This is a genomic window from Jatrophihabitans sp. (assembly GCF_036388195.1).
Classification (GTDB): domain Bacteria; phylum Actinomycetota; class Actinomycetes; order Mycobacteriales; family Jatrophihabitantaceae; genus Jatrophihabitans_A.
Map to the genome: position 1 here is coordinate 1 of NZ_DASVSG010000163.1, position 55055 is coordinate 55055.

General features: G+C 69.5%; 59 protein-coding genes and 2 tRNA genes. 26 read left to right on the forward strand and 35 right to left on the reverse strand.

All coding sequences use genetic code 11. From position 1 onward, the window contains the following. The coding region (locus tag VF612_RS16195; protein WP_408660876.1) for an integrase core domain-containing protein at positions 1–129 on the forward strand (129 nt) is incomplete at its 5' end. A 13-nt stretch (positions 130–142) separates the two neighbouring features. Here the strand turns inward: VF612_RS16195 and VF612_RS16200 are convergent. Next, positions 143–694 carry a helix-turn-helix domain-containing protein gene (locus tag VF612_RS16200; protein ID WP_408660884.1) on the reverse strand — a complete coding sequence of 184 codons (552 nt, stop codon included), beginning with the start codon at positions 692–694 and terminating at the stop codon, positions 143–145. On the opposite strand from VF612_RS16200, the gene VF612_RS16205 reads away from it, so the two are divergent. Continuing rightward, the gene (locus VF612_RS16205) at positions 683–3160 is read left to right on the forward strand and encodes an ABC transporter (protein WP_408660885.1); all 2478 of its coding nucleotides are present in this window, start codon (positions 683–685) and stop codon (positions 3158–3160) included. The genes VF612_RS16200 and VF612_RS16205 overlap by 12 nt on opposite strands. A gap of 18 nt (positions 3161–3178) precedes the next feature. Here the strand turns inward: VF612_RS16205 and VF612_RS16210 are convergent, their stop codons facing one another. From VF612_RS16210 to VF612_RS16220, 3 genes are all read right to left on the reverse strand, one after another. Continuing rightward, positions 3179–3835 carry a potassium channel family protein gene (locus VF612_RS16210; protein WP_408660938.1) on the reverse strand — a complete coding sequence of 219 codons (657 nt, stop codon included), beginning with the start codon at positions 3833–3835 and terminating at the stop codon, positions 3179–3181. Positions 3836–3872: 37 nt separating this feature from the next. After that, entirely contained in the window at positions 3873–5237 is a 1365-nt protein-coding gene (locus VF612_RS16215) for a TrkH family potassium uptake protein (protein WP_408660886.1), read from the reverse strand. A 57-nt stretch (positions 5238–5294) separates the two neighbouring features. Then, positions 5295–5377 (reverse strand) — tRNA-Leu (locus tag VF612_RS16220). Positions 5378–5535: 158 nt separating this feature from the next. On the opposite strand from VF612_RS16220, the gene VF612_RS16225 reads away from it, so the two are divergent. The 6 genes from VF612_RS16225 to pknB are packed head-to-tail and all read left to right on the forward strand — an operon-like array spanning position 5536 to position 13122. Further along, entirely contained in the window at positions 5536–6432 is an 897-nt protein-coding gene (locus VF612_RS16225) for an FhaA domain-containing protein (RefSeq protein ID WP_408660887.1), read from the forward strand. Continuing rightward, positions 6429–6908 (forward strand): FHA domain-containing protein FhaB/FipA, encoded by a 480-nt coding sequence (locus VF612_RS16230; RefSeq protein WP_422653744.1) that lies wholly within the window; start codon positions 6429–6431, stop codon positions 6906–6908. The genes VF612_RS16225 and VF612_RS16230 overlap by 4 nt, the downstream gene beginning before the upstream one ends. Before the next feature lie 3 nt (positions 6909–6911). Continuing rightward, the gene (locus VF612_RS16235; protein WP_408660888.1) at positions 6912–8294 is read left to right on the forward strand and encodes a PP2C family protein-serine/threonine phosphatase; all 1383 of its coding nucleotides are present in this window, start codon (positions 6912–6914) and stop codon (positions 8292–8294) included. Positions 8295–8319: 25 nt separating this feature from the next. After that, positions 8320–9723: an FtsW/RodA/SpoVE family cell cycle protein gene (locus tag VF612_RS16240; RefSeq protein WP_408660889.1), complete on the forward strand. Its 1404-nt coding sequence runs from the start codon at positions 8320–8322 to the stop codon at positions 9721–9723. Continuing rightward, on the forward strand, positions 9720–11210 hold the full coding sequence (locus tag VF612_RS16245; protein ID WP_408660890.1) for a peptidoglycan D,D-transpeptidase FtsI family protein: 1491 nt from the start codon (positions 9720–9722) through the stop codon (positions 11208–11210). Before VF612_RS16240 ends, VF612_RS16245 begins: the two co-directional genes overlap by 4 nt. 34 nt (positions 11211–11244) lie before the next feature. Then, positions 11245–13122: a Stk1 family PASTA domain-containing Ser/Thr kinase gene (gene pknB / locus VF612_RS16250; protein WP_408660891.1), complete on the forward strand. Its 1878-nt coding sequence runs from the start codon at positions 11245–11247 to the stop codon at positions 13120–13122. A 54-nt stretch (positions 13123–13176) separates the two neighbouring features. Here pknB and VF612_RS16255 read toward each other — a convergent pair whose 3' ends face one another. The 3 genes from VF612_RS16255 to VF612_RS16265 all read right to left on the reverse strand — a co-directional run bounded on the left by VF612_RS16255 (position 13177) and on the right by VF612_RS16265 (position 16332). Next, positions 13177–14622, reverse strand: coding sequence for an HNH endonuclease signature motif containing protein (locus VF612_RS16255; protein WP_408660892.1), 1446 nt, complete (start codon positions 14620–14622; stop codon positions 13177–13179). Positions 14623–14790: 168 nt separating this feature from the next. After that, a complete protein-coding gene (locus tag VF612_RS16260) occupies positions 14791–15123 on the reverse strand; it encodes a DinB family protein (protein WP_408660893.1) in 333 nt (110 codons plus the stop codon). Positions 15124–15165: 42 nt separating this feature from the next. Beyond that, complete coding sequence (locus VF612_RS16265) at positions 15166–16332, reverse strand: acyl-CoA dehydrogenase family protein (protein WP_408660894.1); 1167 nt, start codon at positions 16330–16332, stop codon at positions 15166–15168. 151 nt (positions 16333–16483) lie between these two features. Between VF612_RS16265 and VF612_RS16270 the strand changes: the two genes are divergently transcribed. Next, positions 16484–17218 carry an ABC transporter permease gene (locus VF612_RS16270; RefSeq protein ID WP_408660895.1) on the forward strand — a complete coding sequence of 245 codons (735 nt, stop codon included), beginning with the start codon at positions 16484–16486 and terminating at the stop codon, positions 17216–17218. Positions 17219–17337: 119 nt separating this feature from the next. On the opposite strand, the gene VF612_RS16275 is transcribed toward VF612_RS16270, so the two are convergent. Both VF612_RS16275 and VF612_RS16280 read right to left on the reverse strand, forming a co-directional pair. Then, positions 17338–17502, reverse strand: a complete 165-nt coding sequence (locus tag VF612_RS16275) for a hypothetical protein (protein WP_408660896.1) — start codon at positions 17500–17502, stop codon at positions 17338–17340. A 58-nt stretch (positions 17503–17560) separates the two neighbouring features. Further along, positions 17561–17812, reverse strand: a complete 252-nt coding sequence (locus VF612_RS16280) for a DUF2630 family protein (RefSeq protein WP_408660897.1) — start codon at positions 17810–17812, stop codon at positions 17561–17563. Positions 17813–17907: 95 nt separating this feature from the next. Between VF612_RS16280 and paaI the strand changes: the two genes are divergently transcribed. Continuing rightward, entirely contained in the window at positions 17908–18390 is a 483-nt protein-coding gene (paaI, locus tag VF612_RS16285; RefSeq protein ID WP_408660898.1) for a hydroxyphenylacetyl-CoA thioesterase PaaI, read from the forward strand. A 45-nt stretch (positions 18391–18435) separates the two neighbouring features. Here paaI and VF612_RS16290 read toward each other — a convergent pair whose 3' ends face one another. After that, positions 18436–18840 carry a pilus assembly protein CpaE gene (locus VF612_RS16290; RefSeq protein ID WP_408660899.1) on the reverse strand — a complete coding sequence of 135 codons (405 nt, stop codon included), beginning with the start codon at positions 18838–18840 and terminating at the stop codon, positions 18436–18438. A gap of 163 nt (positions 18841–19003) precedes the next feature. Here VF612_RS16290 and VF612_RS16295 point away from each other — a divergent pair, with 163 nt between their 5' ends. The 3 genes from VF612_RS16295 to VF612_RS16305 all read left to right on the forward strand — a co-directional run bounded on the left by VF612_RS16295 (position 19004) and on the right by VF612_RS16305 (position 21410). Next, the gene (locus VF612_RS16295; RefSeq protein ID WP_408660900.1) at positions 19004–19378 is read left to right on the forward strand and encodes a hypothetical protein; all 375 of its coding nucleotides are present in this window, start codon (positions 19004–19006) and stop codon (positions 19376–19378) included. A gap of 80 nt (positions 19379–19458) precedes the next feature. Then, the gene (locus VF612_RS16300) at positions 19459–20169 is read left to right on the forward strand and encodes a response regulator (RefSeq protein ID WP_408660901.1); all 711 of its coding nucleotides are present in this window, start codon (positions 19459–19461) and stop codon (positions 20167–20169) included. Then, positions 20166–21410, forward strand: coding sequence for a sensor histidine kinase (locus VF612_RS16305; protein WP_408660902.1), 1245 nt, complete (start codon positions 20166–20168; stop codon positions 21408–21410). Before VF612_RS16300 ends, VF612_RS16305 begins: the two co-directional genes overlap by 4 nt. A gap of 9 nt (positions 21411–21419) precedes the next feature. Here VF612_RS16305 and VF612_RS16310 read toward each other — a convergent pair whose 3' ends face one another. The 3 genes from VF612_RS16310 to VF612_RS16320 all read right to left on the reverse strand — a co-directional run bounded on the left by VF612_RS16310 (position 21420) and on the right by VF612_RS16320 (position 23179). Further along, a complete protein-coding gene (locus VF612_RS16310) occupies positions 21420–22070 on the reverse strand; it encodes a signal peptidase I (protein WP_408660903.1) in 651 nt (216 codons plus the stop codon). Further along, the gene (locus VF612_RS16315; protein WP_408660904.1) at positions 22067–22456 is read right to left on the reverse strand and encodes a response regulator transcription factor; all 390 of its coding nucleotides are present in this window, start codon (positions 22454–22456) and stop codon (positions 22067–22069) included. Before VF612_RS16315 ends, VF612_RS16310 begins: the two co-directional genes overlap by 4 nt. Positions 22457–22555: 99 nt before the next feature. Continuing rightward, on the reverse strand, positions 22556–23179 hold the full coding sequence (locus tag VF612_RS16320) for a TasA family protein (protein WP_408660905.1): 624 nt from the start codon (positions 23177–23179) through the stop codon (positions 22556–22558). A 161-nt stretch (positions 23180–23340) separates the two neighbouring features. On the opposite strand from VF612_RS16320, the gene VF612_RS16325 reads away from it, so the two are divergent. Beyond that, positions 23341–23616 (forward strand): DUF3072 domain-containing protein, encoded by a 276-nt coding sequence (locus tag VF612_RS16325; RefSeq protein WP_408660906.1) that lies wholly within the window; start codon positions 23341–23343, stop codon positions 23614–23616. A gap of 82 nt (positions 23617–23698) precedes the next feature. On the opposite strand, the gene VF612_RS16330 is transcribed toward VF612_RS16325, so the two are convergent. Together VF612_RS16330 and VF612_RS16335 are read right to left on the reverse strand one after the other, a co-directional pair. Beyond that, the gene (locus VF612_RS16330; RefSeq protein ID WP_408660907.1) at positions 23699–24811 is read right to left on the reverse strand and encodes a hypothetical protein; all 1113 of its coding nucleotides are present in this window, start codon (positions 24809–24811) and stop codon (positions 23699–23701) included. A 791-nt stretch (positions 24812–25602) separates the two neighbouring features. Further along, positions 25603–26028: a nitroreductase family deazaflavin-dependent oxidoreductase gene (locus VF612_RS16335; protein ID WP_408660908.1), complete on the reverse strand. Its 426-nt coding sequence runs from the start codon at positions 26026–26028 to the stop codon at positions 25603–25605. Between the two features lie 237 nt (positions 26029–26265). Between VF612_RS16335 and VF612_RS16340 the strand changes: the two genes are divergently transcribed. After that, positions 26266–27324: a hypothetical protein gene (locus VF612_RS16340; RefSeq protein WP_408660909.1), complete on the forward strand. Its 1059-nt coding sequence runs from the start codon at positions 26266–26268 to the stop codon at positions 27322–27324. Between the two features lie 34 nt (positions 27325–27358). Here the strand turns inward: VF612_RS16340 and VF612_RS16345 are convergent, their stop codons facing one another. From VF612_RS16345 to VF612_RS16355, 3 genes are all read right to left on the reverse strand, one after another. Next, the gene (locus tag VF612_RS16345; protein WP_408660910.1) at positions 27359–27937 is read right to left on the reverse strand and encodes a Uma2 family endonuclease; all 579 of its coding nucleotides are present in this window, start codon (positions 27935–27937) and stop codon (positions 27359–27361) included. 145 nt (positions 27938–28082) lie between these two features. Beyond that, positions 28083–28167: transfer RNA gene (locus VF612_RS16350), tRNA-Ser, on the reverse strand. Between the two features lie 95 nt (positions 28168–28262). Next, positions 28263–29294 (reverse strand): aldo/keto reductase, encoded by a 1032-nt coding sequence (locus VF612_RS16355; RefSeq protein WP_408660911.1) that lies wholly within the window; start codon positions 29292–29294, stop codon positions 28263–28265. 168 nt (positions 29295–29462) lie between these two features. Between VF612_RS16355 and VF612_RS16360 the strand changes: the two genes are divergently transcribed. Continuing rightward, complete coding sequence (locus VF612_RS16360) at positions 29463–29756, forward strand: isoamylase early set domain-containing protein (RefSeq protein ID WP_408660912.1); 294 nt, start codon at positions 29463–29465, stop codon at positions 29754–29756. A gap of 26 nt (positions 29757–29782) precedes the next feature. Here VF612_RS16360 and VF612_RS16365 read toward each other — a convergent pair whose 3' ends face one another. The 3 genes from VF612_RS16365 to VF612_RS16375 all read right to left on the reverse strand — a co-directional run bounded on the left by VF612_RS16365 (position 29783) and on the right by VF612_RS16375 (position 31645). After that, positions 29783–30949 (reverse strand): DNA topoisomerase IB, encoded by a 1167-nt coding sequence (locus VF612_RS16365; protein ID WP_408660913.1) that lies wholly within the window; start codon positions 30947–30949, stop codon positions 29783–29785. 67 nt (positions 30950–31016) lie between these two features. Further along, entirely contained in the window at positions 31017–31403 is a 387-nt protein-coding gene (locus tag VF612_RS16370; protein WP_408660914.1) for an SRPBCC family protein, read from the reverse strand. Positions 31404–31504: 101 nt separating this feature from the next. Further along, positions 31505–31645 (reverse strand): hypothetical protein, encoded by a 141-nt coding sequence (locus tag VF612_RS16375; protein WP_408660915.1) that lies wholly within the window; start codon positions 31643–31645, stop codon positions 31505–31507. Positions 31646–31831: 186 nt separating this feature from the next. Between VF612_RS16375 and VF612_RS16380 the strand changes: the two genes are divergently transcribed. The 3 genes from VF612_RS16380 (at position 31832) to VF612_RS16390 (ending at position 34215) form a co-directional block, all read left to right on the forward strand. Next, complete coding sequence (locus tag VF612_RS16380) at positions 31832–32278, forward strand: GPW/gp25 family protein (protein WP_408660916.1); 447 nt, start codon at positions 31832–31834, stop codon at positions 32276–32278. Positions 32279–32467: 189 nt separating this feature from the next. After that, positions 32468–33478, forward strand: a complete 1011-nt coding sequence (locus VF612_RS16385) for a class I SAM-dependent methyltransferase (RefSeq protein ID WP_408660917.1) — start codon at positions 32468–32470, stop codon at positions 33476–33478. A 101-nt stretch (positions 33479–33579) separates the two neighbouring features. Next, entirely contained in the window at positions 33580–34215 is a 636-nt protein-coding gene (locus tag VF612_RS16390) for a GH25 family lysozyme (protein ID WP_408660918.1), read from the forward strand. A gap of 20 nt (positions 34216–34235) precedes the next feature. On the opposite strand, the gene VF612_RS16395 is transcribed toward VF612_RS16390, so the two are convergent. Then, a complete protein-coding gene (locus VF612_RS16395; protein ID WP_408660919.1) occupies positions 34236–34886 on the reverse strand; it encodes a UdgX family uracil-DNA binding protein in 651 nt (216 codons plus the stop codon). 104 nt (positions 34887–34990) lie between these two features. Between VF612_RS16395 and VF612_RS16400 the strand changes: the two genes are divergently transcribed. Next, positions 34991–35491: a nucleotidyltransferase domain-containing protein gene (locus VF612_RS16400; RefSeq protein ID WP_408660920.1), complete on the forward strand. Its 501-nt coding sequence runs from the start codon at positions 34991–34993 to the stop codon at positions 35489–35491. Positions 35492–35505: 14 nt separating this feature from the next. Here the strand turns inward: VF612_RS16400 and VF612_RS16405 are convergent, their stop codons facing one another. Beyond that, the gene (locus VF612_RS16405; protein ID WP_408660921.1) at positions 35506–36087 is read right to left on the reverse strand and encodes a uridine kinase family protein; all 582 of its coding nucleotides are present in this window, start codon (positions 36085–36087) and stop codon (positions 35506–35508) included. A gap of 130 nt (positions 36088–36217) precedes the next feature. Further along, positions 36218–36517 (reverse strand): hypothetical protein, encoded by a 300-nt coding sequence (locus VF612_RS16410; protein WP_408660922.1) that lies wholly within the window; start codon positions 36515–36517, stop codon positions 36218–36220. Between the two features lie 445 nt (positions 36518–36962). Here VF612_RS16410 and VF612_RS16415 point away from each other — a divergent pair, with 445 nt between their 5' ends. Continuing rightward, positions 36963–37412, forward strand: coding sequence for a MarR family winged helix-turn-helix transcriptional regulator (locus VF612_RS16415; RefSeq protein ID WP_408660940.1), 450 nt, complete (start codon positions 36963–36965; stop codon positions 37410–37412). A 172-nt stretch (positions 37413–37584) separates the two neighbouring features. On the opposite strand, the gene VF612_RS16420 is transcribed toward VF612_RS16415, so the two are convergent. Then, the gene (locus VF612_RS16420) at positions 37585–38292 is read right to left on the reverse strand and encodes a hypothetical protein (protein WP_408660923.1); all 708 of its coding nucleotides are present in this window, start codon (positions 38290–38292) and stop codon (positions 37585–37587) included. A gap of 121 nt (positions 38293–38413) precedes the next feature. Here VF612_RS16420 and solA point away from each other — a divergent pair, with 121 nt between their 5' ends. Together solA and VF612_RS16430 are read left to right on the forward strand one after the other, a co-directional pair. Then, positions 38414–39580: an N-methyl-L-tryptophan oxidase gene (solA, locus tag VF612_RS16425; RefSeq protein ID WP_408660924.1), complete on the forward strand. Its 1167-nt coding sequence runs from the start codon at positions 38414–38416 to the stop codon at positions 39578–39580. 8 nt (positions 39581–39588) lie between these two features. Then, positions 39589–40674, forward strand: a complete 1086-nt coding sequence (locus tag VF612_RS16430; RefSeq protein ID WP_408660925.1) for a glycerate kinase — start codon at positions 39589–39591, stop codon at positions 40672–40674. Between the two features lie 147 nt (positions 40675–40821). Here VF612_RS16430 and VF612_RS16435 read toward each other — a convergent pair whose 3' ends face one another. From VF612_RS16435 to paaA, 6 genes are read right to left on the reverse strand one after another with little or no spacing between them, the layout of a single operon-like run. After that, positions 40822–41895, reverse strand: a complete 1074-nt coding sequence (locus VF612_RS16435) for an AI-2E family transporter (RefSeq protein ID WP_408660926.1) — start codon at positions 41893–41895, stop codon at positions 40822–40824. Positions 41896–41946: 51 nt separating this feature from the next. Beyond that, the gene (gene paaE / locus VF612_RS16440; protein WP_408660927.1) at positions 41947–43026 is read right to left on the reverse strand and encodes a 1,2-phenylacetyl-CoA epoxidase subunit PaaE; all 1080 of its coding nucleotides are present in this window, start codon (positions 43024–43026) and stop codon (positions 41947–41949) included. Beyond that, a complete protein-coding gene (gene paaD / locus VF612_RS16445) occupies positions 43023–43556 on the reverse strand; it encodes a 1,2-phenylacetyl-CoA epoxidase subunit PaaD (RefSeq protein WP_408660941.1) in 534 nt (177 codons plus the stop codon). The genes paaE and paaD overlap by 4 nt, the downstream gene beginning before the upstream one ends. Positions 43557–43570: 14 nt before the next feature. Next, positions 43571–44335, reverse strand: coding sequence for a 1,2-phenylacetyl-CoA epoxidase subunit PaaC (gene paaC / locus VF612_RS16450; RefSeq protein ID WP_408660928.1), 765 nt, complete (start codon positions 44333–44335; stop codon positions 43571–43573). A 60-nt stretch (positions 44336–44395) separates the two neighbouring features. After that, positions 44396–44683: a 1,2-phenylacetyl-CoA epoxidase subunit PaaB gene (gene paaB / locus VF612_RS16455; protein ID WP_408660929.1), complete on the reverse strand. Its 288-nt coding sequence runs from the start codon at positions 44681–44683 to the stop codon at positions 44396–44398. Beyond that, positions 44680–45627 carry a 1,2-phenylacetyl-CoA epoxidase subunit PaaA gene (gene paaA / locus VF612_RS16460; RefSeq protein ID WP_408660930.1) on the reverse strand — a complete coding sequence of 316 codons (948 nt, stop codon included), beginning with the start codon at positions 45625–45627 and terminating at the stop codon, positions 44680–44682. Before paaA ends, paaB begins: the two co-directional genes overlap by 4 nt. Before the next feature lie 115 nt (positions 45628–45742). Between paaA and paaZ the strand changes: the two genes are divergently transcribed. Both paaZ and VF612_RS16470 read left to right on the forward strand, forming a co-directional pair. After that, complete coding sequence (paaZ, locus tag VF612_RS16465; RefSeq protein WP_408660931.1) at positions 45743–47779, forward strand: phenylacetic acid degradation bifunctional protein PaaZ; 2037 nt, start codon at positions 45743–45745, stop codon at positions 47777–47779. A 485-nt stretch (positions 47780–48264) separates the two neighbouring features. After that, the gene (locus VF612_RS16470) at positions 48265–49581 is read left to right on the forward strand and encodes a S1C family serine protease (RefSeq protein WP_408660932.1); all 1317 of its coding nucleotides are present in this window, start codon (positions 48265–48267) and stop codon (positions 49579–49581) included. 101 nt (positions 49582–49682) lie between these two features. On the opposite strand, the gene VF612_RS16475 is transcribed toward VF612_RS16470, so the two are convergent. Genes VF612_RS16475 through pdhA form a run of 4 tightly spaced genes read right to left on the reverse strand, consistent with a single transcriptional unit; the run spans position 49683 to position 54175 of the window. After that, complete coding sequence (locus VF612_RS16475; RefSeq protein ID WP_408660933.1) at positions 49683–50714, reverse strand: adenosine deaminase; 1032 nt, start codon at positions 50712–50714, stop codon at positions 49683–49685. Positions 50715–50755: 41 nt separating this feature from the next. Next, a complete protein-coding gene (locus VF612_RS16480; protein WP_408660934.1) occupies positions 50756–52054 on the reverse strand; it encodes a dihydrolipoamide acetyltransferase family protein in 1299 nt (432 codons plus the stop codon). Next, complete coding sequence (locus tag VF612_RS16485; protein ID WP_408660935.1) at positions 52047–53084, reverse strand: alpha-ketoacid dehydrogenase subunit beta; 1038 nt, start codon at positions 53082–53084, stop codon at positions 52047–52049. Before VF612_RS16485 ends, VF612_RS16480 begins: the two co-directional genes overlap by 8 nt. Beyond that, complete coding sequence (gene pdhA / locus VF612_RS16490; RefSeq protein ID WP_408660936.1) at positions 53081–54175, reverse strand: pyruvate dehydrogenase (acetyl-transferring) E1 component subunit alpha; 1095 nt, start codon at positions 54173–54175, stop codon at positions 53081–53083. Before pdhA ends, VF612_RS16485 begins: the two co-directional genes overlap by 4 nt. 89 nt (positions 54176–54264) lie before the next feature. Between pdhA and VF612_RS16495 the strand changes: the two genes are divergently transcribed. Beyond that, entirely contained in the window at positions 54265–54756 is a 492-nt protein-coding gene (locus tag VF612_RS16495; RefSeq protein ID WP_408660937.1) for an Lrp/AsnC family transcriptional regulator, read from the forward strand. Positions 54757–55055: the final 299 nt, after the last annotated feature.

Genomic DNA, 55055 nt, shown 5'->3' on the forward strand with positions numbered 1-55055 from the left:
TACCGGCAAATCTTCACCAGCAACGACCAACGCACCGCCGCCCTTGCACCCTGGCTCGAGCACTACAACACTGACCGACGCCACAGCGCACTCGCAGGGCACCCACCCGTCAGCCGGCTACCAACCTGATGGCCGAGTACACCTAGAGGCCGCCCCGCCGTCCGGCACGTACGGCGAACGCATCGAGCTGGGCGAGAATCTCGCCGGCCGCATACTTGCGGTAGCGGGCTTTGCCGCTCACCTTGGTGAGTACGCCAGCCGCCTCCAGCCGCTTGATCGCTTCCAATGCGACGGTGTCGGAGACACCCAACTGGCGCTGGAGCATGGGTGAGTCGACGACTGGCTGACTCAGCAGCAGGTCCAAGATCCGCGCTGGCGCCGACCCACGCCGGGCGCGGATCCGCTCCGCCCAACCGTCCTGGACCGCGTGCAGGTCAGCGACCAACTGCCGGCTGTTGTTGATCGCCGCGTACGAGGCGTTGGACATCATCGTCACAATCGACTCCGGGTGGGCCTGCCGGTAGTCGGTGAGCGCGCCGAAGTAGGCGTCGATGTCCGACAGCAGCCCGGCGGACACCGGCACGGTGACCTTACGGGTGAGCCCCTTTCCGCGCAGCAGGCTGTGAACCAGCGCCCGCCCCGTGCGTCCAGGGCCGCGGCAGGCTGATGCGAAGATCGACGGATGCGCGGCCATGACGATGCGGTGATCGCGGTGCACGGGGCGCGGGTGCACAACCTGCGCGACGTCGACGTCGACATCCCGCGCGACGCGTTGGTGGTGGTGACCGGCGTCTCGGGCTCGGGCAAGTCGTCGCTGGCGTTCGGCACGGTGTATGCCGAGGCGCAGGCCCGCTACCTGGAATCGGTCGCCCCGTACGCGCGCAGGCTGATCGAGCAGGTCGCCGTACCGGATGTCCGCGAGATCACCGGGTTGCCGCCGGCGGTCGCGCTGCAGCAGGCACGCGGCGTGCCCCAGTCGAGGTCGACGGTCGGCACCATCACGGCGCTGTCCAACTCGTTGCGGATGCTGTTCTCCCGGGCCGGGAGCTACCCCGCCGGCGCGGACCGGCTCGACTCCGACGCGTTCTCGCCCAATACCCCGGCCGGCGCCTGCCCGCGCTGCCACGGGCTGGGCAGGGTGCACGAGGTGACCGAGGCTTCGCTGGTGCCGGATGCGAGTTTGTCCATTCGCGACAAGGCAATCGCTGCCTGGCCGGGCGCCTGGCAGGGCAAGAACTACCGCGACATCCTGGCAACCCTCGGCTATGACATCGACCGGCCCTGGCGCGAGCTCGGTCAGGCCGAGCGCGACTGGATCCTGTTCACCGATGAGCAGCCCGTCGTCACCGTCCATGCCGAGCGAGAGGCACACCGGATCCAGCGGCCGTATCAGGGCACCTACCAGAGCGCCCGGCGCTACGTGCTGCACACCCTCGCCACCTCGCAGAGCGCGACGCTGCGCAGGAAGGCGCTGCAACACGTCGAGGTACGTCCCTGCCCGGTGTGCGGCGGCGCCGGGCTGCGGCCCGAGGCATTGGCCGTCACGGTTGCCGGCGCGAGCATCGCCGAACTCACCGCGCTGCCGCTGACGATGCTTGCGGCTCGGCTGGCCGCGGTCGGCGACGGCGAGGTCGCCCGCGGCCTGGTCGCGGACCTGCGGGCCCGCATCGAGGTGCTGACCGAGCTCGGCCTCGGCTACCTCGCGATGAACCGCGCGACCCCCACCCTGTCCTCCGGTGAGCTGCAACGGCTGCGGCTGGCGACCGCGCTGCGATCGAGCCTGTTCGGCGTCGTCTACGTCCTGGACGAGCCGTCGGCCGGGCTGCATCCCGACGACACGGCCACCCTGCTCGGCGTGCTGGGGAGGCTGCGCGCGGCCGGCAACTCGCTGCTCGTCGTCGAGCACGAGCTGGACGTGATCTCCTCCGCCGACTGGCTGGTCGATGTCGGCCCGGGCGCGGGAACGCACGGCGGCCGGGTGCTGTACAGCGGGCCGCCGGCCGGGCTCGAAGCGGCGACCGACTCGGCGACCCGTCGTTACCTGGTGGAGCCGGTGCGGCCGGACAATCGCGGTCGGACGCGCACCGGGGCGATCGAGCTGCGCGGCGTCACCCACCACAACCTGGACGGCCTCGATGTCGACATCCCCCTCGGGGTGTTCACCGCCGTCACCGGAGTGTCCGGCTCGGGCAAGACCACCCTGGTCGTCGCGGTGCTGGCATCGGCCGTCCGCGATCACCTCGGCGGCTCCGGTTCCGGCTCCCGTTCCGGCGAGGGCGCGGCGCCCGACGACGCGACCACCGACGACGAGAACGGCGACGATGACATCGACACCGCCGGAACCATCGCCCGCATCGGTGGCCTGGACGCGATCGACCGGCTGGTCGAGGTCGATCAGAAGCCGATCGGGCGCACGCCGCGGTCGAACCTCGCCACCTACACCGGCCTGTTCGACGGGGTCCGCAAGCTGTTCGCGGCCACCGACGAGGCGCGGCGGCGGGGCTACTCGGTCGGCCGGTTCTCCTTCAATGTCGAGGGCGGCCGGTGCCCGCACTGCCAGGGCGAGGGATTCGTCGCGGTGGAGCTGCTGTTCCTGCCGGGCACGTATTCGCCGTGCCCGCTCTGCCACGGCGCGCGGTACAACCCCGAGACCCTCCAGGTGCGCTACCGCGGCAAGTCGATCGCCGACGTCCTGGCGCTGACCGTGGACGCTGCCACCGGCTTCTTCGCCGACGTGCCGGGCATCGCTCGCAGCCTGGCCACCCTCGGCGAGGTCGGGCTCGGCTACCTGAGGCTCGGCCAGCCGGCGACGGAGCTGTCCGGCGGCGAGGCGCAGCGGATCAAGCTGGCCACCGAGCTGCAGCGGGCGCGGCGGGGCCATACCCTCTTCGTCCTGGACGAACCCACCACCGGCCTGCATCCGGCCGACGTCGACCAGCTGATGCGGCTGCTGCACTCACTGGTGGACGCCTCCAACACGGTGGTCGTCATCGAGCACGACATGGACGTGGTGGCCGGCGCCGACCACGTCCTAGACCTCGGACCGGGCGGCGGCGACCAGGGCGGCCGGATCGTGGCCGCCGGCGCTCCGGCCGAGGTGGCCGGCAACGCTGCCAGCCGCACCGCCCCCTACCTGCAAGCGGTGCTCGACCGGCCGTGATCGGAACGCCCGGGCCGGCTACCGCAGCTGGGCGAACCGCTCGGCCGCCGCGGTCCGGCCGGCCACGATGATGGTGTCGCCCTCCTCGAGCACGGTGTCGGCGGTGGCGTAGGTGAAGCCGGCACCCGCCCGGTGCACGGCCACGATGGTGACGTCATGGCGGGCCCGCATGCCGGTGTCACCGAGCCGCGTGCCGACCAGCTCGACCGGCGTCACCGTCTTGACCATCGCGAAGTCGTCCTCGAACTGGATGTAGTCCAGCATCGCCCCCCGCACCAGGTGGGCGACCCGCCGGCCCATGTCGTGCTCGGGGTACACCACGTGGTGGACCCCGATCTGGTCGAGAATCCGCCCGTGCGGCTCGCTGATCGCCTTGGCCCAGACGTTGGGCACCTTGAAGTTGACCAGCAGCGACCCGGTCAGGATGCTTGCCTCGATGTCGGTGCCGATCGCCACCACCGCACGGTCGAACTCGTGCACGCCGAGCTGGCGCAGCGCTTCTTCCTTGGTGGAGTCCGCGCGGACCACCTGGGTCAGCTGGCCGTTGAGTGACTGGACGATGTCCTCGTCGTCGTCGATTCCCAGCACCTCGGTGCCGGCGGCCATCAGCTCCAGCGCCAGGGCGGTGCCGAACCGGCCGAGGCCGATGACCACGACGGAGTCTGCCGCGGCCAGCCGGGAGCCGGTGCTGGACTTGCCGAGCCATGGGGTCCTAGCCAATGATGGGTCGCTCCTTCGGGAGTTCGTACAGCCTGGTGGTGCGCCGCAGCGCCAGTCCGGTTGCGAGGATGACCGGTCCGACCCTACCCAGGAACATCAGCACCACCAGGATGAGCTGGCCGGCAAGGGGCAGGTCGGGGGTGATCCCGGTGCTCATGCCCGCCGTCGTGAACGCTGCTATGACCTCGAACAGGACCTCATCGAGGGTGAACTCGGTCATGATCAGCAGCGCCAGGGTCGCGATCACCACCACCGCGACCGAGACCAGGGCGACGGTGATCGCCTGGCGGTGCACCGAGCGCGGCAGCCGCTTGCCCAGGGCGTTGACCGCGCCGTCGCCGCGCAGCTCGGTGTAGATGATGAAGAACAGCACCGCGAAGGTGGTGACCTTCAGACCCCCGGCGGTGCCTGCCGGGCCGCCGCCGATGAACATCAGCACGTCCATGCCCAACCAGGTCGCCGGATCCAGCGCGCCGATGTCGACGCTGTTGAAACCGGCGGTGCGGGCCATCGCCGACAGGAAGAATCCGGCCAGAATCCGGCCGCCGGGGCTGAGCTTGCCCAGCGTGTCGTCGTTGCTCCACTCCATCCCGGTGACGAAGGCTGCCCCGCTGACCAGCAGGATGGCCGTGGCGGCCAGCACCAGCCGGGTGTTGAGCGTCCAGAAGCGCGGGTGGGTGAGGTCCCTGCGCAGCTGGATCAGCACCGGGAAGCCGAGGCCGCCGGCGATCGAGGCCAGGGCGATCGGCAGGCAGATCCAGGGGTCGTCGACGAAGCCGATCAGGTTGTCGTCGAACAACGAGAAGCCGGCGTTGTTGAACGCCGACACCCCGTGGAACACCCCGAGCCAGATCGCCCGCGGGGCCCGCTCGTCATAGCCGAAGTAGAACCGGGCGGTCAGGGCGAGGGAGGTCACCGCCTCGAACGCCAGGGTGATGAGCACGACGTTGGCGAGCACCCTGCGGACGTCGCCGATGCCGATGCTGCGCGACTCGGCAGCTGCGGTGATGCGGGTGCGCAGGCCCATCCGCCGTGACACGAGCACGCCCAGCAGCGAGGCCAGCGTCATGATCCCGAAGCCGCCGATGGTGATGAGCACGAGGATCACCACGTGGCCGAAGGGGCTCCAGTGCGTCGCGGTGTTGACGATCAGGTGCCCGGTCAGGCATACCGCCGAGGTAGCGGTGAACAGGGCCTCTAACAAGCTGGCGTGCCCCGGTCCGGTCGTTGCCACGGGCAGCCAGAGCAGCGCGGTGCCGACCGCCGCGGCCGCGGCAAAGGCGAAGATGATGACCTGGGACGGGCCTTGTGGCCCATGTACGCGACGCCGGGTGGCTGGCTCGGCCCGGACGGTCATCCAATGATGCTAGCGACCGGCGGCGGCGGCTCGGTGATTAACCGGTGAATCTTCGGGTGGGCAAGGGGGGAGTTGAACCCCCACGTCCTTACGGACACACGGACCTGAACCGTGCGCGTCTGCCATTCCGCCACTTGCCCGAGGCGTCTTGAAAAGACGGCCCAGATTAGCACGACACCTCTGACGTCCCTGCGGGGCCCGGACGGCCGCTCGCGGATACCATCAACGGCGTACCGGCCCTCCGCAGGGCCTGCTGACCACGACGTCGACGAGCACCCCGGAGAGGAGGACCGCGACTATGAGCCTCGCCCAGCGTTTCGAACGACGGCTCGAAAGCATGGTCGGCGCGGCCTTCGCCCGGGTCTTCAAGGGCCAGGTCGAACCGGTCGAAATCGGCAACGCCCTACAGCGCGAGGTGATGGACAAGAAGGCCGTGATGGGCAACGGCCAGGTGCTGGTGCCCAACCGCTACCGGATCACCCTGGGCGCCTCGGACTACGAGCGGCTGGCGCCGTGGGAGGTCCAGCTGACCCGGTCGCTGGCCGAGCTGGTCCAGGAGTACCTCGACGACAACCGGCTGGCCACCATCGGCGACATCGAGGTCTACCTGGCCCGCGACGAGTCGCTGCACACCGGCGTCTTCGGGGTCGCCTCCCGGATGGAGCCGCAGGCCCCGCCGCGCCGCCGGCCGATGGACTCGATGTCCATGCCGTTCGTCGCCGGCCGGCCCGATGAGTACCAGCAGCCCTACACTTCACAGCCCCCGGCCCAGGCCGCCCAGCAGGCCGCGGTCGCGGTTCCACCGGTGCCGCAAGCGCCCAGCCGCCCCGCGCCGGCCGAGCCGGAGCCCACCCAGTTCTCCCCGCAGGCGCAGCCGGGGTACGCCCAGCCGCCCAGCCGCCCGGCCTACCAGCCGCGGCTGTCGGTGGACGGCACCCCCAAGGTGGCGCGCCTGAACCAGGGCAGCAACATCATCGGACGCGGCACCGGCTCGGACCTGCAGCTGATGGACCAGGGCGTCTCGCGCCGGCATGCCGACGTCCATGTGGCCGACGGGCAGACCACCGTCTATGACCTCGGCTCGACCAATGGCACCTCGGTCAACGGCCACCCGGTCCGCAGTCAGGCCTTGCAGCACGGCGACGTGATCCGGGTGGGGCACACCCGGCTGGTGTTCCACGAGGACGACTCTTGACCTCGCCGCTGGCGATCCAGCTGATGCGCTTTGCCTTTCTGGCACTGCTCTGGCTGTTCCTGTTCGGCATGATCCGGGTCATCCGGATGGAACTGCGTACCGCCGGGGCGCCCCGGGTGCCGGTGCCCACCAAGCCCAAGTCCAAGAAGGCCCGCGCCGCGGCCTCGGACGGCCGTCCCGGGCGCGGGGCGCTGTCGCAGCTGATCGTCACCGAGGGCAGCCTGGCCGGCACCCGGGTCGCGCTGACCGGCAAGCCGATCCTGATCGGCCGCGCCAACGACTCCACCCTGGTCCTGACCGACGACTACGCCTCCACCCGGCACGCCCGGATCAGCGAGAACAACGGCACCTGGTACCTGGAGGACCTGGGCTCGACCAACGGCACCTACGTCGGCCACAGCAAGGTCACCGGCCCGATGCCGCTCGAGGCCGGCGTGGTGATCCGGATCGGCAAGACCGCGATGGAACTTCGATAGCGCATGGCGTTGACCCTGAAGTACGCGGTCCGCTCGGACCGGGGGCTGGTACGCGGCAACAACGAGGACTCGGTCTACGCCGGCCCGCGGCTGCTGGCGATCGCCGACGGCATGGGCGGCCACGCGGCCGGCGAGGTGGCGTCCAAGATCGTCATCGGCACCGTCGAGAGCCTGGACGAGGACCGGCCGATCGCCGACCTGATCGGCACGCTGCGCGACACGGTGGCCGACGCGACCGCGGCGCTGGCGCACGCGGTGAACGAGAACCCGTCCCTGGAGGGGATGGGCACCACCCTCACCGCGATCCGGTTCGCCGGCACCCGGATCGCGCTGGTGCACGTCGGGGACTCCCGCGCCTACCTGCTGCGCGGTGGCCAGCTCAGCCAGATCACCCATGACGACACCTACGTCCAGTCGCTGGTGGACTCGGGCAAGCTCACCGCGGACGAGGCCTCCCACCACCCGCGCAAGTCGGTGATCCTGCGGGCGCTCAACGGCGCCGAGGTCGATCCCGACATCTCCATCCGGGAGGCCCGCAAGGGTGACCGCTATCTGCTCTGCAGCGACGGGCTGAGCGATGTGGTCACCGCGACCACCCTGCTGGAGACGCTCGCCTCCGGCTCCCCGCAGGTGTGCGCCGACCGGCTGATCGAGCTCGCCCTGCGCGGCGGCGGCCCGGACAACGTCACCTGCATCGTCGCCGACGTGGTCGATGTCTCCGAGGGCGACGACTTCCCGATCGTGGGCGGCGCGGTGACCGACCGGGTCGACACGATGGATTCGGGCTCGAACTCCCCGGCGACCCGGGCCGCGCGGATGTCGAGCCCGGACCGGGTCGAGCCACCGGTGGCCCAGCCCCGCCGGGGCAGACGGCGCCTGCTGGTCGGCGGCCTGGCTGCGCTGCTGCTGGTGGTGGCCGCGGTGAGCGGATACCTCTGGACCCAGACGCAGTACTTCGTCGGCCGGGACGGCAACGAGGTCGCGGTGTTCCGGGGCGTGAACACCCACTTCGGCCCGGTCAGCCTGTACTCGGTGATCCAGAACAGCGACCTGAAGGTCGATGACCTGACCCAGTCCGCCAGCGGGCAGGTGGTCAACGGCATCACCGCCAACAGCCGGGCCGACGCCGACGCGATCCTCAAGCGGCTGGCAGCCGAGCTGAAGCCACCGTGCCCGGTCGCCACCGCGGCGCCGTCCAGCCCGACCGCCTCGCTCAGCCGCGCCCCGACGGCGCCGGCCAGCCGCACTCCCAGCCGGGCGCCGACGGTTCCCGCCGGCCGCACCCCGAGCCGGGCGCTGACCAGGTCGCCGACGCCGTCGTCGAGCACCACCACCCTGACGGCGACCCCGTCGAACACTCCGGTGCCGGGAGTGGACTGCCGATGAACGGGTATCGCAACGAGGGCATCTCATGAGCCGGCCCAACCGGATCGCTACCCGGCGCGGCACCGAGCTGCTGTTCGTGATCGCCGCGGCGGTGATCGTGGCGTGCGCGGAGGCGTTCGTCGAGATCACCCGCAACAGCGAGTTCTCCAACCACGTGGTGACCTATCCGCTGGTGGTGCTGGCGGTCGGGCTGGCCTGCCACCTCGCGATCCGCAAGACCGCCCGGTACGCCGACCCGCTGCTGCTGCCGTGCGCCGTCCTGCTGGTCGGGCTCGGGCTGGTGATGATCCACCGGCTGGACCTGGGGCTGGCCCAGCAGGCCGCCGAGAACGACACCACCTACACCGGGGTCGCCGCGGCAAGCCAGGTGGTCTGGGCCTTCGTGGGCCTGGCGGTCTTCCTGACCGTCCTGCTGGTCATCCGGGATCACCGGATGCTGACCCGCTACGCCTACACCCTGGCGCTGGTGGGGCTGTTCCTGCTGATGCTGCCGGCGGTGCTGCCCGCCCAGTACAGCGAGGTCAACGGCGCCCGGATCTGGATCCGGATCGCGGGCTTCTCGATCCAGCCCGGTGAGATCTCCAAGATCGCGCTGACGATCTTCGCCGCGTCCTATCTGGTCGACAAGCGGGACGTGCTGTCGCTGGCCGGCCGCCGGCTGCTGGGCATCGACCTGCCGCGCGGACGCGACCTCGGGCCGGTGCTGGTGGCCTGGCTGATCAGCATCGGGGTGCTGGTGCGCAACCACGACCTGGGCACCTCGCTGATGTTCTTCGGGCTGTTCGTGGTGCTGCTCTACGTCGCCACCGAGCGGGTCAGCTGGGTGATCATCGGCGTGCTGCTGTTCGCCGGCGGGTGCGTGCTGTCCTACGAGCTCTTCGGCACCGTCCGGCAGCGGGTCACCGTGTGGTTGCACGTCTTCGACTACCTGCAGGACGAGGGCTACCAGATGAGCCAGTCGCTGTTCGGCCTGGGCACCGGCGGCCTGTTCGGGGCCGGCCTGGGCGGTGGCCGTCCGGAGCTGGTGCCGGTCGCCAAGTCCGACTTCATCCTGGCCTCCTTCGGCGAGGAGACCGGCCTGTTCGGCCTGGTCGCGATCCTGGCGCTCTACCTGGTCTTCCTCTCCCGCGGCTTCGCCACCGCACTGGCGGTCCGGGACTCGTTCGGCAAGCTGCTGGTCACCGGCCTGACGTTCTCGTTGGGCCTGCAGCTGTTCGTGGTGGCCGGCGGCATCTCGCGGTTGCTGCCCGAGACCGGCCTGACCACCCCGTTCCTGTCCTACGGCGGCTCGTCCCTGGTGGCGAACTTCGGGCTGCTGGCGCTGCTGCTGCGGGTCTCCGACGCCGCGCTCCGGCCACCGACCACGCCGCCGTCAGCGGTCACCACCGAGAGTGGCCCGGTGCCGATCACGGCGGGGGACGGCTCATGAACCGGCCGATCAGGCGGGTCGGGGTCTTCGTCGGGCTGCTGCTGCTGGCGGTGGTGGTGAACCTGAACTGGGTGCAGGTGATCAAGGCCGACCACTACCAGGACAACAGCGCGAACCGGCGCACCGTGCTCAACGAGTACAAGCGCCAGCGTGGCTCGATCGTGCTGCAGGGCTCCGGGACACCGGTTGCGGAGTCGGTGGCGACCAAGGACGCGCTGATGTACCTGCGCAAGTACTCAGGAGGCCCGGTGTACGCGCCGGTGACCGGATTCAACTCCCTGTACTACGGCAACACCGCGATCGAATCGGCCGAGGACGGGGTGCTCTCGGGCACCGATGACCGGCTGTTCGTGCAGCGGCTGACCAACCTGCTGACGGGCCGGGACACCCGCGGCGGCAACGTCCTGCTGACCATCAACAAGCAGGCCCAGGCGGCGGCCTACCAGGCGATGGGCAACCGGCGCGGGGCGGTGGTGGCGCTGGATCCGGCGACCGGGGCGATCCTGGCGGCGGTCAGCACGCCGTCCTTCGACCCGAACGCGCTGAGCTCGCACTCGGCGGAGAAGATCCAGGCCGCCTACAAGCGGTACAACGCCGATCCGGACAACCCGCTGCTGAACCGGGCGTTCGCCGTGACCTATCCGCCGGGGTCGGTGTTCAAGGTGGTGGTGGCAAGCGCCGCGCTGAAGAACGGCCGGACCCCGCAGACCCGGATCCCCGCGGTCAACTCCCTCACCCTGCCCCAGAGCCGGACCCAGCTGCGCAACTTCGCCGGCGAGCAGTGCGCCGACGGCAAGACCGACACCCTCAGCCACGCGCTGACCATCTCCTGCAACACCGCCTTCGCCCAGCTCGGCATGGATCTGGGCACCGACACCATCAAGCAGCAGTCGGCGCTGTTCGGCATCGACGACGACGGGTTCGAGGTGCCGGTGCCGGTGGCCGGATCCTCGATCGGGCCGGTCGTGGACCAGGCGTCGCTGGCCCAGTCCAGCATCGGCCAGCGCGACGTCCGGGTGACTCCGCTGCAGGCGGCGATGATCTCGGCCGCGGTGGCCAACGACGGCGAGTTGATGAAGCCCTTCCTGGTCTCGGAGGAGCAGGCGCCCAATCTCGCGGTGCTGAGCCACCCGGATCCGCAGATGCTCAACCAGGTGATGAACGCGACCCAGGCCGATCAGCTGACGGCGATGATGGTGGACGTCGTGAACAAGGGCACCGCGAAGGCCGCCCAGATCCCCGGGATCCAGGTCGCCGGCAAGACCGGCACCGCCGACAACGGCCCGCAGGATGCCGAAGGCCGCTACCTCAACCCGCCGCATGCCTGGTTCTCCGGGTTCGCGCCGGCCGACAATCCCAAGATCGCGGTGGCGGTGATCGTCGAGAACGGCGGGGTGCACGGCAGCGAGACCACCGGTGGCCTTGCCGCCGCGCCGGTGGCACAAGCTGTGATGAAGGCTTATTTGGCCGCGATAGGGGTTAGATGAGCTACGCACGGCAGCGACACAGTGAGGACGTCCGATGACGGCAGCATGGCTGATCGGTGGCCGCTACGAGATCGGGGACCTGCTCGGTTACGGCGGCATGGCCGAGGTGCACAAGGGCAAGGACGTCCGACTCGGCCGCGACGTCGCGGTGAAGGTCCTGCGGGCCGACCTGGCGCGGGATCCGTCGTTCCAGAACCGGTTCCGGCGCGAGGCGCAGGCTGCCGCCGGCCTGAACCACCCGTCGATCGTGGCGGTGTACGACACCGGCGAGGACGACGGGCCGGATGGTCATACCCCATACATCGTGATGGAGTATGTCGAGGGCCACACGCTGCGCGACGTGCTCAAGGCGCAGGGCCACCTGCCTTCTCAGCAGGCCATGGAGATCACCGCCGAGGTGTGCTCGGCGCTGGACTTCTCCCACCGTTCGGGCATCGTGCACCGTGACATCAAGCCGGGCAACGTGATGATCACCGATTCCGGGGCGATCAAGGTGATGGACTTCGGGATCGCCCGGGCGCTGGCCGACAACGCAGCGACCGTGACCGCCACCGCGGCCGTGATCGGCACGGCCCAGTACCTGTCGCCGGAGCAGGCCCGCGGGGAATCGGTCGATGCCCGCTCGGATGTCTACTCCACCGGCTGCCTGCTGTACGAGCTGCTGACCGGGCATCCGCCGTTCACCGGGGATTCGCCGGTGGCGATCGCCTACCAGCACGTCCGGGAGAATCCGCAGGTGCCGTCCTCGGTGAACCATGCGGTGCCACCGGCGCTGGATTCGATCGTGATGAAGGCGCTGGCCAAGAACCCGCTGAACCGGTACCAGACCGCCGCGGAGATGCGGGCCGACCTGCAGCGGGCGCTGAGCGGCCAGGCGGTCGAGGCCGAGGCGGTGATGACCGACGCCCAGCGGACCCAGTTCATCGCGGCGGGGGCGCGCCCGGTCGCCCGGCCCGGCGTGCTGACTCCGAACTACGACGACGATGACGACAGCGCGGCTCACCGTGGGGCGTTGATCTGGACCGCGGTGGTGCTGGCGCTGTTGCTGGTCATCGGCAGCGCCGCGCTGTACGTGCTGAGAAGGGGCAACACCCCGGACGCCCCGGTGCTGTACCAGGTGCCGGCGCTGGTCGGGTTGTCCCCGGCGGCCGCGATCGACACCCTGCGCAGCAACCACCTGATCCCGGCGGCAGGAAAGCCGGAGGGCAGCAACGGCCCGTGCAGCGCTGGTTCGGACGCGGTGCCGTTGAAGAACCCGACCAAGGGTCAGGTCTGCACCCAGAACCCGGCCGCCGGCAAGGAGGTGGCCGACGGCACCACGGTCAGCTTCACCATCTATGCCGGGCCTGCGAATGTGCTGGTGCAGCACGTTGTGGGCCTGTCCTACAGCGAGGCGCAGAAGGCGCTGGCCTCGGAGGGCCTAGTGGCGAGCCGGACCGATATCGACAGCGCGAAGCCGCCCGGCCAGGTGGTCGGCCAGGATCCGCCGGCCAACGCCTCGGTGCCGCCGGGCACCACGGTCAAGCTGCAGGTCGCCAACGGCAAGGTGAAGCTGCCCGACGTCACCAAGCTGACCGAGCAGCAGGCGAGGATGAAGCTCAACCAGCTGGGATTCACCACCATCGCGCGGTCCAACACCGCTCCGGTGCAACCCGGTTACCAGGTCGGGCAGGTGATGGCGATGGATCCGACGCCGGGCATCTTCTATGACCCGTCGACGACGATCACCCTTACCGTGGCGGTGAAGCCGATCTGCCCGACACCCACGCCGTCGGCCACCCCATCCCCCTCTGCTTCGGCGACTGGTTCGGTGACTGGTTCGGCGACCTCCTCGGCTACCCCGAGCAAGAGCACCTCGGCGTCGAGCAGCTCGCCGGCGCCGAGCTCGAACCCGTCCTGCACCCCTGGCTGAGCAGGGGTCTGGAGCAGGCCGAGGCTGGTTGAAGCGCTGCGCCAGGCAGCCCGTCTAGAAGGGTGGCGGGGCCGGTCCGGAAGCTGGGCCGGCACCCGCCCTTACCGGTTCGGGCACCGGCCATCGCTCGGGCGGGTGGGTTCGATAGTGCCGTCCGGCCGGGCTGATCCAGCGAGTGGCGCCGGTGCTCGCCTCACGCCGGACCTGCCAGCCCGCTTCAGTCTTCGCGTTGTGGTGCCTGCGATGCAACGGCTGCAGGTTGCCGGCGCTGGTGCTGCCGCGTGGGTAGGCGATGATGTGGTCGAGGTCGGACCGGCGAGCCCGGTGGGCGCAGAACGGAAAGGCGCACTCTGCGTCGCGGCCGATGACATGGTCGCTGAGGTGTTGGGGCGGGCGGTATCTGGTGGTCCCGTAGTCCAGCAGCTGGCCGCTGACCGGGTCGGTGACCAGCCGCCGCCAAGTCCCGGTCGGATCGTGGGCGAGCTGCCGGGCATAGCCCGCGGTGATCGGGCCGTAGCCATCGAGCCAGCCCGGCTCGTCGTCCTGACCGACCAGGGTCGACAGGGCGACCGTGACGTTGATGGCCGGCTGATGACCGTGCAGCGTCGGCAGATCGCCCGCGACGCCATGCAGAACCGCGCTCACCAGCGCGTCGGCCCGGAGCTGGTCCATCGTCCGGGAATCGCCGGCCGGCGCCAGCCGCGCCACGGCGTCGACCCGGTCGTACAGCAGTTGCGCCTGAGCGGCTGGGAGCAACGCCATCAGCCAGGAAGCGCCGTGGTCGGCGGACGCCAGCCGGATGTGTCGATCAGCGACCGATCGCTGGTGCTTATCCTCGGCCGAAGCAGGATCCAACTGCAGCGCGGCTCGTTTGGCGGCTCTCCTCAGCTGCACGGTGGAATGCCGGTGCGCATGCTTCAGAACCCGGGCCTCGTAGTCGGACAGGACGTCGTCCGGCAGCTCGTAGGATGCCTCGGTGATCACGGTCGCTTGGGCCATCCCGATCCGACCCTCGGCCAGCGCTAGGAAGGTGGCGGGCAGCTGACCGCACAGCTGCTCGGCGTTCTTGAGCAGGTTCTGCGCAGCCGCACCGGACAGGCCTAGCGCGCAGCCGATCTCTTCGACGCACCAGTGCTTGTCCGATGAGTCGCGTGTTGAGATAAGGCTCAGCAAGGTCGCCTGGCGTGCCGACCACCATGCTGCCTGCCGGTGCTGATCGGCCAAGGCACTGATGCGCTCGGCGGCATTCAGCGTGTGATAGTCCAATAAGGCCAACCGGGTTATTTCTGCGGCTCCAGGTTGTCTCCAGGCCAGGCCTTGCCGTACTGCCTCGGCTGCATCCGTTTCAGAATCAGCGGGATCGGCGAAGAGCAGTGCTGGGGCCGTCGGTTGTGCCCACTCGATGAGAACCAGCTCGACGGGTGGCTCGTCCGGCAGCGTGGCCTCGTCCAGCGGCGGGAGGAAGTCCCACTCGCTGAGGTCGAAGTCCGCTGCGATCATTCTTCAAGAATAGTAGAGACCACTGACAGATCCGGTCGCAATTCTGCTTTGTGGATAACCTAATTCGCCGCTCGCCGATGTGGAACGCCGATGCTTCCAGACGCGCGGATCGCCTACCCGACAGGTACGTTCGCGCTTACGGTGCGCGTCGAGGGACTCCGGCGAAGGTCAGGAACGTTCGTGCGCCTCCAGCACCGTTAGGTCCCGCACCGCATAGCGGTGGTGCTCGCACTCCTCCTTCATCACCACGTACAGGCAGACACCCACCGTGCGCGTCTCGTCGGGGTAACCGGGCGCCGGTGCACGCGTGCAGATCCGTCCGAGCTCGCTGTCGGTAAGACCGTCGACGCTGCCGCGCACCAGCGCCATCCGGTCGGCGCGCACGGCCATCACCTCCGGGTACGACGGGCGCGCGTCGAGAGCCATCCCGAGCGCCGCGCGGAACGCGTCGGTGTGGTCGCCCGCCCCCGCCGACCACCGATATGGGCCGTACTGTGCCATCGCGTCATCCTCTCCGATGTGACCCGCGGGGGCACACCCAGCTCAGTAGGACTTCGGCAATCCCAGCGAGTACTGCGCGATGAAGTTGAGCAACATCTCTTTGCTCACCGGGGCAATCCGCATCGCCCGGACCACCCCGAGCAACGCGCCGAGGCCGTACTCACTGGTCAATCCGTTGCCGCCATGGGTCTGGATCGCGGCGTCCAGGGCGTTCCAGGCGGCCTCGCCCGCCGCGTACTTGGCCATGTTCGATGCTTCTCCGGCCGCCATCGCATTGCCCGCGTCGTGCGCGCCGGCCGCCTTGTAGACCATGAGCTTGGCGAGCTCGGTCTCGATGTATGCCTTGGCCAGGGGGTGCGCGATCGCCTGGTGCGCTCCGATGGGCTGCTTCCAGACCGTGCGTTCCTTGGCGTACCGCGTCGCCTTGTCGAGCGCGAACCGGGCCGTGCCGATCGAGAACGCGGCGACGGTGATCCGCTCCGGATTCAAGCCGGCGAACAGCGCCGGCAGCGCAGCGTCCAGCGATCCGCCGATCACGTTCTCGATCGGCACCTGCACGTCGTCGAAGTAGCAGAAGAACTGCCGTTCCGGCGAGACCAGCTCCATGTCGATCGGCCGGTACTCCAAGCCCGGCGCATCAGTCGGCACCACGAACAGCGCCGGACGGATCTGACCACCGTCGCGGGAGGCCGGGGACTGGCCCACCACCAGGACGTAATCGGCCTGGTCGACGGCAGAGATGTAGTACTTGCGGCCGTTCACGGTGTAGCCACCGTCCGGCCGCTGTACCGCGCTGGTGGAGATCTTGTGCGAGTTCAGACCCGCGTCCGGCTCGGTGATCGCGAACGCCATCTTGATCGAGCCGTCGGCCATCCCTGGCAGCCACCGCTGCTTCTGCTCCTCGGTGCCGCTCTGGGCGATGATCGTGGCGCAGATCGCCGGTGAGACGACCAGCAACAGCAGCGGCGCCCCGGCGGCTGCGAGCTCCTCGCAGACGATCGCCAGCTCGGTGATGCCGGCGCCACCACCGCCATATTGCTCAGGGGTATTGACCCCGATGAAGCCCAGCTCGGCGGCCTTCTCCCACAGCTCGCTGGTCACCTCGTGCTTGCGCGCCTTGGCCAGCCAGTAGTCGGCGCCGAACTCCCGACCCAGAGCGGCGACCGCCGAGCGCAGCGCCAGCTGTTCGGTTGTTTCGGTGAAATCCACGGCGTGCTCCTCCACGGTGCGGCGGCTGCCCCGACGGTAGCCGACCGAGCTGCCCGCTGGACCGGTATCGCCGCTCCGACTGGACCTGGCCGCGGTTGGGCGCGCCTTTAGGATCTCCCCGCCTAAATCTTCAGGCGGTACGGTCCCTCGTGTGACCGAATGGGTCCGCCTGGCTGTCGGCCTGGCTGCATTGCTGGCGATCGCGGTCGGCGTCTCCTACGCCGGCCGGCTGAACCGGCACCGCGACCTGGTGGTCGCATCGGGCCGGGCGGTGCTGCAACTGGCGTTCGTGGCCGCCGCGCTGCGCGGGGTGTTCGCCGCGCCGGTGACCTCGATCGCGGTCGTCGCGGTGATGTTCGCGGTGGCCACCTGGACCGCGGCGCGGCGGCTGCGGGGCAGCCAGGGAGCGCTGGCCGCAGTGATGCTCTCGTGCGGCGCGGGGGCGTCGGTGGTGATCGCGATCATCGTCGCGCTGCCCACCCTGGACCGGAACGTGCGCAACTTCGTGGCAGTGTCCGGAATCGTGCTCGGCGGTGTCATGACTGCGGCGACGCTGGCCGGCCGGCACCTGAGCGAGGGCCTGCGTCGGCGCCGGGACGAGGTGGAGGCGTGGCTCTCGATCGGCGCCACCCCTCGGCAGGCCGTCCGGGAGGTGGCCAGGTGGGCGGCCTCGGAGGCATTGGTGCCGGTCCTGGACCAGACCCGGACGGTGGGACTGGTGACCTTGCCCGGAGCGTTCGTCGGCGCGCTGCTCGGGGGCGCCAGCGCGGTGGAGGCGGCCAGGTTCCAGATCGTCGTCCTGGTCGGGCTGCTGTGCGCCGAGGTGATCACCGTGGTGCTGCTGACGCACCTGCTCGGGGCGCCCCGCCAGCTGCCGGCCGGGTGAGGCCACGATGGCAGGCTGGCAGGCAGCTGGACGCGGCACGCGAGCTGATCGATGGCCGGACCTTGGCTCCGGTGCCGGCTGGAATCCGGCCTAGCTCCCGTGGCCGGCTGGAATCTGGCCTAGCTCCCGCCGCCGGCCTGGGTGGCGTAGTACTCGTCGTTGACCGAGCCCGGGGTCGGATCGGCGGCCGGGCGCAGCAGCCGGTCGCGCTTCAACGACTGGAGCGCACGCAGGGCGGTGTTCCGGTCAGCCGGCTTCGACCTCTTCCAGAAGAGCAGTCGCATGGTCGAACCTCCCTGAGGCGCCTGACGTCAGGGTACGGCGGAAGCGACGGGTGAGGAACTAGATCTCCGGAATGTCCTCGGCATCGGCACCCTCCCGGGCGGCCCCGCCGGTGTTCGCGCCGTACTCCTCCTCCGCCCGCCGGTGCCGCAGCAGGTCCCAGCACCGGTCGAGTTCCCGCTCGATGGCATCGAGCCGGCTGCGCTCGGCCGAGTTCAGCCCGATGCCGGTATGCGTGGAGCGCAGCTGGTGCTCCTCGGCGACCAGGTCGTGAATCTGCCGCAGGATGGGTTGTTCACTGTCGTGCGACATCGCTGGCATCCCTTCGGGAAGGACTGGACCCGCAAGCTCGTCCTCAACCCTACGACCACGGTCGGCGGGGGCGGCGCGCCGCTAGCGTGTGCGGCATGACCGACGCCGATCATCCGCCTGCCGATCACCCCTCTGCCGGGGACGCCGGCCGTGAGCTGGCCGAACGGTGCATGCGCGCCATGTTGGGCTCCGATGCCGCCTCGGCCTCGCTCGGGATCCGGGCGCTGGAGGCGGCTGCCGGCCGGGCCGAGCTGGCGATGACGGTGACGCCGGCGATGCTCAACGGCCACCTGATCGGCCACGGCGGCATGGTGTTCACCCTCGCCGACACGGCGTTCGCGGTGGCCTGCAACAGCTACAACCGCATCACGGTCGCAACCGGCTGCGACATCGACTTCGTCGCCCAGGTGCGGGCCGGCGACGAGCTGCGCGCGGTGGCGGTGGAGCGTTATCGGCACGGCCGCAGCGGCCTGTACGACGTCACGGTGCGCCGGGCCGACGGCGCGGTGGTGGCCGAGATGCGCGGCCGGTGCCGTGAGCTGCAGGGCTCGCTCGTCGATGACCCGGCGCGCAGCTGAGACGGGCTTACCAGACCAAGGACGGGATCAGGCCAAGAGCCGGGATCAGACCGAATGCGAGATCAACTGCAGCAGGGCCAGCGCGTAGGCCTGCTCCGGATCGGGATGCCGCACCTGCACCGGCGAGGAGTTGATCTCCAGCTGCACCCGCCAGTCGCCATTGATCCGGTCCAGGCTGCGGAACGTCCCTGCCAGCAACTCGCGCAGCTGGTTCTCCCGCGGCAACCAGACCGCGTCGCGGTCCTCCACCGAGTCGAGCGCCCATTCGGTGGTGCCGTTGAACCCGATGACCTGGCCGTGCTCGAGCTGGTGCACCTCGACGGTCATCTCGCTGAGCACGAAGATCTCCTCGTCCATGCCGCGGTCGACCACCACGAAACGATCGCCGGATACGGGCGTCCAGCGCAGGCCGGCGTCACGGAGCAAGCGAGCGGTGTCGATCGAGATCACTTCTCCAGTATGGCTACCACCAATTGCGGTCAGCAGTCTTGAGGCAACCTTGAGCCTCAAACCGGGTGAGATTGATGTTAGTTTGACACGCTCATATCAACCGGGAGTCCCTCCCGGTTCGCCAGCGCGATCAGGTCACCGGATGGGAAGGGACGAGGGCGCTATGCGGGCACGAATCTTTGCCGCAGTGCTGCTCGCCGCGACCCTATGGTCCGCGCCGACGGTGGCCGAGGCCAGCTTCAACAAGCAGGCTGCCTCGGCCCAGTCAGCAAGCAGCGGGATGCTGCATCCGCCGACGGGTCTGTCGACCTCCCGTTCCAGCTGCACGGTCACGCTTTCCTGGACCCCGACGATCGATGCGAAGGCCAGCGGGTACATCCTGTTCAATGGCAACACGCAACTCATGACGATCGCTCCTAAAACGGTCAGCAGCCAGCGATTCAGCATCACCAGGAACGTCACCTACTCGCTGCGGATGGTGACCACGTACCTCAAGTGGACCAGCAGCATCAGCCAGGCCGTCTCGGTCAGCTGCTGACCGGCAGCCGCTGGACCTGATCGCGGCTGTTCTCGCGTTTCGCTATGCCTGCGTGCGCCCGGTCACATACCGTGATCGATGTGCAGGTCGAGAGAGCGTGGTCCGCCGTCATCATTGATGACGATCCCGACATCTGCGCCCTAATCGCCGAACTGCTGCGGCAATCGGGCTTCGAGGTGACCGAGGCAGCCAGTGGCGCCGACGGGATCGCCGCTGTCCGGGAGGTCGAGCCCGACGTGGTGACCCTCGATCTCAATCTGCCCGATCTCGACGGCATCGAGGTGTGCCGGCGGATCCGTGAGCTCACCGACGCCTACGTGGTGATGCTGACAGCCCGGCCGGACGAGATCGATCGGCTGATGGGGCTCGAGATCGGCGCTGATGACTACCTCACCAAACCGTTCAGCCCGCGGGAGCTGCGCGCCCGGATCGCGGCGATGCTGCGCAGGCCGCGCTCGGGGTCCTCGGCGGGGCCCGCGGCGGCGACCGAATCGGTGCGGCACGGCGGCCTCGAGGTCGACATCGAGGGACGGCTGGCGATGCTGGACGGGGTGGAGTTGGACCTGACCCGCACCGAGTTCGATCTGCTGGCCACGCTGCTGTCGGGTCCCCGGCGGGTCTGGCCCCGCGAGACCCTGCTGCGGACGGTGTGGGGCACCGACTGGGTCAGCGACGGTCACCTGGTCGAGGTGCACATGGCCAACCTGCGTCGCAAGCTCGGCGACGATCCGCGCAGCGGCCGCTACATCCGGACGGTCCGCGGTGTCGGATACCGGCTCGGGGTGGGATGAGCCCGGCACGTCCGGTCACCAAGGCCGATCGTGAGCGGGACCGGATCTCGGCGCTGCGCGAGTACGGCATCCCGCCGGGGTTGCCGGTGCAACGGCTCAGCAGCTCCGATGAGCCGACGCTGGTCGGGTTCACCGAGCTCGCCGCCCAGATCTGCGGCGCGCGCAGCGCGGTGCTGAACCTGATCGATGACCGGCACCAGTTCCAGCTCGCGCCCTTCGGCTGTGAGCCGGCCGTCACCGACCGCGCCGATTCGATGTGCGAGATCACCCTGCGCGTCGGTGATCAGGTCGTGGTGCCCGATGCCCGGCAGGACCCGCGGTTCTCCTCGAACCGGTGGGTGACCGGCGAGCTGGGTCTGATCCGGTTCTATGCGGCCAGCCCGCTGCGGGCGCCAGGTGGCCACCTGGTGGGAACCCTCAGCGTGTTCGACCGCGAGCCGAGGACGCTGGATGCCGGCCAGCGGGCGGCGCTGCACACGTTGGCCGGTGGCGTCGTCGACGTCCTGGAGCTGCGCCGGCGCTCGGACCAGCTGCGCCAGACGGTGGCCGAGCTCGCGCGCTCGCACCGGCAGCTGGCCGAGTTCGCCGCCCAGCTCAGCCACAATCTCAAGACCCCGCTCACCGCATCGCTGGGCTTCGGGGAGCTGCTGCAGGATCATCCGGCGGTGCGTGAGGATCCGACCGCCCTGGATTACGTCAACCGATCGCTGTCGGCGAGCCAGCGGATGATGTCAGCCATCGACCAGCTGCTCAGCTACGCCAGCGTCGGGGGCGCTCCGCAGCGCGCGCCGGTGGACCTGCCCGATCTCGTCGAGCGGGTCCTCGCCGATCTGGGGCCGGCGGTGGCCGGGGCCGAGGTGCGCTGCGACGAGGCCACCGTGGTCGCTGATCCGGTGCAGCTGCGCGTGCTGCTGTACAACCTGATCGAGAACTCGCTGCGCTACCGCAAGCCCGACGCTCGCTGCGAGGTGGCGGTGACCGTCGCTCCGACGAGCTGGGGCAGCGAGCTCAGAGTGGCCGACAACGGACCGGGCATCCCTGCCGATCAGCGCTCGGTGGTGCTGCGGCCGCTGGCGCGGCTGGAATCGGAGACCGCCGGAACGGGCCTGGGGCTGGCCACCTGCGAGCGGATCGTGGCCGCCCACGGTGGCACCCTCTCGATCACCGGCACCGCTGGTGGCGGGGCCACGGTGTGCATCCGGCTGCCCCGCATCGCAGACACCGGATCCGGCGAGAGCTGACGGCACGGCTCACAGGGCAGGGGCGGTGGGTTTCGCTTCCTCGCGCTCAGCTTCCTCGGCCGACAGGGTTTCCTCGGCCGACAGGGTTTCCTCGGCCGGCGGGGCTGACCCGGACGGCTGCGCCTGTGCGGACGGCTTGGCTCCGTCGGACGGCTTGGCCGGACGCCAGATGCCCAGCAGCAACCAGCACAGCACCAGCACCGGCACCGCGCCGGTGAGCACGGTGTGCACCAGCGGGGTTCGCAGCGCCCGGATCGCGCTGCCGGCCTTGGGAACCACGGTCCGCACCTGCCAGACGGTGTCGCCGCTCAGGGTGGCCGTCCACGGATCGGCAGCGGTGTTGGCGTCTCCACGGGTACGGACGTTGACGATGCCCGGGCGGGGGCGCTGCACCTCGATCACCCGGTGGCTGACGACCCGGTGGTCATCGACGGGAATGTGGTAGGTCAGCACCTGCCCGACCCGCACGTCGCTCAACGCCAGCGGGGTGTCGACGATGACGTCACCGGAACGGATGGCCGGGGCCATGCTGTTGGTGAGCATCGTCGCGGTGCGGTAGTGCAGCAGCCGTGGGCCCACGGTGACCGACAGCAGGCCGAGCACGGCGAGCCCCAGCAGCAGTGTGCTCAGCAGCCGAGCAGCCCGCCGGAGCAGGGTCACGCCAGCGCTCCCAGCAGCGACTGGACCCGCTCGAGCAACAGGGACGGCCGGATCGGTTTGGTGAGGTAGTCGTCCGCGCCGGCTTGCAGGCCGGCCTCGCGGTCCTGCTGGGAGGACAGCGCGCTGACCAGTAGCACGGCGGTGCCGGCCGTCCGCGGTTGGCCCTTCAGCGTCCGGCAGACGTCCAGTCCCGACAGCCCCGGCATCGAGACGTCGGAGATCACCAGGTCCGGCACCAGCTCGTCCACCTGGTCCAGCGCTTGCTGTCCGGAGCTGACAACCCGCGGCCGGTAGCCGGCCCGGTGCAGCGTCGCCGAGAACAGCGCCCGGATGTCGTCGTCGTCTTCGACGAGCAGTAGGCGCGCGGGACGCTCGGGGCGGGTCATCACGGGCTTCCTTTCAAGTACTGCTGGACTGCGAGGTGGTGCGAGTGCGGAGGGCTGATCCCGGGCGGACAACACCGGGACCAGCCCGCTCAGGGGCGGCTACTGATTGGTGGCCGCGCGCTGGGTGCCGGTGAAGGTGAAGCTGACCACCGACGACTGGTTCTGGAAGGTGTTGTCAGCGGCGGCGGGGAAGGTCAGGGTCGCCACCAGGTTGTCGGTGTTGTTGGGCGCCAGCGCGCTCAGGTTGCTCAGCGCCAGGTTGCTGCCGATCACCGCGCGGCTGGCCAGCACCGACTTGGTGGTGCCGGAGCAGCTGTACACGTAGGCCGGCGCGGTGCCGGTCTCGGTCCACGCGGTGGAGCAGGAGTCGATCTTGAGCTGCAGCCCGAGGGTGGGGTCGGTGTCGAGCTTGGAGCTGGTGGTGGCGGTCGTGGTCAGCACGATGCTGGACAGCGCCTGGTTGCCGGCTGCGTTGGTCAGGGTCACGGCACGCTGCACCGTGTCGCCGGGGACCAATCCGGTTGCTGCGACATTGAACCGGTTGGCAGCGGTGCCGGGCGCGCCGAGAGCGATCGAGACGGTGCCCGAGCTGATGCTGGCTGAGGCTGAGGTGGCCGAGGTGAACGAGCCGAAGGTGCCCAGGCCCGAGGCGGCCGCCGCGGTGCCGAGCAGTGCGGCCGAGACGAGGACCTTGCTGCGGACCGTGTTGAGGTGGAACGACATCGGGGACTCCCTGGTAGGTCCGGTCGGGGGTTGACCGGGATGTGCGATTGGTGAGCACCACTCTGTCGATGTTTGTTCTGCGTTAGGTTACGTTGCACCTCAACGTTCGACGCCAGGTGGCTCAAGGGATCCTCAAGAAGGCGTTTCGCTAGGCTGGAAGCATGAGTGAGCAGCCCGAACCCACCAGCGACCCCGGCGACCCGAGCGGTGACACGATCGGCGCCAACAGCCCCGGAGCGGCCGGCACCACCGAGAAGGACCCGAGTGACTGGGTCACCGGGGACGAGCCGATGACCGGCGCCCAGCGCAGCTATCTCGACACCCTCGCCCGCGAGGCGGGTGAGCAGCTGCCTGCCGATCTGACGAAGGCGCAGGCGTCCGAGCACATCGACCGGCTGCAGGCCAAGACCGGACGGGGCAACGGCGGCTCGTCCTGAGGCGAGCGGTTGGCTCCTGAGCCGAGCGGGTTAGTCGGGGCCTCGGCCGCAGCGACTTCGGCTCCTGAGCCGAGCGGGTCCGTCAGGCCTCGGGCCGCAGCGACTTCGACGGCCCTTGCGCCGCTGCCCGGGTGATCAGCTCGGCCTCCGAGACGGCAAGCAGGTCGGCTGAGGACTGGCCGTCTCGAGGCTTGGCCGCGACCGCCACCAGCGCAGGAATGCCCTGCTGGCTCAGCGCGGTGCGCATCCGCATCGCCAGCGCTTCGGCGTTGGTGCCGGGGCAGTCCGCGAGCAGGATCGCCAGGCCCGACCGTCCCATCGCGCCGATCGCGTCACAGCCCACCTGCATCCGGGCCACCAGGCTGACCGCGGCCGGGTCGGCGGTATCGATCCGCATGATGGCGGTCACCGGGCAGGCGGCGACGACCTCCCGGGCCACCGTCAGCCACGCGCCTTCGGTCATCGGCCGGATGGTGGTGTCATCGGACAGGTGCAGGTCCGATTGCACCGCCCAACGCTGGATGACGATCGCAGCCGGCAGCGACAGCCACGCCAACGGGATGTGCAGGTTGATCAACTGCACCTGAGCTGTGGCGAGGGCGATGGTCAGCACCTCCAGCTTGTGGCTCTCGGCTTTCACCAGCAGGCCCAGCGCCTTGTACTGGCCGGCTGACACCATCGCCAGCGCGACCGCGGCCATGCCCACCAGCATGTAGCCGGCAGCTGCCAGAGCGAGGGCAAGCGGTTCTGCCAGGTCAAGCGCCATGCAGGCGTTGGCGGCGGTGGCGGCCAGGATCGCGCCGGCGGTGCTGTAGATGTACCGATACGGCGTGGCCTGGCCGGCGATGTTGCGAGCGGGCCATTCGGCAAGCGCGGCGAGGGCGATCACCGCCGCCGCGAGCGAGAGCGGCAACAGGACGGCCGCTGCGAAGGCCCAGGTGGCGAGCAGGTTCGGATAGAGGGTGGGCAGTTTCTCCTGCCGCAACGCGCGCCGGGCTCGCTCCCAGCTGACGGTGAAGCGGGAGTACACGATGCTGAGGGACGCCAGCAGAACCGCGGTCCAGAGATCGGTCTGCTGGATTGCCCCTACCGAGACCAGCGCGGCCGCCGCGGCCGCCAGGTCCACAGCCAGGATCACGATGACCGCGCACGGCGACGTCCGCCATAGCGACCACGCAGATACCGCTTTCAACATGAACGTCTCCCGCCGCGAACCCGACCGCTAACGTGCGAACACCGGGTGAGGACCTAAGAAGGGTCTATCCCTGACGCGCCGTGGTGACAGACAGTACATAACGAACTTCTAGCTGTCACGTCAAAGTTACTGCATCTTTACCAGGCAGCTACCCCTAGAAAAGTGTGCTTCAGCGGGGGAAGTAATGCTATAAAGCCCTCCAGCCGCAGACAACGCGGCCGATTGGTGCGGATATCGCTGCCGTCCGGCAGCGACCACTGACCGTCAGTCACACTGCCTAGCTTGCCAGCCGGAGCGCCTAGAAAACTCCGCGTTCTCGTTGGGTTATATAGACGCTTTACCGGGCACTGTCACCGCGCGAAGAACCGTCTAGGCAGCTAGCCTCGCATTGCACCTGGCTATGGACAGACTTGGTCGGTTCGCTTGCGAATGTTCCGCGCCAAAGGGGGGTGACAATGATGAAGAACTACGAATGGGTCTGATGCACGCCGACACTTTGCTTTTTGTGACGCGCTTTTAAATATGAAGTTATGGCGCCACAGCGGGGGGACGGGTTTCTTGGTGAGACCCGTCCCCAAGTCACTCACCTCGCCCGTGACTGCCCGGCGCACCTGGACTAAGCGGGCGTCGAGCTGGTCGCGGGTACGTTCAGTCAACGCTGGCAGCACAAACCGCCCCGGTTCGCAGCCACCGGCATCGCGAGGAGTCAGGACGTAAGGCATCGATATCCTTCGGCGTACACGGCGGAAACGGATGAGGATTAGTCCTACCCCGCGGTTATCCGTTAGCTGTTAGGGCTCGAGCAGCACGAGCGGGATCTCGCGATTGGTGCGCTTCTGATAACCCGCATAGTTCTTGTACCTGCCGGTGATGAGCGGCCACATGCGCTCGCGTTCTTCGGCAGTGGCAATCCTGGCTCGCATGTGCTGTTTGGGTTTGCCCACCACCTGCACTTCGACGGCCGGATTGTCACGCAGGTTGAGAAACCAGGCGGGATGTTGGTCATCACCGCCGCGGGACGCGACGATCACATAGGTGTCGCCCTCCTGCAGCGGCGCGGTGAGCATGACCGAACGCGGCTTGCCGCTCTTGCGTCCGATGGTGGTCAGCTCCAGTGACGGCATCCCCCCGAAGCTCGCCCCCACCCGATTGCCGGTCAGCTTCAGCACGCCACGGTGCACGGCATTCATCGTCTTGAGCATCAGGTCACTGGGCATGGGCGAACTCTAGAGTGCTGAACCTTGCCCGAGCCAGACTCGCAGGACCTTGTGACGGCTTCGTCGCGCGGCGGGCCTATGGCTCTGCGCTGGTGTAACCCAGCGCGAAGGGAAGCACCGCTCTGTGAGCCGGCTTCCAAACGCGTGCATTGATTGGGTTGATTTGAGGCAATTTATCCGAGTAGTGTCCCGCCACATCTCGTCCGCATCCCCGCTGGAGGTCTCATGTCCCACCGAGTGCGAGTCCGCACGTGGCTGCGCCTGCTGGCCGCTGGGCTGAGCGTGGGGGTTCTGGCAGCGACCGTCGTCAGCGTTGGCGGCCCGGCCGGAGCGGCGGTGCCAGACCGGTTCGGCTTCGTGCTGTGGAACGGCGCGGTCGTCGGTTCGGGCACGACACCGGCCGGCAGCACGGTCAGCGTGGTCGGCACCGGTCAGTACAAGATCACTTTCGCAGGGGCTGCGGCCTCCGGCGGCGTGGTGCACGTGACGGCGATCAATTCGGCGCCCCACTGGTGCCAGGTGAACAGCTTCGGGCCGTCCGGCGTCGACGAGGTGGTCATGATCAGCTGCTACCGGGTCGGCGGCGCACCCGACTTCACCAACTTCAGCGCGATCTTCAGCAGCAGCTCCGGACCGGCCTCGGCAGTGGGGTCGTTCGGCTATGTGCACTCCACGCCCACCGGCGCGCTGGTCAGCCAGTACAACTCGGCGGGATGGGCCAACACTGTGATCCACACCGGCCCCGGGCAGTGGGACGTCAAGTTCCCCGGCCTGAGCACCCCCGGGCCGATCGACGGCAGCCTGCAAGCCACCGCGGTCAGCTCGCCGACCGTGCCGGCCCGCTGCAAGGTGCTGACCTGGTCCTCGAGCTCCAGCGGCCAGGTCGCACAGGTCAGATGCTTCAACGCCGCTGGCGCGCTGGCCGACACCCGGTTCACGTTGACCTACCAGTACCAGCGCTCGCTGTACGGCGGATTCGCGCCGCCCAAGTACTTCGGCTACCTGTGGAACAAGCCGGTCGGCGGGCCGCCGTCCACCAACTTCAACAGCATCCTCGGCCCCGGCGCCAACACCCTGAGCCCGGGCACGCTGTCGCTGGTGACGTTCCCCGCGCTGGCGATGCTGCCCGACGACATCCAGGTGACCGCGTACGGGCCGGGCTCCGACTTCTGCGGCCTGAACTTCCCGTGGACGCATGCGGGATCCGACACGTTCGTCCGGGACGTCAACTGCTTCACCAATGCCGGCGCACCGAGCGCCTCCGGCTTCCTGGTCAGCGACAACTCGGCGCTGTAGAGGGCGAGCGGCCGCATCCGGGGCGGCGCGCCAATCAGCAGAGGGCGTCCAGATCAATGCGTACCGGAAAGGGTTCGACCGCCTCGAAGACACCGGTGACCGAGCCGCCGTCCTGATAGCCGAAGGTGCCGGCAAGGTGGCACGCGACCAGTGAGATGGGGGCCTCGGCGTCGATGATCCAGTAGAACGGGATGCCAGCGTCGGCGTACTCGCCCCGCTTCACCAGGTTGTCGGTCCGTCGCGACCCTGGTGACACGATCTCCACGACCAGGATCGTGCTTGCCGCACGCAGCAGCCCGCCCGTTTCGGTGACCCGATCGAATTCCGCCTGTTCGACGACCACCAAGTCTGGTCGACGCGCGGTGCCGGGCTGCCCGGCCGGAGCGAGTTGCACATCGAGATCGACATCGGGAACAGCGCGAAGGTTGCCGGGCAGCTGGCTTCTCAGCTGTACATAGAGTTCAGCAGCGATAACCATGTGACGCGGTGTCGGGCTGGGTGACATAACGAGGTTGCCCTCCTGCAGCTCCCACCGGTTGCGGTCGTCCTCGCTGAGCGCGGCGTAGTCCGCGATCGAAAGCAGACGTCCCGGCGGCTGGGTCAGCGCTGTCACGGCTGGCTCCTCATGTCGGTCAGTCTGGCATGCAAGGACGACGACGCCAGGAGCCGACACCCTGCCGCATCTCCTGCCCGCCTTCAGTTGTCAGCAGGCACATTGAGGTGATCGATAGAACTGCGGTACATCGACCGGAACGGTGCGGAGGGTGTGGGATTTGAACCCACGGACAGTCTCCTGTCGAGCGCTTTCAAGGCGCTTGCACTCGGCCGCTATGCGAACCCTCCAGTGCGCGGCAGCCCCGACGAGGCCACCGCTCAGCTCTGATTCTGGCAGAGCCGGCCTCAGCCTGCGTCCAGTGGTCCGGGCACGGCAGCCGGACTCAGCGGCCGCCGGCGATCTTCCGGGCCCGCTGCTGGACGCCAGGCTCGCCGTACGGGTAGTCGGCCGGCTCCGGATCGCTGGCCACGTCCAGCCGCTCGGTCTGCTCGGCGCTCAGGCGCAGGTCAGCCGCCTGCAGGTCGTCCTCGAGCTGGGTGATCGTCCGGGCGCCCAAGATCACCGAGGTTACCGCGGGACGGTCCGACAGCCAGGCCAGCGCGACCTGGGCCATCGACACGCCGAGCTCGCCCGCCACCGCCTGGACCGCGTCGAGCACATCCCAGGTGCGCTGCCGGCTGGACCGCCGGTCATAGGCCTCCACCCCGCGATCCGGATTCTCACCAAGCCGGGTGGCGCCGGCGGGCCGTTCCTCCTTGCGGTACTTGCCGGTCAGCCAGCCACCCCCCAGCGGCGACCAGGGCAGCATTCCCAATCCGTTCGCCTGGCAGGCCGGCACGATCTCCCACTCGATCTCGCGCGCCAGCAGGTTGTACTGCGGCTGCAGGGTGACCGGCACGCTCAGCCGCAGGTGTTCAGCGGTGTCGACCGCGTGCTGCAACTGCCAGCCGGTGAAGTTCGACAGCCCGATGTAATTGATCTTGCCGGCCCGGACCGCGTCGTCCAGGAACCGCAGGGTCTCCTCGATCGGGGTCAACGGGTCGTGGGCATGCACCTGGTACAGGTCGATCCAGTCGGTCTGCAGCCGCCGCAGCGATGCCTCCAGCGCCAACCGCAGGTGCCGGCGCGACAACCCGTGATCGTTGGGCCCGTCCGCCATCGGGAACCGGCCCTTGGTCGCGAGCACCACCCGGCTGCGATGGCCGGGGTTGGCCGCCAGCCAGCGGCCGATGATCTCCTCGCTCGACCCACCGCTGTAGACGTCAGCGGTGTCGACCAGGTTGCCACCGGCGTCGAGGAACCTGGCCAGCTGGCAGTGCGCGCCGTCGGGGTCGGTCTCGGTCCCGAAGGTCATGGTGCCCAGGGCGAGGTTCGACACCGCCGTCCCGCTCCGTCCGAGCAGTCGGTACTGCATGCCAGCCTCCCCGTAAGTAGCTTCCCCTCCTTCCTACACCTGATCTGAACTCCTCCGCACGCCCGTGGGTCGCGGCCGGCGCCCTCTCCGCGGTCACGTACGGTCGAGTGCGGCAAGCCGCGCTTGCCGGACGCGATTCCCACGCACACGCAACACAGGAGCACCTACGTGGCCATCACCATCCTCACCGATCCCAAGACCCGCCAGCCCAAGCTCCGCCTGGTGCTGCCGGACGACATTCACGACGGACCGGTCTCGGTCGTCGGCAGCTTCAACGACTGGACCCCCGGCCGGCACCGGCTGGTGCGCCGCGCCAACGGCACCCGCAGCGTCACCGTCCCGGTGGCAGCAGGTCAGCGGCTGCAGTTTCGCTACCTCGGGTCGGGCGGCCGGTGGTTCGACGACCCGGACGCCGAGCGCATGCACACCGACGGCGGCGTGGTCGGCATCGTCGACGTCTAGGCCGGACTCACCCCCAGTTGCCGGGGTCAGCTCCGGGTGGACAGCAGTGAGAACTCCGCCTCGAACAGCTCGACCAGGAACGCGGCCAGCAACTGCTCGTCCGGGTGCAGGCCGGGCACCGGGCGGGGCTTGGCCTGCTTGAGGTAGTCGCCGAAGGTGTGCTCGGTATAGGTCTCCAGGACGTGCGGGTGCACGTAATGCGCCCGGGCCACCGTGCGGGTGTTGCCCAGCGCCTCGGCAGCCTGGTCGACCGCCTCGATCACCACCTTCTCCGCCGACCGCTCGCTGTCCAGCCGGTTCTTCAGGTACGTGAAGGCCGCCAGCGTGCCGCCCCAGGTGCGGAAGTTCTTGGCAGTGATGTGCTCGCCGGTCAGGGCGAACAGCAACTGGTTGAGCTCGTCGGAGCTCACCGGCTTGCCGTCCAGCGAGAACAGCCGGCGCCCGCGCTCGGCGAGCAGCCGCTCCACCACCCTGGCCACCCCGGGGTCGTTGATCGAGACGTCCCAGGGCTTGCCGGACTTGGCGGGGAAGGCAAAGGTCACCTCGTCGCCGCGGACGCGGACGTGCTTGCGGGTGAGCGTGGTGAGGCCGTAGCTGTCGTTCTCCTCGGCGTAGACCTCGTTGCCGATCCGGATGTTGGTCAGGTCGATGATGCGGATCATCGCGGCCAGCAGCCTGTCCCGGTCGAAGGTGCGCCGGCGCAGCTGCCGTGCGGTGTGCTCACGGATCTCGGCAAGGTGGGCAGAGAACAGGATCAGCCGGTAGAAGTTCAACATGTCCCGGATCGCCCGCCACCGCGGGTGATAGATGTACTGCTTGCGGCCCTTGTCGTCCTGACCGGTTGCCAGGATGTGGCCGTCGGCATTCGGGCAGATCCACACCTTCTGCCAGGCCGGCGGGATCGCCAGCTGGGTGATCCGGGCCTTCATCTCCGCGTCGGTCAGCGGCTGCTGGAGGTGGTCGAGGTAGCTGAAGCCCTTCCCCCGCCGGATCCGGCGCATCCCCGGCTCCTCGCCTGCCACGTAGACCAGCCCGGCCACCTCGGCGCACCGCTGGGCGTCGGCGTGCAGCTCGTCGATCTCGGCGACCGTCATCGGCTTGGTCTTCTTGGCGTCAGCCGGCTTGGCGACGCGCTTCCTCCCGCCGGACCCAGCGGTCTTGGGCGCGGTCGTCGTGGCGGGGCTGGCGGGCATCGGCTGGGCTTCTCCTCAGTCAGGTCGGATCACGGTCGGGTCGGATTCACGAACAAGCGGGCAGCGCTCAGGCGTCTTCCATGATGCGCTTGACGGCGTCCACCGTCCGTTCCAATCCCTCCTGGATCTCCTCGCCGCCGGCTCGTTCAGTGTGCAGGGTCACCTCGACCACCGAGCCGTTTTCGCTCTCGATGACCTGCAACTGCCCCGAGTAGTTGTTGGGCCCTTCCGAGCCCCAGCTCAATGCCCGCTCGTCCTGATCCACCTCGAACCAGGCCTCGCCCTCGACAACCCGATCCCCGAGATCGGCCGCGGCCGTGATGGTGCCGTCCTGGTTGTCGGTCACCGAGGTCATCCGGTCGAAGTAGTCCGGCAGGTTCTCGACCTGGGACAGGTAGTCGAAGAGCTGGTCAGCCGGCGCCGCGACGTGCGCGCGGGCTGCATAGTCGGCCATGGGTGTCCTTCCGCCGGACCGGGCGGCTGGCTGTTCAACCCTGATTTTCAAGCTACGTCACTCCGGAGCGGCCTTCAACGACACCGCGACGCTGCCGAAGTTCAGCCCAGCCGCCAATCCGGAATCACCGCCCCGACGGCGAGCCCGGCGATGAACAGCCAGCCGAACAGCCGGTTGTGCACCAGGCACACCCGGTGGTACCAGAGCGGCGCCCGGCCCGCATCAGGTGTGCGAACAGCCACCCTGACGCCGGCACGGCGTGTAGCCTCTGCGCCCGAGCGGGGGGTTGTCAGGCGATTTGGGTAGGACGGTGAACCCGCAGTGCCCCAGCCAGTTCCGGCCAGGTCCGATGGCGCCCGCCCCTGCTCGATCGCGGTGGAGGCGAGCGGTCCGCCCACTCTCGAAGCTGCGATGGTGGCGATCGACCGATGAACGACTACAGCCCCACCAAGCGCGCTGACCTGGCTCAGTCCGACGGCTCCTACGTCGGCCGTGGCAGCAGCCGGCCACTGGAGGTCGAGCACACCGGCTCCATCAATCTCACCGACGGCGCCGAGGATCTCGACCGGTCGATCCGGATGGTGTTGCTCACCGCTCCCGGCGAGCGCCTGATGCGACCGGATTTCGGGTGCCACATCTGGGACCTGCTGTTCAAGCCGGTCACCCCGAACCTGCTCCGCCTGATTGCCGAGGCGGTCCGTGACTCGCTGGCCCGCTGGGAACCCAGGATCGTCGTCGATGACGTGCAGCCGACGGTGGATCCCAACGACTCGGCCCTGATCCGGATCACCATCAGCTACCGGGTTCGGGTGACCAATGACCGGCGCAACCTGGTGTACCCGTTCTACGTGATCCCGCACGAGCCTGAGACATGAGCCGAGTCCAGCAGGGTCGCTGCCGCGGGCAGGCTCCGCTGCCCGAGCCGGTGATGGCGCCGCTGGAGGACGAGCCGCATCGCTGATGGATCTGGCTGCTGGTGCTGCTCGCCCTGCTGCGGTCTTGCACGCCGGGCCGGCGAGGAAGAGTATCGAGTGATGCGACGGTCGGATCTGATTGGCAACCCCTTGGTCGAAAGAGCCCTGCCCAGGGGCAGCCGGCGCCGCGCCGTGGTGGCCCGCGCCGTCCGCCGGGCCTCGTCGGTGTTCTCCGAAGCGAAGAGCAGGCTCAAGCTGCCGAAGGAGACCACCCGGCAGGAGGAGGCCAAGCTCCGCGGTGCCTGGGCACAGAAGAGTTCGGAGATCCTCGACGTCTACCTGGTCACCGGCTACCAGGATCCCCGCCTGAACGCCCAGAGCATCCTGGCCCGGCACACCTTGGTACGGGCGCTGTTCGGAACGCGCTTCGAGGACCTGATGCGGGACGAGTTGGCGCACGCGGTCGAGCTCAACGACGCGATCCGGCTGCGCGCCAAGGAGCTCGGCGTGCCGCTGACCAACACCATGAATCCGGAGCGGCTGGCGATCGTGCGTCAGGTGATGGACGTGATCGCTGACCGGGCGCCGGTGTTCGCCGGCCGCTGGCGCGAGGCGCTCGCAGCCAAAGAGGCGCCGCCGTTGCGGGTCGTCGAGTTCGCGTGCGGGTCGGCCAATGACTACCGGGCCTTCGCCGACTACGGCATCGCCCGCTTCCTCGACTACACCGGCATCGACCTGAGCGAGACCAATATCGCCAATGCCAAGCTCCGGTTCCCGGACGTCGACTTCCGCGTCGGGAGCATCCTCTCGCTGACCGAGCCGGATGCCAGCGTCGACTACGTGTTCGGCTTCGACATCCTGGAGCACCTGTCGTTGCAGGCGATGGACACCGTGGTCACCACCGCGGTCCGGATGGCTCGCCGCGGGCTGTACTTCTGCTTCTTCCGGATGGACGAGCAGCCGGAGCATCAGGAGGAGCCGCGAGGGCAGTACCACTACAACCTGCTCAGCGCGCCGGTGATGCGGCAGTACATGGAGCAGCGTTACTCGCAGGTGCAGCTCATCCACATCGCGAGCATGCTCAAGGAGCAGTACGGTTTCCCGCACTCCTACAACCGGCGTGCCTACTCGCTGATCGCCGAAGGCCCGCTCGCGAGATAACTGCATTAATCAGGAAATCCGTAGCGTAACGGGCGCAAAGTGACCCGATTCGATAGCCTCGCGTCGTACCCGCAGCTGCAGCACGCCCAGGGAGACCCGCGATGACCAATGTTGTGTTCTGGCCAGACGTCAGCCACTACCAGGCGCCGGTCAACAACCAGTTCACCGGCCCGTTCCTGATGTTCAAGGTCTCTGAGGGAACGAGCTACGTCGACCCGAACGCCGCTGCCAACGGCAGCTGGTGTCTCAGCAACTCCGGCTCGGGCAAGAAGCTGGTCGGGTACGGCGGCTACCACGTCTGGTCGCCCGGCAACGAGCAGGCGCAGGCCAACCTCTTCTTCGCCAACGCGAAGGTCAGCCCGCATTTCGTCGCGATGATCGACGTCGAGTCCTGGGGCGGCAAGTACAGCGGCGACCACTCAGCCAGCATCACCACGCTGGCCAACCTGTTCGCGGCGAAGCTGAGCCAGCGCCGGGTCAAGGTGTACGGGAATTCCGGTGACCTCGCGCAGCTGTACCCCAAGCGCCCGTCATGGCTCGGCCTCGTCAAGGCCAACTACTCGAGCAAGGCGCCTCCCGAGCCGTGGGACGGCTGGCAGTACACCGACGGCTCGTCGACCTGGCCGGTGCCGACCGGCTGGCCGCGCTCGTCCGCGCCGTTCGGCAACTGCGATCACAACGCCTACTACGGCACGGTGCAGCAGTTCGCGGCCGAATACGGCATCCCGGCGACCTAGCCCGGATCGATCGGCTGGGTTCAGGACAGCAGCGTGGCGCCGCGCTGGAGGTCTTCGACCAGCCCGTCGTACATCGCTTGACGATCGTCCCCGGCGCGCAGCACCGCCGACGGATGGATCGTCGCGATCACCTGAGGGTCGATGGCCGGTGACTGGTCCGCGGTGGGTAGGCGCAGCACCTCGCCGCGATGCTGGCTCAGCCGGAACGACGGCCCGAACAGCGCCTGGCTGGCAGTAGCGCCGAGAGCGACCAACACCTTCGGGTGGACGGACCGGAGCTCCGCCGCGAGCCAGGGCCGGCACGCCACGACGTGGCCGCGCTTCGGTGTCTGGTGCAGTCGACGGGTGCCGCGCATGGTGAACGCGAAATGCTTGACGGCGTTGGTGAGATAGGCGCTCTCCGGCTCGATGCCGGCCTCGGTCAGCGCACGGTGCAGCAGCTTGCCGGCCGGCCCGACGAACGGCTCGCCCCGCTGGTCCTCGACATCACCGGGCTGTTCACCGACCAGCATCATCGCCGCGCCAGCCGGGCCACGGCCGAAGACGGTCTGGGTGGCGTCCTGGTACAGCTCGCAGCCACGGCATCCGGCCGCTGCCCGGGCCAGGTCGGGCAGCCGGTCGGTCTCCGGCACGTACGGCTCAGCGGTGCTGGTGGTGCTGGTGGTGGCCATCGCATCTCCCGGGGCGAATCGGTCGCGCGGGCTCGGCGCCTCGCCCGTGATCCTAGTTGCCTCGCCCACGGCAGGCAGCTCTGACGGTGGGGCATGATCGGGCGGTGGACGAGCGCGACGTGGTGCAGCTGCTCGGCCGGCTGCAGCAGGCCGAGGTGCTGGTGTGGGTGGACGGTGGCTGGGGCGTGGATGCGCTGCTCGGCGAGCAGAGCCGGCCGCATTCCGATCTCGACCTGGTGGTCGCACGGCCCGATCTCGAAGTCGTCCACGATGTGCTGTGGGTGTTGAGGTTCGAGGTGTTGCGGGACTGGTTGCCGAACGCGATCGCCTACGTCGATCTGGCGGGCAGGCAGGTCGACCTGCACCCGGTGGACCCGACGCCGGACGGTGGCGGTGACCAGATCCAGCTCGACGGCCGGTCGCGATGGCACTATTCGGCGCCAGTGCAGGGGGTGCTCGGTGGCAGAGAGGTGCTGTGCTGCCCGGCCGAGGACCAGGTCCTGTGCCATCTCGGCTATCCGCCACGGAAGACGGACTTCGAGGACATGCGACGGCTGGGCGAGCGGTTCGGGATAGACCTTCCGGCACCGTTCGGGCCTGCTTGAGGTCGCGAGGCGCCTCAGTAACCGTTGACGACCAGGTCCGCCGCTTGGGCAGGCTGCTCGACCTGCTCGTAGTAGTCCTCGGCAGCGGCCCATCGCTGGATCCAGCCCTCGTCGTTCTCGCCTCGGGCGTGCAGGCGGTTTTGGCGGAGGTCCCGCGGGGCGTCGACGTAGACGGTGAGATCCCAGTAGGACCGCAGCTCGCGACGAAGCAGGTACACGCCCTCCACCAGCACGATGCCTTGTGGCTCGACGGTGACCCAGTCGGCAAGGGTGTTGTTGTCCCAGTCATAGCGCTGGAACCTTGCCTGCTGGCCGGCCTTGAGCGGCCGGAGCAGTTGACGCTCGACCCGCTGGTGGTCGAAGTAGCGCTCGTAGCCCTGCCGCGGGGTCCACGACCGCCAGTCGCGTTCCTCCGGGCCGTAGAAGTCATCGCCGTGGACGAGCGTGATATCGGGCCGGCTCGTTGCCACGGCCAGCGCGAGCGTCGTCTTGCCTGAGCCGCCCGGGCCTTCGATGCAGATCAGCTGTGGGATGTCGGTTGTGGAGGTGGGCAGCCGCTGGAGAACGGTCGCGATCGCGTTCTCAGCGGGCTGCATCTGTGACGGTCCCTGGGCGTACGTAGGTGACTTCGAGCCCAGCCTAAGCGGAAGGGCAGGACCCGCGGCTTCACCTCGGCCTGACCGCCCTGGCCGACCTCTTGAGCGGGTCTGATCGCTGGGCGGCAGCTCAGGCGGTTCCGATCGCCCGGCGGCCCAGGTCGGCCTCCCGGAAGACGTCCACCGGCTTGCGCAGCACGTCCTCCACATCGGTGCCCTGCCAGACCCACTCGCCGGCGCTCTTCATCAGGGCGATCAGCTGATCGTCCTGGCCGTCCTGGTAGAGCTGCTCACAGCTCTGACAGAGCGTCCAGAAGCTTTGCAGCGAGTCGTCCTTGCCGAACTTGCGGAACTGGACCCGGTCGGTTGCCAGCGGGTGGACCCACACCACGTCGGCGCCGCCGCAGAATGCGCACGTCTGGGCGGTCACGGCATCCGGTTGCCCTTCACGGGAGGAACGGTGGGTTGCTGGCTGCCCTCGTCGGCGCTGTGGGAACCGGTGTCCGGAGGAGAAGCCACGGGACCTGACTCTATCGCTTGCCAGTGGCGAATCGTGCGTAGTTTGCTGCACAAACTCGACCCAGTTCGACCACTGGCAGTAGTTGGTCGGTGACTAGTTTGCCGCTTGTGTGCCTAGCGCTCGGCTCGATACTCTTTCGCTCGTACGGGGGTACACGAGGGACGCAAGAGCAGTAGAAGCCTTGTCGCGACGGTACGGGGGTACTGGGTCGGGCAAGGCTTCTCTGCGTCTGCGCACCGCGGTGACGAGCCGCGGCCGTCCCGATAACCTTCCGGGCCGCCGCGCGAGGAAAATCAGGCAGTTTGAAGGCATCCAAATCCCCTCAACCCGGATTACCCTTGCCGGTATGACGGCGATGATGCGCGCGGACGAGATCCCCGAAGGTCTCGATGACCAGCTCTGCCTGGCGCTCTACATGGCGTCCCGCGCCATGACGGCCACCTACCGCCCGGTGCTCGACGAGTTGGGGCTGACGTACCCGCAGTACCTGGTTCTGATGCTGCTCTGGGAGCAGGGGACCTCCTCGGTCGGCGAGATCGGCACCCGGCTGCACCTGGAGTCCAACACCCTCTCGCCGCTGATCAAGCGGCTCGAGGCGCTGGAGCTCGTCACCCGGCACCGGCGCGCCGGTGACGAGCGGACCGTGGACGTGCAGCTGACCAGGCAGGGCAAGGCGATGCGGCGCAGGGCTGCCAGGGTGCCCGCCCAGATCTGCGAGGCCACCGAACTCGACGCTCCCAGCCGGGCCCGGTTGATCAAGAAACTGCGCCGGCTGACCGCCGACCTGGAGAAGAAGCAGGACTGATACCGCCCGTGCCCGCTCTCCCAGCGATCAATAGATCGGGCGCGATAAGGTCGTATGCGTTCAATCGAATGCCTTGATTCCAGTTCAATAACCTGCCCGGTCAGCAAGGCACTCACCGGGGTGCAGATCAGCCTGGACGCGACGCTGGACCGTGACCCGCCGCTGAACCGCGTCAGCCGGCCTCGACGGCCGCGCGGGCCGTTGCCTGCAGGGTCGGATCCTGGTAGTCCGACGGCCCCTGTTCGAAGGCGGCTTCGGCGACCAGCACCCGCGGGCCGTCCTGCCGGGACGCGAACGCGGCGCCGGGCAGCTTGCTCGGCGACCCCGGGTAGCGGACGCCCTCGCGCAGCAGGTCGTTGACGTTGCCGGTCCCGTCCGAGGTGACCAGCCGCAGGTAGCTGGTGGCCTGCGCCGGGCTGCCAAAGGTGACCGTGCTGGCCGCCACCACGATGGCCCGGCCGTTCCGCTCGGTGGTGAGCAGGCTTCGCCGCACCCCGGAGCAGGGCGTCCGGGCGAAGAAGATCTGCACCTGACCGTACGAGTGCGCCGTGCAGTTGGCCTGCTCATCACCGGCCCGGCGCACCCAGCCCGCGGGGACCGCGCCGGTGGCCGGGCTGCTGGCTGGGCTTGCCGGGCGGGAAGTCGCCGCGGTCGGGGCTGTCACGGTCGGGGCTGTCGCCGTCGAGGTGGCCTTCGGCGCGGGCGAGCCTGCCCGCTTGCCCAGGGAGTCCCGGTCGCCGAACCTGAGCAGGCCGACCAGGACGATCAGGCTCACCGCCAGCCAGCCGGCCAGCACGGCAGCTGCCATCTTCAACCGGTGGCCCCGGGGCGGCGCCTCCCGTTCGTCCCACTCCTCGTCCGGTTCGGTCAGCCAGCTCACGCGCACACCGTAACCCCTGGACTTCGGTGTGGCGCCTGGCTGAGCCGTGCCGCGCGAACCGGCCGCCGGTGACTGCGACATCATGGGATGGGCAGTTCAGGCGGGCGAAGAGCGAGGTGGCATGAGCGAATACGACGTGATCGTCGTCGGGCTGGGCGGGATGGGTTCGGCGGCGGCCTACGCGCTGGCGGCGCGGGGTCAGCGGGTGCTGGGCATCGAGCAGTTCACCCCGGCGCACCCGCTCGGCTCCTCCCACGGCGCCACCCGGATCGTGCGCAAGGCGTACTTCGAGAAACCGGACTACGTGCCGCTGCTGATGCGTGCCTACGAGCTGTGGGACGAGCTGTCGGCCACCTTCGGCAGCCAGCTGTTCACCCGGTGCGGCGCGCTGATGATCGGCGCGCCGGACAGCGCGGTGGTGTCGGGGACGCTGGCCTCGGCCCGCCGCTGGGGCCTGCCGCATGACGTCCTGGACGCGGCCGGGCTACGGGCCAGGTACCCGCAGTTCGCGCTGCCGGAGGGCCAGCTGGCCGTGTACGAGGCCGACGCCGGATTCGTCAGCCCGGAGGTCACCGTGCTGGCCAACCTCGAGCTGGCCGCTGACGCCGGGGCGGAGCTGTGGTTCGACACGGCCGTGGAGCAGGTGGAGCTCGGTCCCGGCGGCGTGCACCTGATGGCCGGTGGTGAGGAGCTGCATGCCCCCCGGGCGGTGATCGCCACCGGAGCGTGGGCCGGCCGGCTGGCCAACCTCGACCGGTATCCGATCCAGGCGCAGCGCCAGACCGTGCACTGGCTGCGGCCCCAGACCTCGGCCGCCGACTACGCGCCCGAGGTGTTCCCGGTCTACCTGTGGAGCTTTCCGGTCCCTGCCGGAGCCGACCGGCTCGAGGTGTACGGATTTCCGCACCAGCCCGGTGACGAGGGGGTCAAGGCCGCGTTCTACCACGACTGGCTGAACGTCGACGTCAATCCCGACACCATGCAGCGGACGGTGTCGGAGGACGAGTGCCTGGCGCTGCGGCAGGTGCTGGCCCCGGCGCTGCCGGGGTTGACCGGCGGCTGCGCGACCAGTCAGGTGTGCCTGTATCCCAGCACCCCCGACGATGACTTCCTGCTCGGCGTCCACCCGGGCTCGTCCGGGCGGGTGGTGCTCGCGCTCGGCTTCGGCGGGCACGGTTTCAAGTTCGTCCCGGTGGTGGGCGAGATCGTCGCCGACCTGGTGATCGACGGCTCCACCCGCCATGACATCGGCTTCCTGGCGCCCGATCGGTTCGCCGGCCGTCGATGACGTTGCGGGTGCTGATCGCACCGGACAAGTTCAAGGGCAGCCTGCTGGCGCCGGACGCCGCCGCCGCGCTGGCCACGGGCTGGCGTTCGGCCCGGCCGGCGGACGAGTTGACGATCCTGCCGATGGCCGACGGCGGCGATGGCACGGTGGCCGTGCTGGCCCAGGACTGGCCCGCCGCGGAGTGGGTCGCGGTGCCCACCGTCGATGCCGTCGGCATGCCCCGGCCCGGCCGCTACCTGCGTTCGGGCGACACCGCTGCCGTGGAGCTCGCCGAGACCTGCGGCATCGCCGGATTGAGCCCGCTGGACCCGATGGGCTCGCACACCATCGGCCTTGGCATCGTGCTGGCGGCGGCGTTGCGCGCCGGGGTCCGGAGGCTGGTGGTGGCGCTCGGCGGATCCGCCTCGACCGACGGCGGAACCGGGGCGCTGTCGGCGCTGGGCGCCCAGTGGGTGGGCGCCGGCGGGCTGCTGCCGGTCGGCGGCCGGGGGTTGACCCGGCTGGCAGCGGTGCGGACCGACCGGCTGGCGCCGGTGCCGCCCGACGGCGTCCGGGTGCTGGTCGATGTGCGGGCGCCGCTGTACGGCCCGTCGGGTGCGGCCTACGTCTTCGGCCCGCAGAAGGGGGCCACCGACGCCGAGGTCGATGAGCTCGACCGGGGGCTGCGCCGGCTCGCGGCGGTGCTCGGGTCCGATCCGGACCGGCCCGGCTGCGGGGCGGCCGGCGGCGCCGGGTACGGGCTGGCGTACTGGGGCGCGGAGCTGGCGCCCGGCGCTGCGGCCATCGCGGAGCTGATCGGGTTGCCGGATGCGGTACGGCGGGCTGACCTGGTGATCACCGGCGAGGGACGTTTCGACGCCGGCTCCCTGACCGGCAAGGCCTGCGGGTACGTCCTGCAGGCTGCCGCCGACCGGGGCGTGCCCGCGCTGGTGGTGGCCGGGTCGGTGGCCGGCGGGATGGCTGCCGCGGCGCCCGGCGCCAGCTTGCTCAGCCTGACCGAGCTGGCCGGGTCGGTCCGGGCGGCCCAGGACGATCCGGTGCGGTGGCTGAGGATGGCGGGCCGGCAGGCCGCCGCGACGGTGGGGACGCCCTGAGGTCGCTCTGACGGCTGGGCGGCTTCACCCCGGTTGATCCGGCAGGCCAGCGTTGTCGGCAGGCCAGCGCGTCCGGCCCGCGTTGATTCGGCAGGCCAGCGTTGATCCGGCAGGCGGCCAGCGCGTCCGGCCCGCGCCCGGCCCGCGTCAGGCCTGGTCGGTCGCCGGAAACACCAGCTCGCGGACCAGCACCCGCAGGATCAGCGCCATCGGAACCCCGAACAGCGCGCCGGGAACGCCGAGCATCGCCCCGCCGAGGATCACCGAGGGCACCGTGATCACACCGGGCAGCTCGACGGAGTACTTCATCATCCGGGGCTGGATCAGGTAGTCCTCGGCCATCCGGTAGCTGATGTAGAAGATCAGGGTGATGATCGCGGTCGGCAGGCCGACGGTGAGCGCCACCAGCGTCACCACCGCGCCGCCGACCGTCGAGCCGATCACCGGGACCAGCGACAGCACCGTCACCAGCGCGCCCAGCAGCACCGGGTAAGGAATGCCCCAGGCCAGTGCCCAGAGCGCGGTGCTCAGCCCGACCAGGATCGCGATCGCCACCGTGGAGAGCATGAACCGCCCCACCAGGACGATCAGCTCATCGAGGATGCGGGCGGTGCGAACCTGGCGGGACGCCGGCACCGCCTTGAGCGCCAGCTGCCGCAGGTGCGGCAGCTCGATGGCGAAGTACAGCGACAGGAACGCCACCACCACGATGTCGGTGACCGCGGTGAACAGCAGCGCCCCGCCGGTCAGGACGTAGTCGAGCACCTCGGTCGGATTGACCGAGCCGCGGGCCGGCGCGTCGGTGACGGCCGCCAGCCGGTCACCGAGCACGCCCAGATGGCTCTCGGCGTTGCGGATCAGCTCGGGCACGGACTTGATCAGCGCCGGCAGTTGGGTGGTGGCGGCGTCCACCGCGAGCACGAACGGCGTGGCGAGCAGCACCACGACGCCGAGCCAGGTCAGCAGCGCGGCGGCCGATCGACGCATGCCGCGCCGCTGGAGGAAGCCGATCAGCGGGTCGAGGGTCACGCCGATCAACAGCGAGAACGCCAGCAGGTACACGATGGTGCGCAGCTTCTCGACGATCACGAACCCCAGGTAGGCCACTCCTACCCCGAGCGCGAACCAGCAGGCGAACGCGATGACCGAGCGGGGACGGCGGACGTTGACCACCTGCTCGACCGGCTGCCCGCCGATCGGGACCGCGCCCTTGACGTCCATTCGGCCAAGGCTAGTGGAGAGGACCCTCGATCCGGGGACGGTCCGCTGCGGTTACTGGAACCGCAGGCTGACCTCGGCGGTCACCGGGCGGGACTGGCAGGCCAGCACCAGCCCGGCGGCCAGCTCCTCGGGTTCCAGGGCGTAGTTGCGGGTCATCGAGACCGAGCCCGCGGTCACCATCGCCCGGCAGGTGCCGCAGACGCCGCCCTTGCAGGCATAGGGCGCGTCCGGCCGGCTGGCCAGCACCGCGTCGAGGATGCTCTGGCCGGTGTAGCTGACCGGAATCGTCGAGGTCCGGCCGGACAGGGTGACCGTCACCTGGCTGCGCTCGGTGGCCGCATGCTCCGACGCAAGCACGATGGCCGGCTCCGGTGGCTCGTCACCGACGTAGAAGAGCTCCGAGTGCACCGAGGCGCCGGGCACTCCCGCGGTCACCAGCGCGGCGCGGACGGTGGTGACCATGCCGAGCGGGCCGCACAGGTACCACTCGTCGACGTCCTTGCACAGGCCGTCGAGCAGGACGTTGATCTTGTCCTCGTCGATCCGGCCGGTCAGCAGGTCAGACAGCTGCGGCTCGGCCGACAGCACGTGCAGCAGGGTGAACCGGCTGGGGTAGCTGTTCTTCAGGTCCGCCAGTTCCTCCAGGAACATCACGTCGTTGGAGGTGCGGTTGCCGTACATCAGGGTGACCCGGCTGGCAGGTTCGGTGCGCAGGATCGAGGTGACGATCGACAGCACCGGGGTGATCCCCGAGCCCGCCGCCAGGCAACAGACGTGGCGGTCGTTCTCCGGCGCGACCGGGGTGCCGAACCGGCCGGCCGGGGTCATCACCTCGATCGTGGCGCCGGGTTGCAGCTCGCCGGTCAGCCAGCCGGAGAACAGCCCGTTCGGGATCCGCTTGACCCCGATCCGCAGCGCGCCGCGCTCGGCCAGGTCTGCGGGCGTCGAGCAGAGCGAGTATGTCCGGCGCTCCTCCTGGTCGCCGCCGGTCCGGCGCAGCGTCAGGTGCTGGCCGGGTTGGAAGGCGTACTCGTGGCGCAGCTCGGCCGGCACCGTGAAGTGCACCGCGCAGGACGCCTCGGTGAGCGGCTCGACGCGGGCGACGGCGAGGGAGTGGAAGCCGCCGCTCACAGCGACTTGAATTCGTCGAAGGGCTCGGCGCAGCCGCGGCAGCGGCGCAGCGACTTGCACGGCGTGGAGCCGAACTGGCTGATCAGCTCGGTGTCGGCCGAGTCGCACCGCGGGCAGCGGGCCGGGTCGGTTCGCGCCGCATCGCGCACGGCCGGCCGGCTGCCCAGCCGTACCGGGACGGGGCCGGTTCTGGTCGGCCGCGGCGGGGCGATGCCGTAGTCGCGCAGCTTGGCCTTGCCGTCGTCGGTGATCCAGTCGGTGGTCCAGGCCGGCGCCAGCTCGATGACCACCCGGACCCGCGCATCGACGCTTCGGGTCTGGGTCAGCACGTCCTGGCGGATGGCCTCGGTCGCCGGGCAGCCGGAATAGGTCGGGGTCAGCACCACCTCGGGCAGGCCGTCGGCGGCGAACCGGACGTCGCGCAGGATGCCCAGGTCGGCGATGGTCAGCACCGGTATCTCGGGGTCCGGAACCTCCGCGGCGGCCAGCCGCAGCGCAGCCAGCTTCTCCAGGTCGGCGCCGGTCGTCATCGTCGCTTCGGGGGTCACCACTGGGCTCCCGGGTGGGAACGGTGCAGGTGCTGCATCTCGGCGAGCAGGTAGCCGAAACCCTCGGTGTGCAGCCCCTTGCGGCCTCCGGTGGGCTTCCAGTCATCGTCGGGCAGGGTCAGCGTCGCCTCGGTGAGGACGTCCTGGACCGAGCCCAGCCAGGCCGGCCGCAGACCGGACGGCAGCGGGCCGACGCCCAGGTCGGCGATCCGCCGGGCCAGCTCGTCATCGGCGAACATCTCGTGGCTGTACGGCCATACCGTCTCGAGGGCGGCCTGCGCGCGGTCGTGGCTCAGCTCGGTGCCGTCGCCCAGCCGGATGATCCAGGTGCTGGCGTGCTCGACGTGGTAGGCCACCTCCTTGACGGCCTTGGCGGCGATCGCGGCCAGCTGGGCGTCCCGGGAGGACTCCAGGTCTCGGTAGAGCTCGTGCTGGTAGCAGGAGAACAGCAGTTGCCGGATCATGGTGACCGCGAAGTTGCCGTTCTCGATCTCGGTCAGCTGCAGGTTGGTGAACTGGCGCTCCTCGCGCAGGTAGGCCAGGTCGTCCTCGGAGCGGCCGCTGTACGAGCCGCCGTAGGTCAGCAGCGTGCGGGCCTGGCCGAGCAGGTCGAGCGCGATGTTGGACAGCGCGATGTCCTCTTCGATCTGCGGGGCATGGGCCGACCATTCCGACAGCCGGTGCGACAGGATCAGCGCGTCGTCGCCGAGCCGGATCGCGTACGCGGCGACCTCAGCGTTGGCCGGGGCTGAGCTAGTCATTCGCTCCGCTCCTCGCTCGCTGGCGCTCGCTGCGATGCTCACTCATACGTGACCGCCCACTCATAGGTGCTCGACGCCCTCGGGGATCGTGTAGAACGTCGGGTGCCGATACGGCTTGTCCGCCGAGGGCTCGAAGAAGGAGTCCTTCTCCTCCGGCGAGCTGGCGGTGATGTCGACCGAGCGCACCACCCAGATCGACACGCCCTCGTTGCGGCGGGTGTACAGGTCGCGGGCGTTCTGCAACGCCAGCGTCGCGTCCGCGGCATGCAGCGAGCCGACGTGCACGTGATTGGTGCCGCGAGCGGGCCGCACGAACACCTCCCACAGCGGGGTGGGCGGCGTGCTCACGCGGCCTCCGTCACCGCGGCTGCCTGCTTCTTGGCCGCGTACGCAGCGGCGGCCTCGCGCACCCAGGCGCCGTCGGAGTGCGCCTGCCGCCGGACGGCGATCCGCTGCCGGTTGCACGGGCCGTTGCCCTTGAGCACCTGCTGGAACTCGGTCCAGTCGATCACGCCGTAGTCGTAGTGACCGCGCTCGGCGTTCCACACCAGGTCGGGGTCGGGCAGGGTCAGCCCCAGGGTCTCGGCCTGCGGCACGCAGATGTCGACGAAGCGCTGGCGCAGCTCGTCGTTGGAGAACCGCTTGATCCCCCAGGCGGTGGACTGCGCGGAATTGGGGGAGTCGTCGTCCGGCGGGCCGAACATCATCAGCGACGGCCACCACCAGCGATTGACCGCGTCCTGAGCCATCTCGTGCTGCTCGGGGGTGCCGTTGGACAGCTGCAGCAGCGATTCGAAGCCCTGCCGCTGGTGGAAGGACTCCTCCTTGCAGATCCGGATCATGGCGCGGGCGTACGGCCCGTAGGAGCAGCGGGTGAGCGGGACCTGGTTGGTGATCGCGGCGCCGTCGACCAGCCAGCCGATCGCGGCCACGTCGGCCCAGGTAGGCGTCGGGTAGTTGAAGATCGAGGAGTACCGCTGCCGGCCGGCGTGCAGCAGGTCCAGCATCTCTTCGCGGCTCATGCCCAGGGTCTCGGCCGCCGAGTACAGGTACAGGCCGTGCCCCGCCTCGTCCTGCACCTTGGCCAGCAGGATCGCCTTGCGGCGCAGCGACGGCGCCCGGGTGATCCAGTTGCCCTCCGGCTGCATCCCGATGATCTCGGAGTGGGCGTGCTGGGCGATCTGCCGGATCAGGGTCTTGCGGTAGCCCTCGGGCATCCAGTCCCGGGGCTCGACCCGGCCGTCGGAGGCGATCAGGGCATCGAAGTCGGCCTGCTGCCGAGTGGCGTCCATAACTCTCCTCAAAACCGAATGATCGTTCGGTTAGTCTATGCTGGTGTTCTGGCCGCTGGCAAGCTGCCACGAGCTGAAAACCCCGCACGGCGCCCCAGAACGAAGGGATCTTCCGATGGCCGAATTGCTGCGTTCGTATCTCGGTGACCAGTGGGTCACCCCCACCGATGAGGGACTCGAGCTGCTCGACGCGTCCACCTCGCAGCCGGTGGCCCGGTGGTCCAACGAGCCGGTCGACGTGGCCGCGGCCTATGACTACGCCCGGACGGTCGGCGGCCCGGCGTTGCGCCGGATGACCTTCACCGAGCGCGCCGCGATCCTCAAGCAGCTGGCCACCTACCTCAACGACCGCCGGGAATCGGACTACTACCCGCTGTCGTTCGCCACCGGCGCCACCCTGTTCGACTCCAAGTTCGACGTCGACGGCGGCATCGGCGTGCTCTTCGCCTACTCGTCCAAGGGCCGCCGCGAGTTGCCCGACTCCACCGTCTACCTGGACGGCCCGGTCGAGCAGGCGTCCAAGGACGGCTCGTTCGTGGCCCAGCACATCTACACCCCCAAGCACGGGCTGGCGCTGTTCATCAACGCCTTCAACTTCCCGGTCTGGGGGATGCTGGAGAAGTTCGCCCCGGCGTTCCTGGCCGGCATCCCGGTGGTGGTCAAGCCGGCCGAGCAGACCGCCTACCTGACGGCCAAGGTGTTCGCCGACATGGTCGAGTCCCAACTGCTGCCGCCCGGCGCCATCTCGCTGGTCTGCGCCGCCCCCGATGGCCTGCTCGACCACCTCACCGGGCAGGATGTCGTCTCGTTCACCGGATCGGCCGACACCGCCCGGCAGCTGCGCCAGCACCCCGTGGTCATCAGGGAGTCGGTCAAGTTCACCGCCGAGGCCGACTCGCTCAACTGCGCGATCCTCGGCCCGGACGCGGTCGCCGGCGAGCCGGAGTTCGACCTGTTCATCCGGGAGCTGACCCGCGAGATCACCGTCAAGGCCGGCCAGAAGTGCACCGCGATCAGGCGCGCGTTCGTGCCGTCCGGTCAGGTGGAGCCGGTCATCGAGGCGCTGACGGCGAAGCTGTCCAAGGTGGTGGTCGGCGACCCGCGCGTCGAGGGAACCACGATGGGCGCGCTGGCCACCCTGGAGCAGCGTGAGCAGCTGGCGGCGAACCTGGAGAAGCTTGCCACCGATACCGACGTGGTGATCGGCGGCCTGGACTCACCCGCCGCGAAGGCGCTGCCGGACACCGGGGCGTTCGTGGCGCCGACCGTGCTGCGCGCCCGCAACGCCACCGCAGATTCGGTGCACACCGTCGAGCCGTTCGGCCCGGTGGCCACGCTGATCGGCTACCAGGGCACCGACGAGGTCGTCGAGCTCGCGGCCAGGGGTGAGGGCTCGCTGGCCGGCTCGGTCTATTCCTACGACCCGGACTTCGTCCGCGAGGTCGTGCTCGGCGCGGCCGCCCACCACGGACGGATGCTGGTGGTCGATCGCGACGACGCCCGGTCCTCGACCGGCCACGGCTCGCCGCTGCCGATGCTGGTGCACGGCGGTCCCGGACGGGCCGGCGGCGGCGAGGAGCTGGGCGGCATCCGGGGGGTGCTGCACTTCATGCAGCGGACCGCGGTGCAGGGCTCGCCCCGTGCGCTGGCCGCGGTCACCGGGCGATGGGTGCCCGGCGCCCCGACGGTCACCGAGGACGAGCACCCGTTCCGCAAGCACCTGGAAGACCTGGCGATCGGACAGGTGCTCTTCACCGACAGCCACACCGTGACGGCTGAGGACATCGACTCGTTCGTGGCCCTGACCGGAGATTCCTTCTATGCCCACACCGATCCCGAGGCCGCGGCGCGCAACCCGCTGTTCGGCGGGATCGTCGCGCACGGCTACTACGTGATCTCCCGGGTGGCCGGGCTGTTCGTGGAGCCGTCCTCCGGGCCGGTGCTGGCCAACTACGGCCTGGACAACCTGCGCTTCATCACCCCGGTCAAGGTGGGTGACTCGATCCGGGCCCAGCTGACCTGCAAGGAGAAGAAGGCGCGCCAGACCGAGGACTACGGCGAGGTGCGGTGGGATCTGATCGTCCGCAACCAGGACGACGAGCTGGTCGCCACCTACGACGTCCTGACCCTGGTGGCCAAGCGCGCGTCCTGATCGCCGGATGCCGGGCCGCTGTTACAGAGCGGCCTGGCATTCACAGCCAGTTCTACAAGAGCTCAAAGCGAGTGGCGAGGTCCCCAAGGTTAGCTCGTGTCGTAGGAAAGCAGACGACGCGAACTTAAGGGATCAGCGTGAGCGACCAACCCGTGCCCGAGCAGTCAGACCGTCCCGCCGACGATCAGCACGCCGAGCCGCAGATGTGGCAGCCGCCGGCTCCGGATCGCCATCTGACGTATGGCCAGCCGACGTACGGGCAAGCCGGAGACAGCCAGGCTGGATACGGACGGGCTGAGTACGACCAGGCGGTGTCTGGCCAGTCTGGGTATGGGCAAGCCGGGTATGGGCAGACGCCGTATGGCCGGCCGCCCCTGGGGCAGACGCCGTACGGCTCCCTTCCCTTCGGGCAGCCGGCTAAGGGGCAGGCAGCCGCGGACGAGCCGGCCGGATACGCCAGCGCTCCCTCGGAGCAGCCGTACTTCGTGCCGACCGCCCACCAGCAGGCGTGGTCGGCCGCGCAGCAGTACGACAGCCAGCAGTACGCCGACCAGCAGTACGTGGGCCCGCAGCACATGGGCTCGCAGTTCTGGCCCACCCCGCCGGTCGCGTCCAAGCCTCCTTCGCGCCGGCTGCTGCTCGGTGCGGTGGCGGCTGCGACCGCTACGGCGCTGGCCGCCGGAGGCATCGCGGTGGCGGTCGACCGGGCGAACGACGGGCCGTCCCAGCAGGCCGCGCTGAACGCGCCGGCCAACCAGAACCCGTTCGGGCAGAACGGCGCCGGCCAGGTTCCGCCGTATGGCAATGGCTACGGAAGCGGCGAGAGCAGCGCTCCCCTTCCAGGCTCGGGTACCCGTGGCAACCAGGCCACCGGCCCGGCGACCGCTGCCCAGCAGGTCGGCGTCGTCAACATCGACACCATTCTCAACTACGGCGCGGGCAAGGCCGCCGGGACCGGCATCGTGCTCACGTCCGACGGCGAGATCCTGACCAATAACCATGTCATCGAGGGGTCCACGGCCATCACGGTGACGGTGGTGACCACCGGGAAGAGCTACACCGCCACGGTGGTGGGCACCGCCCCCAACGATGACGTGTCGGTCCTGCAGCTCCAGGACGCCAGCGGGCTGGCCACCGCCAAGCTCGGGGACTCCGACAAGGTGGCCGTCGGCGACGCCGTCACCGCGGTGGGCAACGCGGGTGGGACCGGCGGCACCCCGACCGCGGCGCCCGGCATCGTGACCGCGCTGAACCGGTCCCTGACCGCCAGCGATGCCAATGGCGACAACGCCGAACGGCTGAACGGCATGATCGAGGTGAACGCCGCCATCGAGGCAGGTGACTCCGGCGGCCCGCTGTATGACAACGCCACCGGCACCGTGATCGGCATCGACACCGCCGCGTCCTCGGCCTCGGCCCGGTTCGGCACGGGCGTCACCACCGGCTACGCGATCCCGATCGACAAGGCGCTGAGCATCGCCGACCAGATCGAGTCCGGAAAGGCCAGCAGCACCGTGCACATCGGCTACCCGGCGTTCCTCGGGGTCGAGCTGTCGCCGTCCAGCCAGAGCGACGGCGCGGCGATCGCCGGCGTGGTGAGCGGCTCCGCTGCGGCCAAGGCAGGGCTGCAGGCCGGCGACGTCATCACCGAGGTCGACGGCGACGCCGTCACCGGCGCCAGCGGGCTGTCGAGCGTGATGACCAATCACAAGCCGGGGGACCAGATCCGGCTGCGCTACACCGACGCCAGCGGCAAGAGCCACACCATCACGGTGACCCTGGGGTCCGGACCGGCGGACTGATCGTCCCCCGGCTGCCTGCCAGTCACGAGCCCGGATCGGGGCATCCCGATCCGGGCTCGTTGGCGTTCTACCTGCGCGGACGGGAGAAACGCGGACGGCCCTCAGACCGCGCTGGCCGTGTAGGCCTCGATCTCGGCCAGCACCCGGGACTTGACCGCGTCCGGAGCGAACGAGGCGGTGACCGCGTTGGCGGCCAGCGCGGCGACCCCGGCGTGGTCGAGGTTCAACAACTCGGCCGCGATCGCGTACTCGGTGTTGAGATCGGTGGAGAACATCGGCGGGTCATCGGAATTGATCGTCACCAGCACGCCCGCGGCGGCCATCTCGGCCAGCGGGTGCTGGGCGAGTTCCGGAACCGCCCGGGTCGCGATGTTGGAGGTGGGGCAGACCTCCAGCGGGATCTGGTGCTGCGCCAGGTAGGCCAGCAACTCCGGATCCCGCGTGGCCGACGTCCCATGCCCGATCCGCTCGGCGCCCAGCAGCCGGATCGCGTCCCAGACGGTGTCCGGGCCGGTGGTCTCGCCGGCATGCGGAACACTGTGCAGGCCGATCGCCCGCGCCGCGTCGAAGTAGGGGACGAACTGGGCGCGCGGCACACCGATCTCCGGGCCGCCGAGGCCGAAGCTGATCAGGCCGTCGGGTGTCAGCTCGGTCGCGATCCGGGCGGTCTCGGCGGCCGCGGGTAGGCCGGCCTCACCGGGGATGTCGAAGCACCACCGCAGGACGATCCCCCACTCCCGTTCGGCGGCCAGCCGGGCGTCCTCGATCGCCTCCAGGAACGCCTCGGCGGGAATGCCCCGGTGCACCGACGAGTACGGGGTGATGGTCAGCTCGGCATAGCGGATCTGCTGGCCGGTCATCTCCCGGGCGACCTCGTAGGTCAACATCCGGACGTCGTCGGCATCGCGGATCAGGTCGACCACCGAAAGGTAAACCTCGATGAAGTGCCTGAAGTCGGAGAAGGTGAAGTAGTCGGCGAGCTTCTCCACGTCGGCCGGCACGCCGGAACTCGGATGACGGGCGGCAAGCTCGGCGACGATGCGGGGCGAGGCCGAGCCGACATGGTGCACGTGCAGCTCGGCCTTGGGCAGGCCGGCGATGAAGTCGCTCAGCTCAGGACGCGGTTCAGTCACCGGCTGAGTCTCTCACCGCCACGGCGGCCTGCCCGAACCACCTACAACTCGCCGAGGGCGGTCACCGGATTCTCGATGCAGTCGGCCACGAACCGGAGGAACCCGCCGGCCACCCCACCGTCGCAGGCCCGGTGGTCGAAGGCCAGGGTCAGCTGACCGACCTTGCGCACGGCGAGTGCCCCGTCGTGCACCCAGGGCCGGTCGATGATCCGGCCGAGGCCGAGGATCGCCACCTCGGGATGGTTGATGATGGCGGCCGAGCCGTCCACGCCGAAGACGCCGTAGTTGTTCACCGTGAACGTGCCGCCGGTCAGCTCGGCAGGCTTCAGCGAGCCGGCCCGGGCCGCCTCGGTGCGGGCGGTCAGCGCCGCGGACAGCTGCCGGGTGGTCATGGCCTGCGCCTGCGGGATCACCGGCACCACCAGCCCGCGCGGGGTCTGGGCGGCGAAGCCGAGATTGATGTCGGGCAGGATCTCGACCGCATCGGCGGTGATCCGGCTGTTGAGCTCGCGGTAGCGCCGCAGGCCGAGCACGCAGAACCGGGCCAGCAGGCCGAGCACGGTCACCGGCTCGTCCGGCCGGGCCGCGTTCAGCGCCTGACGGGCATCGAGCAGGCCGGTCGCGTCGACGTCGACCCAGACCGTCGCCTCCGGGATCTCCCGCCGGGACTGGCTGAGCTTGTCGGCCATCGTCCTGCGCAGCCCGACCAGCGGCACGCGCTCGACACCGGACGATCCGTTCTGCGACGCCGGCGTCACGGTCGGGGTCGCAGCGGCTGGGGTGAATGCCTCGATGTCACAACGACGAATGACGCCGGACGGATCGGACGGCTGCACGTCGGCCAGGTCGATGCCCCGGTCGCGGGCCAGCTTGCGCACCACCGGTGAGATGACCGAGGTGGCGACCAGCTCCCGCCCGCCAGCAGACGCGGCGGCAGGGGCAGCCGGAGCGGACAGCGTCGGGCCAGCGGAGCGACGGCGGCCCCGGCGACGGACCGGCGCGGAGGAGGTGCCGTAGCCGACCAGCACCTTGCCGGAGTACTCCGAGGACTCGGCGACCGCGGCGTCGGACTCGGCGACCGCGGCGTCGGGCTCGGAGGACACGCTGACGTCCTCGACGGTGATCAGCGGCGAGCCGACCGGAATTCGCTGGCCGGGGGCGCCGAACAGCGCCGACACCCGGCCCGCAAAGGGGATCGGGACCTCGACGGAGGCCTTCGCGGTCTCGACCTCGACCACCGGCTGGTCGACGCTCACCTGATCTCCGACCGCCACCAGCCAGGTCAGGATCTCGGCGTCGGTCAGGCCCTCTCCGAGGTCGGGCAGCAGGAAGTCAGGCATTCGAACCCGGCCCGCTCGGCAGCACCACGGTGTCGTCGAACTGCAGCCGGTCCACGGCGTCGAGGATGCGGTCCACCGACGGCAGGTGATGGTGTTCCAGCATCGGCGGCGGGTACGGGATGTCGAAGCCGGTGACCCGCCCGATCGGCGCGTGCAGCTGGTGGAAGCACTGCTCGGTGAGCCGGGCCACGACCTCGGCGCCGTAGCCGGCGAACCCGCTGGCTTCGTGTACGACCACGGCACGCCCGGTCCGGCGGACCGAGGCGACCACCGTCCGGTCGTCGAAGGGCGCCAGCGAGCGCAGGTCGATCACCTCGGCCGAGATGCCGTCCTCGGCGGCCGCGTCAGCGGTCTCCAGCAGCGTCGGGACCATCGAGCCGTAGCCGATCAGCGTGACATCGGTGCCAGCACGACGCACCAGCGCCTGGTCGAACCGCGCCGCGGGCTCAAGAGAGATCTCCTCCTTCGCCCAGTATCGGCGCTTGGGCTCGAGGAAGATCACCGGGTCGTCACTGGCGATGGCCTGGCGCAGCAGCCAGTACGCATCCGAGGCGGTGCCCGGGGTGACCACCTTCAAGCCGGGCGTGGGAACCCAGTACGCCTCGGAGGAATCGCTGTGGTGTTCCACGCCACCGATGCCGCCGCCGTACGGGATCCGGATGACGACCGGCAGGGTGATCCGGCCCCCGGTGCGGTTGTGCAGCTTGGCCAGGTGCGAGGTGATCTGCTCGAAGGCGGGGTAGGAGAAGGCGTCGAACTGCATCTCGACCACTGGGCGCAGGCCGTGCATCGCCATGCCGATCGCGGTGCCGACGATGCCCGACTCGGCCAGCGGCGAGTCGAACACCCGCTGGTCGCCGAACTCGGCAGCCAGGCCGTCGGTGACCCGGAACACGCCGCCGAGCGCGCCGACGTCCTCGCCGTAGACCAGCACCCGGTTATCGGCGCGCAGCTCGTCGGCCAGCGCCCGGTTCAGCGCGCCGGCCATCGTAAGGCTGCCCAGCTCGGTCTTCGCCGCCACCGCGGTCATGACTGGCCAGCCGCGAGCTCGTCGGCCAGGACGGCCGCCTGGCTGCGCAGGGCAGCCGTCGGTTCGGTGTAGACGTGGGAGAAGAGGTCCGCGGGGTCGAGGACCGGGTCGGCGTTCATCGCCGCCCGTAGCCGGGACGCCCGGGTCTCGCCCTCCTCGGCGATCGCGGCGAGCGCCGCGTCGTCGAGCAGCCCCTGGTTGGTCAGGTAGGTCTGCAGCCGCGCGATCGGGTCACGCGCCAGCCAGCCGGCGACCTCCGACTCCTGCCGGTAGCGGGTGGCGTCATCGGCGTTGGTGTGCGCCTCGATGCGGTAGGTCAGCGCCTCGATCAGGGTGGGCCCCCCGCCGCCACGGGCGCGCTCGACCGCCTCGGTCACCGCCACGTGGACCATGGCGGCGTCGTTGCCGTCGATCAGCACGCCGGGCATGCCGTAGCCGATGCCCTTGTGGGCCAGCGTCTCGGCCCGGGTCTGCTTGGCCAGCGGCACCGAGATCGCGTAGCCGTTGTTCTGCACCAGGAACACCACCGGCGCCTGCCAGACCGCGGCGATGTTGAGCGCCTCGTGGGTGTCGCCCTCGCTGGTGGCGCCGTCGCCGACGAACACCAGGGCCACGGTGTCCTCGCCGGCGATCCGGGCGGCGTGCGCCAGGCCCACCGCGTGCAGGGTGTTGGTGGCCAGCGGCGTGCACTGCGGGCCGGTGCGGTGCAGGTAGGGGTCATAGCCGCAGTGCCAGTCGCCGCGCAGCAGCGTCAGCACCTCGACCGGGTTGATGCCCCGGCTGACCAGCGCCACCGAATCCCGGTAGGTCGGGAACAGCCAATCCCGTTCGGCCAGCGCGGTCACCGCGCCGACCTGGCAGGCCTCCTGGCCGCGGGAGGACGGGTAGACCGCCAGCCGGCCCTGCTTGGTCAAGGCGGTGGCCTGGCTGTCGAAACGGCGGCCGATCGACATCAGCCGGAACAGCTCTGCCAGCACGGCGGGATCGGGTAGCTGAGCGGGGTCGCCGGAGGTGGGCTGGCCGTCGGCGTCGATCAGGCAGCGTGGTGTCGCGGCGGGCAGGAACCCGGCGGACGGAGTGGCCACAGTCATGTGCCAAGTGTGGTGGGTTCAGAGCCGTTGATCCAGAAAAGCGCGGTGAATGCAGACGAACGGCTAGCTGGTGCCTGATATGCTGCAGTATGTCGAATCAGAAGCCACCGCAAGCGGTTGAGGCTAGACAACCGGTCCAGCTCGACGACACCGATCGGGCGCTGGTCGCAGCCTTGCGCGAGGACGGCCGGCTTTCGATGCGGGCGCTGGCCGAACGGCTGCACATCTCCCGGGCCAGCGCCTACACCCGGGTGGAGCGGCTGGTCTCCGAGGGCGTGATCACCGGTTACACCGCCTCGATCGATCCGGAGCGCTACGGCTACGGCATCTCCGCCTACGTCTATCTCAAGATCAGCCAGCATTCCTGGAAGGCGGTCCGGCGCCAGGTGCTGCAGATTCCCGAGGTGTGGCACGGCGCGCTGGTCTCCGGTGAGAACGACCTGGTGCTGCTGGTGCGCACCCAGGACGCGGCCAGCATGCGAGAGCTGGTGCTCAACACCTTCCAGACCATGCCGGACGTGCTCGCGACCCAGACCGTGCTGATCCTGGACGAGCTGAGCGGGCCCCGGAAGACTCTGTGACGGGTCGCGGCGCCACGCCGACACCCGCTGGGCGACGCTTGCGATGGGTGTGAAGGTCTGGGAACATGAGAGGGCAGACCCCGGCTGCTACCGAGGTCTGCCCCGAGTGGGCCGGTTACCGGTCCGCGAGGGTCCGGATCAGTTCAGCAGTTGCCAGGATCGTTGGTGCGACCGCCCCCAAGGCTACGCACCAGATCCTGGCTTTCTGCTTTGCTGACATTCTCGGCATCCATCTCACCTCCTCCCACAGCAGGACCGCGTACCGGATCTCCGCGGTCCTGCCAGCGGGAGGTGGCTCG

Coding starts and splice junctions, on each gene's coding strand:
- VF612_RS16235 (WP_408660888.1), top strand. CDS start 6,912: ATGGCGTTGACCCTGAAGTACGCGGTCCGCTCGGACCGGGGGCTGGTA.
- VF612_RS16485 (WP_408660935.1), bottom strand. CDS start 53,084: ATGACCGCGGTGGCGGCGAAGACCGAGCTGGGCAGCCTTACGATGGCC.
- pdhA (WP_408660936.1), bottom strand. CDS start 54,175: ATGACTGTGGCCACTCCGTCCGCCGGGTTCCTGCCCGCCGCGACACCA.
- pknB (WP_408660891.1), top strand. CDS start 11,245: ATGACGGCAGCATGGCTGATCGGTGGCCGCTACGAGATCGGGGACCTG.
- VF612_RS16415 (WP_408660940.1), top strand. CDS start 36,963: ATGATGCGCGCGGACGAGATCCCCGAAGGTCTCGATGACCAGCTCTGC.
- VF612_RS16435 (WP_408660926.1), bottom strand. CDS start 41,895: ATGGACGTCAAGGGCGCGGTCCCGATCGGCGGGCAGCCGGTCGAGCAG.
- VF612_RS16405 (WP_408660921.1), bottom strand. CDS start 36,087: ATGCAGCCCGCTGAGAACGCGATCGCGACCGTTCTCCAGCGGCTGCCC.
- VF612_RS16280 (WP_408660897.1), bottom strand. CDS start 17,812: ATGTCGCACGACAGTGAACAACCCATCCTGCGGCAGATTCACGACCTG.
- VF612_RS16200 (WP_408660884.1), bottom strand. CDS start 694: ATGGCCGCGCATCCGTCGATCTTCGCATCAGCCTGCCGCGGCCCTGGA.
- VF612_RS16320 (WP_408660905.1), bottom strand. CDS start 23,179: ATGTCGTTCCACCTCAACACGGTCCGCAGCAAGGTCCTCGTCTCGGCC.
- VF612_RS16380 (WP_408660916.1), top strand. CDS start 31,832: ATGAACGACTACAGCCCCACCAAGCGCGCTGACCTGGCTCAGTCCGAC.
- paaC (WP_408660928.1), bottom strand. CDS start 44,335: ATGACTAGCTCAGCCCCGGCCAACGCTGAGGTCGCCGCGTACGCGATC.
- VF612_RS16330 (WP_408660907.1), bottom strand. CDS start 24,811: ATGTTGAAAGCGGTATCTGCGTGGTCGCTATGGCGGACGTCGCCGTGC.
- VF612_RS16325 (WP_408660906.1), top strand. CDS start 23,341: ATGAGTGAGCAGCCCGAACCCACCAGCGACCCCGGCGACCCGAGCGGT.
- VF612_RS16365 (WP_408660913.1), bottom strand. CDS start 30,949: ATGCCCGCCAGCCCCGCCACGACGACCGCGCCCAAGACCGCTGGGTCC.
- VF612_RS16495 (WP_408660937.1), top strand. CDS start 54,265: ATGTCGAATCAGAAGCCACCGCAAGCGGTTGAGGCTAGACAACCGGTC.
- VF612_RS16215 (WP_408660886.1), bottom strand. CDS start 5,237: ATGACCGTCCGGGCCGAGCCAGCCACCCGGCGTCGCGTACATGGGCCA.
- VF612_RS16240 (WP_408660889.1), top strand. CDS start 8,320: ATGAGCCGGCCCAACCGGATCGCTACCCGGCGCGGCACCGAGCTGCTG.
- VF612_RS16205 (WP_408660885.1), top strand. CDS start 683: ATGCGCGGCCATGACGATGCGGTGATCGCGGTGCACGGGGCGCGGGTG.
- VF612_RS16335 (WP_408660908.1), bottom strand. CDS start 26,028: ATGCCCAGTGACCTGATGCTCAAGACGATGAATGCCGTGCACCGTGGC.
- paaI (WP_408660898.1), top strand. CDS start 17,908: ATGACCGACGCCGATCATCCGCCTGCCGATCACCCCTCTGCCGGGGAC.
- VF612_RS16245 (WP_408660890.1), top strand. CDS start 9,720: ATGAACCGGCCGATCAGGCGGGTCGGGGTCTTCGTCGGGCTGCTGCTG.
- VF612_RS16260 (WP_408660893.1), bottom strand. CDS start 15,123: ATGGCACAGTACGGCCCATATCGGTGGTCGGCGGGGGCGGGCGACCAC.
- VF612_RS16275 (WP_408660896.1), bottom strand. CDS start 17,502: ATGCGACTGCTCTTCTGGAAGAGGTCGAAGCCGGCTGACCGGAACACC.
- VF612_RS16255 (WP_408660892.1), bottom strand. CDS start 14,622: ATGATCGCAGCGGACTTCGACCTCAGCGAGTGGGACTTCCTCCCGCCG.
- paaZ (WP_408660931.1), top strand. CDS start 45,743: ATGGCCGAATTGCTGCGTTCGTATCTCGGTGACCAGTGGGTCACCCCC.
- paaD (WP_408660941.1), bottom strand. CDS start 43,556: ATGACGACCGGCGCCGACCTGGAGAAGCTGGCTGCGCTGCGGCTGGCC.
- paaA (WP_408660930.1), bottom strand. CDS start 45,627: ATGGACGCCACTCGGCAGCAGGCCGACTTCGATGCCCTGATCGCCTCC.
- VF612_RS16295 (WP_408660900.1), top strand. CDS start 19,004: ATGCGGGCACGAATCTTTGCCGCAGTGCTGCTCGCCGCGACCCTATGG.
- VF612_RS16355 (WP_408660911.1), bottom strand. CDS start 29,294: ATGCAGTACCGACTGCTCGGACGGAGCGGGACGGCGGTGTCGAACCTC.
- VF612_RS16315 (WP_408660904.1), bottom strand. CDS start 22,456: ATGACCCGCCCCGAGCGTCCCGCGCGCCTACTGCTCGTCGAAGACGAC.
- VF612_RS16370 (WP_408660914.1), bottom strand. CDS start 31,403: ATGGCCGACTATGCAGCCCGCGCGCACGTCGCGGCGCCGGCTGACCAG.
- VF612_RS16395 (WP_408660919.1), bottom strand. CDS start 34,886: ATGGCCACCACCAGCACCACCAGCACCGCTGAGCCGTACGTGCCGGAG.
- solA (WP_408660924.1), top strand. CDS start 38,414: ATGAGCGAATACGACGTGATCGTCGTCGGGCTGGGCGGGATGGGTTCG.
- VF612_RS16305 (WP_408660902.1), top strand. CDS start 20,166: ATGAGCCCGGCACGTCCGGTCACCAAGGCCGATCGTGAGCGGGACCGG.
- VF612_RS16480 (WP_408660934.1), bottom strand. CDS start 52,054: ATGCCTGACTTCCTGCTGCCCGACCTCGGAGAGGGCCTGACCGACGCC.
- VF612_RS16390 (WP_408660918.1), top strand. CDS start 33,580: ATGACCAATGTTGTGTTCTGGCCAGACGTCAGCCACTACCAGGCGCCG.
- VF612_RS16225 (WP_408660887.1), top strand. CDS start 5,536: ATGAGCCTCGCCCAGCGTTTCGAACGACGGCTCGAAAGCATGGTCGGC.